We start from the raw sequence: 54,034 nt of genomic DNA on the forward strand, positions 1-54,034 counted from the left end.
TGAGACTGAGCAGCGCGCCGAGCCCGTCGGCTGCGTGCAACACCGTGATCGTCGCCGCAGTGGCTGCGCTCGGCGGTCTGCGCTCGAACAGTGCCGCCATCAGCGCATCGCGGGTCGGACCGACGCGGCGACGATCGGTCAGCGACGTGCTCGCGCGCCGTCGCAGCGCGCCCGAGCGCCCGGTCACGCGACGGATCTGGCCGGTTCGCTCCAGGTGCTCGGCCAGCAGGCGTTCCGCGGACCGGCCCACCACCTTGATCGCCTGGCCGGGTCGCCGCGGGGCCCTGCGTACATAGTCCAGTGCCTTCGCCGTCAGCGGATCGACGGGGCCGGCCGCGTCGAGCGCGATCAGATGCCCCGGCGGGGCCGGTTCACCGTCGACCGTCGGGCGCACCCGGCAGGCGTATGCCATGTCCAGCAGGGTGGCCGCGGCCAGCGCGTGAGCCCGCCTCGGCTCGTCGAGACCGGGTTCGCCGGACGCGTTGTCGACCAGGAGCAGAAACAGCTCTTCAGCGATCTGCGCCACGCCGGTCAGCCGTGATAAGGCTCCGCGGAGACCAGCGTGACCTTCACGGTGTTGCCGTTGGGCACGGTGTAGGTCCGCGTCTCGCCTTCCTTGGCGTCGAGCAGCGCGCCGCCGAGCGGAGAGTTCGGGGAGTACACCTCGAGCTTGCCGTCGGTGACGCCCTCTTGACGGGTCCCGATGAGAAACGTCTCGGTGTCGCTCTCGTCATCGTCGTAGTAGACCTTGACGACCGAACCGGGCAGCGCGACGCCGGACTGCTTCGGTGCTTCGCCGACCTTGGCGGTGTTGAGCAACTCCTGCAGCTGGCGGATCCGGGCTTCCTGCTGACCCTGCTCCTCGCGAGCGGCGTGGTAGCCGCCGTTCTCACGCAGATCGCCTTCTTCGCGGCGGTCGTTGATCTCGGCCGCGATGACGGGGCGGTTGGCGATCAGCTGGTCGAGTTCGGCCTTGAGCCGGTCGAACGCCTCTTCGGTCAGCCAGGTGACCTGGGTGTCAGTCATGTCGGCGCGCTCCTGTCGTCGTCGCTTTCAGCGCTGTGTGCGTGAAAAGTTCTCGGGCACGGTGCTGGGGCGGTGCTGAGGCACCAATGTGTATCAGCGTGTATTGCCACAACCGCCGTCGTCGTAACGGCGCTCAAATGCAGCAATACACGGCTCCAGCAGGAACCGTGTACTGGCCCATGATAGCACCGGGCGGCTACCCGATTTTCATGTTTTCGCAGTCCGCGGTTGGTTGCGCAGTGTCCGATCGCAAGCCCGGACGCTGGTCGGTCTACCCGCTGACCAGGTAGGACGGCACGTCGGTGCCGCACCCGTACACGTCACCGACAACCGCCGGCCGAGACGTCGTCACGGTCGTCCTGACCTGCACGGTTTCCGCCGTCGACGGTGGAACCAGGAGCTCGCGGCGGCCCACTTCGTCACCGTCGTAGGAGCGGGCCCGCACGATGCACACCACCGGCCGGGACGGATCGTCGCGGGTGATGCTCGCCGTCACCTCCACCGTGCGGTCGTCGACGACGCGGTACCCGCCCAGCTCGCCTTTCACCTCCGGGGAGCCCAGCCGGTCGAACGCCACCGCGGCGATCGCGACACCGAGCGCGACCACCGCGACGAACAAGCCGATGACGAGCCAGCGACGGGTGCGCCGACTGCGCTGCGGGGCGCCGTATCGGTCCAGGGGCCTCTCGATCATCTCGTTTTGCATGCCCGTCGTTCGGATAGGTGTACTAGGACTGGAACTATAGGACGTGTCGGTTCTGTTGAACCTGACCGTGAGTGTCCATCCAGGTGAGCAGCTAAGAGGGAACTGTTGAGCGAACTGCGGTTGATGGCCGTGCACGCGCACCCCGACGACGAGTCAAGCAAGGGCGCGGCGACGATGGCCCGCTACGTCGACGAGGGCGTACGGGTGATGGTGGTGACGCTGACAGGCGGGGAGCGCGGCGACATCCTGAACCCGGCGATGGATCTGCCCGAGGTGCACGGCCGGATAGACGAGATCCGCCGCGAGGAGATGGCCAAGGCGGCCGCGATCCTCGGCGTCGAGCACCAGTGGCTGGGCTTCGTCGACTCGGGTCTGCCTGAAGGTGATCCCCTGCCGCCGCTGCCGGAGGGCTGCTTCGCGCTGGAGCCGCTCGAGGTGCCCACCGAGGCGCTGGTCCGGGTGATCCGCGACTTTAAGCCCCACGTCATGACCACCTATGACGAGACCGGCGGCTACCCGCACCCCGACCACATCATGTGCCACAAGGTGTCGGTCGCGGCGTACGAGGCGGCTGCCGACTACCTGCTCTACCCCGACGCCGGCGATCCATGGGCGACCCACAAGCTGTACTACAACCACGGTTTCCTGCGGCAGCGCATGCAGGTGCTGCAGGACGAGTTCGCCAGGAACGGCCAGGAGGGTCCGTTCGCGAAGTGGCTCGAGAGTTGGGATCCGGAGATCGACCTGGCCGACAAGCGGGTCACCACGCGCATCGAATGCGCGAAGTACTTTCCTCAGCGTGACGAGGCGCTGCTCGCGCACGCCACCCAGATCGACCCGAAGAGCTTCTTCTTCACGACCCCGATGGAGTGGCAGCAGCGGTTGTGGCCGACCGAGGAGTTCGAGCTCGCCCGGTCCCGCGTCCCGGTGTCGCTGCCCGAGACCGACCTGTTCACCGGCATCGAGGGACGGAACTGAGCTGATGATGACCGCGCTGGCCGTCGACATCCTGGCCCAGAACCCGCCGCAGCAGAGCGGACCCGACTTCGGTAAAGCGAGTCCGTTCGGCCTCATCGTGATCGTGCTGCTGCTGATCGCCGTCTTCGGGCTGGTGTGGTCGATGAATCGGCATCTGAAGAAGGTGCCGGCCTCGTTCGACACCGACGCCGACGGCACCGAGGGTGGTGTCGACACGGGTGCCCCGGACGCCGATCCCGACCTGGCCGCGGGCAACCCGGCCGATCCGGTGGCGCGTCGTGAGCCCGACGCCGGGCCGTAACACCCTCGGGGCGGCGCTGAGCCCCTATCTGCGCCAGCACGCCGACAATCCGGTGCACTGGCGGCAGTGGAGTGCCGAGGCGCTTGCCGAGGCCGCCGCCCGCGATGTGCCCATCCTGCTGTCGATCGGATACGCGGCGTGCCACTGGTGCCACGTGATGGCCCACGAGTCGTTCGCTGACGACGAGGTGGCCGCGGTGGCCAACGCCGGATTCGTCTGTATCAAGGTGGACCGCGAGGAGCGCCCCGATCTCGACGCGGTGTACATGGCCGCCACGGTGGCCCTCACCGGGCAGGCCGGTTGGCCGATGACGTGCTTCCTGACCCCCGACGGCCAACCGTTCTTCTGCGGCACCTATTACCCGAAAACGACGTTCCTGCAGTTGCTCTCGGCTGTGAGTGAGACATGGCGTCATCGGCGCGCCGAGGTGGAGCAGGCGTCGCAGCACATCACCGGCGAACTGCAGACGATGACCACCGGCCTGCCCGGGGGCTCCCCGGTGACCGCGGAGCTGTGCGACGGCGCGGTCGAGGCGGTGCTCGCCGACGAGGACACGGCGCACGGCGGGTTCGGTGGGGCGCCGAAATTCCCGCCGTCGGTTCTGCTGGAAGCGCTGCTCCGCCACCACGAACGCACCGGCACGGACGCGGCGCCGGCAACGGTGGCCCGCGCGTGTGAGGCGATGGCGCGCGGCGGCCTCTACGACCAGCTCGCCGGCGGCTTCGCCCGCTACAGCGTGGACGAGGCGTGGGTGGTGCCGCATTTCGAGAAGATGCTCTACGACAACGCGTTGCTGCTGCGGGTCTATGCGCACTGGGCGCGGCTCTCCGGTGATCCTCTGGCGCGCAGGGTGACTCGCGAGACCGCGATGTTCATGCTCGAGAATCTGCGCCGCGATGGCCTGTTCGTCTCGTCGCTGGATGCCGACGCCGCGGGACGGGAGGGATCGACGTATGTGTGGACTCCCGCGCAGCTGCGCGACGCACTCGGTGACGACTCGGACTGGGCCGCAGCGCTTTTCGTCGTGACCGACGACGGCACCTTCGAGGACGGTGCGTCGGTGCTGCAGCTGCGCGCGGAGCCGACCGATGCGGCGCGGTTCGATGCCGTGCGGAAGACCTTGCGCGCGGTGCGCGCTGAAAGGCCGCAACCCGAGCGTGACGACAAGGTCGTCACCGCGTGGAACGGGCTGGCTATCACGGCACTGTGCGAGGCGGGCGTCGCGCTGGCCGAACCCGAGCTGATCGACGCGGCCGCGTCCTGCGCGGACGCCCTGCTGGATTTGCACGTGCGCGACGGCCGGCTGCGCCGCACCAGCCTCGGTGGTGTCGTCGGCCCCAGCGCGGCCATCCTCGACGACCACGCGGCCCTCGCCACCGGCCTGCTCACGCTGCACCAGGTCAGCGGGGCGCAACGCTGGCTCGACGCCGCCACCGAAATGCTCGACGTCGCGCTGGACCAGTTCGCCGATCCAGACCGCCCGGGCCGCTTCTACGACGTCGCCGACGACGCAGAGCAGTTGCTGATGAGGCCCGCCGATCCGTTCGACGGGGCTACGCCGTCGGGGGCGTCGTCGATGGCGGAGGCGCTGATGTTGGCCGCGCACCTCGCTCCCGCCGACAGGGCGAACCGCTACGGCGACGCGTTCGACACCACGCTCGCGACGGCCGCGCCGCTGCTGGCGCGGGCGCCCCGGTCGGCCGGACACTGGCTCGCGGTCGCCGAGGCGGCGGTGCGTGGTCCGATCCAGATCGCGGTGTCGTGCGTCGACCCGGCGACGTCGGATCTGCTGCGGGCCGCCCGCGCGCTGGCGCCAGGGGGAGCGATCGTCGTGGGCGGGCCGGTCGATACGTCGGAACTGCTGAGGGACCGGCCGCAGATGGGCGGCATCGACGACCCCGAGGATGCTGCCTACGTGTGTCGCGGGCGGGTGTGCGATCTGCCGATTCGCACGGCCGGCGAACTCGCTGCCACGCTGAAGCCGTCCGTGTAGCGTTGCGGCTCATGAGCTTCGAGCCCGATGTCCTGCACGGTTTCGTCCAGCGCTACCTCGACACGGTCGCCACCGGCACTGCCGAGGACGTCGCCGCGCTCTACGCCGAGGACGCCACTCTGGAAGACCCGGTCGGGTGCGGGGAAGTGCACATCGGCCGACAGGCCATCGCCGGGTTCTACAAGGGAATGGAAGGCGATCACGACATCACCACCGAGCTGCTGACGTTCCGCGCCGGTGGGCACGAGGCCGCGTTCATGTTCGCGATCAACGTCGGCGGCGCGATGCGCATCGAACCCATCGAGGTCATGGTGTTCGACGGCGACGGCAAGATCACGTCGATGAAGGCCTACTGGAGCCAGGAGAACATCACTCCGCTGTAGGGGGCGATGTTCTCAGCCGGAGAAGACGGCGAACCACATCGCGACGTAGTGGCAGATCGCCGCGACGGCCGTGCAGGCGTGGAAGAACTCGTGATGGCCGAACGTCGTGGGCCACGGGTTCGGCCACTTCAGCGCATAGAGCACACCGCCGATGCTGTAGAGCGCGCCGCCGACGATCAGCAGCACCACCGCTGCCACCCCGGCGCCCTGCAGAATCGGCCCGATGAACCACGCGGCCACCCAGCCCAACAGGATGTAGAGCGGCGTCCCCACCCACCGCGGCGCCGACGGCCAGAACATCTTCAGCAGCACCCCGGCCAGAGCGCCACTCCACACGATCCACAGCAGCACCTCACCGCTGTGCTGGGGCAGCGCCAGCACAGCGAACGGCGTGTAGCTGCCCGCGATGAACACGAAGATCATCGAGTGGTCGGCACGTTTCATCCACGTGCGCGCGGTCTTCGACGTCCAGTTCACCCGGTGGTAGGTCCCGCTGACCGTGAACATCGCGACGATCGTCAGCGTGTAGACGAGCGTCGCGACTCCCGCCTGGGTCGACTTCATCGACCACGACACCGCGACCAGCGTGGCTCCGCAGATGACCGCGATCACCGCGGAGTAGACGTGGATCCATCCGCGTAGCCGCGGCTTGCCCAGGAATTGGGCGACACCTTCTGCGACGGCCTCGGGCAGATCCTCGGGTTCCCGTGGCGTGTCGGCGGTGTACCAAGGCTCCAGAGATGTCGGCATTTCACCTCCGCTGACTGGCGTGGACAATCCATCGGTCACAGTAGTCTGGATCATCGTGGACCTCATTCCGCGGCGGCTCAAGGAACCGGCCTACCGGCTCTACGAGTTGCGGCTGCGACAGGAGCTGTCCCGGCAGAAATCCGAGCTCCCGCGCCATATCGCCGTGCTGTGCGACGGCAACCGGCGGTGGGCCCGTGAGCTCGGCCACGACGACGTCGCGTTCGGCTACCGCGCGGGCGCGCAGCGGATCGCCGAGATGCTGCGCTGGTGCGCCGAAGCCGGCATCGAGATGGCCACGGTCTACCTGCTGTCCACCGAGAACCTGCAGCGCGACGCCGACGAGTTGGCAGCGCTGATCGACATCATCACCGACGTCGTCGAAGAGATCTGCGCGCCGGCCAATCAGTGGAGTGTCCGCACGGTCGGCGATCTCGAGCTGATCGGCCAGGAGCCCGCCCGCCGGCTGCGCGAGGCGGTGCAGTCGACCGACGGCAACGGTGGCCACTTTCATGTCAACGTCGCCGTCGGGTACGGCGGCCGTCAGGAGATCGTCGACGCGGTCCGCGCCCTGTTGAGCAAGGAGCTGGCCAACGGCGCCACGGGGGACCAGCTGATCGAAGCCGTGACCGCAGAAGCGATCTCGGAGAACCTCTACACCTCGGGCCAGCCCGACCCCGATCTGGTGATCCGAACCTCGGGTGAGCAACGGCTCTCGGGGTTCCTGCTGTGGCAGAGCGCCTACTCGGAGATGTGGTTCACCGAGGCCTACTGGCCGGAATTCCGGCGGGTCGACTTCCTGCGGGCGCTGCGCGACTACAGCGCCAGGCATCGGCGCTACGGACGCTAGGGCGCCGTGATGCTCGGCCTGTCCGCCGCGGTGTTCGCGCTGAGCTGGTGGCTGGGCCTCTATCTGCTGGCCCGTGACCCGCGCAAACCGGTGCTGGTGCTCGCCGCGGTGGGTCTGACCGGCTTCGCGGCCGTCGTCGCGCTAGACGCCGTGCGCGTAGGCGCCGGTGTCGACGCGCTCGGCCGGCTCGAGGTGTACCTCGTCGCGGTGCCGGGGGTGGCCTGGTTCGCGGTGCTGCTGGAGATGTCACGCCCGCGGGACTGCGCACGCGGTCGCGCCCGCGAGGCCGCGCTCGTCGCCGCGGCAGCCGTCGTCGCCGTGATCGGAGCCGCGATGGCCGGCGACGTCGAGGGGCCGCTGCGGCTCGGTCACTGGGTGCTGTTCGCCGCGGTCTCAGTTCCTGCCGTCGGCGCGCTGCTGGCCGCAGTCCTGCGCCGCCACCAGCCTCGGCCCGTCGTCGGGTTCGTCGTCGTCGCCACGCTGTTCTTCGCACTCGGCAACGCGATCCTCGTCATCCCGCTCGGTCTGGTCCCCAGCTGGCTCGCGCTCGCCTCGACCGGCGTCGACGTCGCCTTGCTCGGCATGGCGGTAGCTCTGGGCGACGCCTTCGACGAGGGCCAGGCGCTGCGCAAGGACATGCTGCGCTCGGCGCTGGGCACCGCGGCGGTCGCGGTGCTGTTCGGCGGCCAGGTGCTGCTCGGCGTGGCCGCCTCCGGGCCGGGCGTCACGCTGGTCGTGCTGCTGTTCACCAGCCTCGCGATCGCGATCACCGTCAACGTGCTGGCCGACCCGCTCGCGGGACTGCTGGACCGGCTCGCGTTCTCGCGGACCCCCGCGCTGAGCGCCGAGCGCGCGGCGCTGCGCAGCACCGAGGCGGCGCTGCCGCGGCGTGCGGCCGGCCCCCTCGACGACATGGACGACGAGACGTTCGTCCGCGTCACCCGCCGCGCCCTCGGCCACTACGCCGACTTGTCCAAGCTCGTCGCGAGCCCGCTGACCGCGCTGCCGATCATCGACGAGCGGCTCGCCCGGCGCGGGGCGCCCGGTCACCCGCTGGAACGCGCCAACGAACTGCGTGCGCTGCTGGCCGAGCGCATCGCCGGCCTGAAACCCCGCGACGGCAACGACTTCGGCACCACCGAGGCGTGGCGGCACTACAACGCCCTCTATTTCCCGTACGTCGTCGGCGTCCGCGCCTACGCGCAGAACGCGACCGCCGCCGGTCTGGACCCGGTGGCGCGCCGCGCGTGGCAGTGGCTTGCCACCGAGGTACCGCAGCGCTCCCTGCACAACTGGCAGAACGCCGCCGCGCGCGTCATCGCCACCGACCTCAAGAGCAGCCTCGTCGACGTGCGCTGACCTGCGGTTGGCAGCACTTGGCAGCATTCGGTGTCGATCTGGCACCGACATCGGCGCACCGTCAGTGCCATGACCGCCATCACCCACCGCGCCGCCGGGGCGAGCCGCCCCGACGACCAGCTGTTGCGCTTCGCCCTGCGCGCCGACGCCACACTCTGCGGCGGGGTCGGCCTCTTCGCCGCGATGGCAGCTGATCCGCTCGGCCGGCTGACAGGGGTGAGCGCAACGGTCGGGTGGCTCGCCGGCGCCGCGTTGGTCGGATACGGCGCGCTGCTGTACAGCGCCGCACGGCTGGGCAGCATCCGGCATGTGGGCGTCGCGGTCCTGGTCGGTAACGCGCTGTTCGTCGCCGCGGTCGTCACCGTCCTCGTGACCGGTGCGATGGCGCTGACCGGTGCAGGCACCGCTCTCGTGCTGACGTTCACGGCGGCCACCATCGGCCTGTCGTGGCTGCAGTACCTCGGGGTGCGCCACCTGGCGTGACCCCGTCATGGCTGGGACCGGAGTCGCCGTCGGAAGAGGTTACGGCGTCGGCTCCGGTACCGGTCCTACTGAAAGGAATCACTCATGACCGGCACCGTTTTCTCCCGACTCGGCACTGTGTCCTCCCGCCTCGGCGCTGTGTCCTCCCGCCTCGGCACTGTGTCCTCCCGCGTCGGCGCGGCGAGCGACTTGCTGCTGCGTTTTGCGATGCGCGCCGACGCCGTGTGCAGCGGCCTCAGCGGAGTCGCACTGCTGGCGCTCGCCCCGACGGTCGCCCGGCTGTCGGGGACGACGCCCGCGATCGAGTACGCGACGGGTGCGTCGTTCGTCGCGTTCGCCCTCGTGGTGCTGGTGTTCGCGTCACGGCCGCGGATCCGCACGGCCGGTGTGGTGCTGGCCGCCGGCAATCTGCTGTTCAGCGTCGCCACGGTCTGCATCGTGCTGGCCGAGGTGTTGCCCCTGACCACCACCGGGGTGGCGCTGTTCCTCGGGACCGGCGTCTACACGTTGGTGATGGCCGAGCTGCAGTTCCAGGGCGTGCGCCGCATCAGCGCTCGCGACTAGAGCTTGCGCAGCCGCAGCCGGTTGATCGAGTGATCGGAGTCCTTGCGCAGCACCAGCGTGGCGCGCGGGCGCGTCGGCAGGATGTTGTCGATCAGGTTGGGGCGGTTGATCGAATGCCAGATGTCGCGGGCGGCGAAGACGGCCTGCTCGTCGGTCAACGTGGAGTAGTGGTGGAAGTGCGAGGCCGGGTCGGCGAACGCCCCGGCCCGCATCGACAGGAACCGCGAGATGTACCACTCCTCGATGTCCTCGATGCGCGCGTCGACGTAGACAGAGAAATCGAAGAGGTCCGACACCATCAGCGCAGGCCCGGTCTGCAGGACGTTGAGACCCTCCAGGATGAGGATGTCCGGGTGCGCGATGATCTGCTTCTCGCTCGGCACGATGTCGTAGAGCAGGTGCGAGTACACCGGGGCGCACGCAGCGTCGACACCCGATTTGACCGCGGTGACGAAGCGCATCAGCGCGCGGCGATCGTATGACTCGGGAAAACCCTTGCGATGCATGAGATTACGTCGAGACAGCTCGGCGTTGGGGTAGAGGAAGCCGTCGGTGGTCACCAGATCCACCCGGGGGTGGTGCTCCCAGCGGGCGAGCAGTGCCTGCAGCACGCGCGCGGTGGTCGATTTGCCGACCGCGACGCTGCCGGCCACCCCGATGACGAACGGCACCGGTCGGTCCGGATTCTGTTGCGGTTCCCCGAGGAAGTCGGCGGTGGTGGAGAACAGCGTTTGGCGCGCCGCCACCTGCAGGTGGATCAATCGCGCCAGCGGGAGGTAGACCTCCTCGACCTCGAGCAGGTCGATCTTCTCGCCGATACCCCGCAACCGGACCAGTTCGTCCTCGGTCAGCTTCAGCGGCGTCGACATCCGCAGTGCTCGCCACTGACGTCGGTCGAACTCCACATAGGGGCTGGGTTCGCTCAGCCGAGCCATGGGCACAGTCTTGCAGTTAGCGTGGTGACCATGGACGCCGGTACTGGTTCTGAGTCTCTGGTGCGCGACTACCTGATGCTGGGGCTGCGCTTCGACCGCATCGAAGAGGGCTACGTCGACTCGTTCACCGGCGACCCCGCACTGCGTCGCGCGGTCGCCGACGAACCCGCACCCGACCCCGCCGACCTCGCGCGCGACGCCCGACGGTTGCTCGGCGAACTACCCGCCGGCCTCGACGCCGATCGTGCCGCGTTCGTCGGTGCACACCTGCGCGCCCTCGAGTGCGCGGCCCGCACGTTCGCAGGCGAGAAGGTGGGGTTCGTCGACGAGGTCGAGGCATACTTCGACGTCCGCATCAGCAAGGGCGATCCCGAGCGCTACCGGGAGGCGCACGCCAAGCTCGGCGACGCGCTCGGAGGCACCGGCCCGCTGGCCGACCGGATCTCCGCCCACCGCGCGGCCGAGGAGATTCCGCCGGCTCGTCTGGAAGAAGCCATCCACGCGTTCTCCAGCGCCCTGCGTGACCGGGTCCGCGCGACGTTCCCTCTGCCGGAGCGCGAGACCATTACCTACGAGGTGGTCACCGACAAACCGTGGTCGGGATTCAACTACTACCTCGGCGACTACCGGTCCACGGTCGCCGTCAACGCCGACCTCAAGCAGCAGATGGCGAACCTGCCGCGGCTGGTCGCCCACGAGTCCTACCCCGGCCACCACACCGAGCACTGCCGCAAAGAAGCCGGGCTCGTCGAGGGCAAAGGTCAGGCCGAGCAGACGATCTTCCTGGTCAACACGCCGCAGTGCCTGATGGCCGAGGGCCTGGCCGACCTCGCGCTCCACGCCGCCGTCGGGCCGGGGTGGGGGACCTGGGCCGCCGAGATCTATGCCGACCTGGGCCTGCGGTTCGACGGCGCGCGAGCCGAGACGATCTCGGAGGCGACGGCCGCGCTAGCCGATGTCCGCCAGGACGCCGCACTGATGCTGCACGATGAGCACCGCGACGTCGACGACGTGGTGGCGTTCCTGAAGCGCTGGTTGCTGGTCGACGACAACCGCGCCCGCCAGATGTTGCGGTTCCTGTCCTCGCCGCTGTGGCGGGCCTACACCAGCACCTACGTCGAGGGCTACCGGCTGCTACGTGGCTGGCTCGACGACCGGCCCGACGGCGTCACGTTGACCCAGCGGTTCACCACGCTGCTCGACGAGCCGCTGATCCCGTCGTCGCTGCGGGCCGCCTGAGCCGCCGCCGGGTGTGCGGTTTCATCCGCAACACGCCGGGTCAAGCGTCACGGATCGCACACTCGGTCGGTCTCGGTGGGTTTCTCGGCCGGGCTGGTCGCGGGCTAGGCTCGACGGCATGACTGCCACCTCCGCCAAAGGTCAGGGCATCGAATACGCCGACACCGCGAGCGAGGCCTACCGCGCCGCTCTTCGGGTGATCGAGAGCGTGGAACCGCGCATCGCCGAGGCCACCCGCAAAGAGCTCGACGATCAACGCCATTCGCTGAAGCTGATCGCCAGCGAGAACTACGCCTCGCCGGCCGTGCTGCTGACGATGGGCACCTGGTTCTCCGACAAGTACGCCGAGGGCACCGTCGGGCACCGCTTCTACGCGGCATGCCAGAACGTCGACACCGTCGAGGCGCTCGCCGCCGAGCACGCGCGCGAACTGTTCGGGGCGTCCTACGCCTATGCCCAGCCGCATTCGGGCATCGACGCCAACCTGGTGGCCTACTGGGCGATCCTGGCCACCCGGGTCGAGACCCCGGGCCTGGCCGACATCGGTGCCAAGCACATCAACGACCTGTCGGAAGCGGACTGGGAGACGCTGCGCGCCAAGCTGGGCAATCAGAAGCTGATGGGCATGTCGCTGGACACCGGCGGACACCTCACCCACGGCTTCCGGCCGAACATCTCGGGCAAGATGTTCCACCAGCGCCAGTACGGCACCAACCCCGAGACGGGCTTCATCGACTACGACGCCGTGGCCGCGGCCGTGCGCGAGTTCAAGCCGCTGATCCTGGTCGCCGGGTACTCGGCCTACCCGCGCCGCGTGAACTTCGCCAAGATGCGCGAGATCGCCGACGAGGTGGGCGCGACGTTCATGGTCGACATGGCGCACTTCGCCGGTCTGGTGGCGGGCAAGGTGTTCACCGGCGACGAGGATCCCGTGCCACACGCGCACGTGGTGACGACGACGACGCACAAGTCGCTGCGCGGCCCGCGTGGCGGTCTGGTGCTGGCCACCGAGGAGTACGCGCCGGCGGTCGACAAGGGCTGCCCGATGGTGCTGGGCGGCCCGCTCTCGCACGTGATGGCCGCCAAGGCCGTCGCGCTGGCCGAGGCCCGCCAGCCGGAGTTCCGCACCTACGCCCAGGCCGTCGCCGACAACGCGCAGTCGCTGGCGGACGGCTTCGTCAAGCGGGACGCCGCGCTGGTCACCGGCGGCACCGACAATCACCTGGTGCTGCTCGACGTCACGTCGTTCGGGCTGACGGGCCGGCAGGCCGAATCGGCGCTGCTGGACTCCGGCATCGTCACCAACCGCAATGCGATCCCGGCCGACCCCAACGGCGCCTGGTACACCAGCGGTATCCGCTTCGGCACCCCCGCGCTGACCACCCGCGGGTTCGGCGCCGACGAGTTCGACCGGGTGGCCGAGCTGGTCGTCGAAGTGCTGTCCAACACCCAGCCGGCCGCGGGACCGAACGGGCCGTCGAAAGCCAAGTACACGCTGGCTGAGGGCACCGCGGACGGGGTGCGTTCGGCGGCCGCAGAGCTGCTGGAGGCCAACCCGCTCTACCCGGGTCTGACCCTCTGACACGAGGCCCGCGACACGGCCGAGGAATTTTACGATTCCCACATAATTGGGTTACTGTAACCGCATGGCACAGAAACCTGTCGCTAACGCGCTGACCCTCGAACTCGAGCCCGTCGTCCAGGAGCAGCTGCGACGTCACCTCGATACCGAGGACGCCTGGTTCGCCCACGATTATGTGCCCTTCGACCAGGGCGAGAACTTCGCATTCCTCGGCGGCCGCGACTGGGAGCCCTCGGATGTGACGCTGCCCAAGACGGTCACCGACGCGGTCGAGATCCTGCTGATCACCAAGGACAACCTGGCGGGGTACCACCGCGAGCTGGTCGAACACTTCATCCTCGAGGACAAGTGGGGCCGCTGGCTGGGTCGCTGGACCGCCGAGGAGCACCTGCACGCCGTCGCGCTGCGCAACTACCTCGTCGTCACCCGCGAGGTCGACCCGTCGGCCAACGAGGACGTGCGTGTCGAGCACGTGATGAAGGGCTACCGCGCCAACACCTACAGCCAGATCGAGACGCTCGCGTTCATGGCGATGTGGGAGCGTGCCCACGCCGTGTTCTGCCGCAACCTGGCCGCCGAGACCGACGAGCCGGTGCTACGCGGCCTCGTCGAGAAGATCGCGCGCGACGAGGAACGTCACGCCGAGTTCTTCAGCAACCTGGTCGCGCACTGCGTGAGCTCTCTGCGCGACGAGACCGTCGACGCGATCGCCACCCGGGCTGCGGCCCTGGACGTGGTCGGTGGCGACATCGACGCCTACACCGACAAGGTGGCCACCGTCGCCGAGGCCGGCATCTTCGATCAGGCCGCGCTGCGGCAAGTCGTCGCCGACTCGATCGCGGCGTGGGGCCTGGCCGACGAGCCGCGTCTCTCGGAGTTCATCAGCTCGTAACGGGGCAGCCGCTTCTACGCGGCGCGCCTGTCCGGCGCGGACGCCCGCTCGGGAGTAGCGTCGTTTTCGATGGCTAGCGACATGCTCTGCTGTCCGGGCGGTCCGAATCGTTTCGACGAAAGGACCGGCCCCGGTCCTTTCGGCCGCGCCCGCGTCCACCGAGATGTTCGCGTCGGGGCTCCGCGAACTCGCGCAGCCTCGAGGAGCGCTACGTGATCGATTCTCCCGTCCGGACCTATGTTCTCGACACCTCTGTCCTGTTGTCCGACCCCTGGGCCATCACGAGGTTCGCCGAACACGAGGTCGTGGTTCCGCTGGTGGTGATCAGCGAACTCGAGGCGAAACGCCATCACCACGAACTGGGCTGGTTCGCCCGCCAGGCATTGCGTATGTTCGACGATCTGCGCCTGGAACACGGACGGCTCGATCAGCCGATACCCATTGGCACAGAAGGTGGAACGCTCAACGTCGAACTGAACCACAGCGACCAGTCGGTGCTGCCGTCCGGATTCCGCACCGAGAACAACGACACCCGGATCCTGACGGTCGCCGCCAACCTGGCGGCCGAGGGCAAGCGAGTCACGTTGGTCAGCAAGGACATCCCGCTGCGGGTCAAGGCCGGCGCCGTGGGCCTGCTCGCCGACGAGTACCACGCCCAGGACGTCGTGACGTCCGGCTGGACCGGGATGGCGGAGCTCGAGGTGGCAGGCGAGGACGTCGACGCACTGTTCGCCGAGGGTGAGATCGATCTCGAGGCCGCTCGCGACCTGCCGTGTCACACGGGAATTCGGTTGCTGGGCAGCAACTCTCACGCGTTGGGCCGGGTCAACCCCGACAAGCGGGTGCAACTGGTCCGTGGTGATCGCGAAGTGTTCGGCCTCCGGGGAAGGTCAGCCGAACAACGCGTAGCCCTCGATCTCCTGCTCGACGAGTCCGTCGGCATCGTGTCACTCGGCGGCAAGGCAGGCACCGGCAAATCCGCGCTGGCCCTGTGTGCCGGCCTGGAAGCGGTGCTCGAGCGCCGCACACAGCGCAAGGTCGTGGTGTTCCGGCCGCTGTACGCCGTCGGCGGCCAGGATCTGGGCTACCTGCCCGGCAGTGAGAGCGACAAGATGGGGCCCTGGGCGCAGGCCGTCTTCGACACACTCGAGGGATTGGCCTCCCCGGCGGTGCTCGACGAGGTGCTCTCGCGCGGCATGCTCGAGGTGCTTCCGCTGACCCACATCCGCGGCCGGTCGCTGCACGACTCGTTCGTGATCGTCGACGAGGCGCAGTCGCTGGAGCGCAACGTGCTGCTCACGGTGCTGTCGCGGCTGGGCAGCGGCTCACGGGTGGTGCTCACCCACGACGTCGCGCAGCGGGACAACCTGCGCGTCGGCCGGCACGACGGCGTCGCCGCCGTCATCGAGAAGCTCAAGGGACACCCGCTGTTCGCTCACATCACGCTGCTGCGCAGCGAACGGTCCCCGATCGCGGCGCTGGTCACCGAAATGCTCGAGGAGATCAGCCCCGGCGCCCTGCCGTGATGGCGATTTCGGCGTGGTCGTCGTCGCCCAGCGATCACGACCACGCCGAAATCGCGCGGTAGGCTGCCCACGTGCGTAGGCGTCCCGACAGTTTGACCTGGCGTTATGGCAGGACCGTCCTCGGTACGGCCGCCGCGGTGGTCGTTCTCGTGATCGGTGGGCTCACCGGGCACGTGCGTCCCGCCAACGCCGACGACGTCGACTGCGCGCAGGTCAAGTGCGTGGCGCTGACGTTCGACGACGGGCCGTCGCCGTTCACCGACCGGTTGCTGTCGATCCTGCGCGCCAACAACGCCGAGGCCACCTTCTTCCTGATCGGCAACAAGGTGGCGGCCAACCCGGCCGGCGCCAAGCGGATCGCCGACGCGGGCATGGAGATCGGCACCCACACCTGGGAACACCCGAACATGACGACGATCCCGCCGCAGGACATTCCGGCACAGTTCAGCAAGGGCGTGGACGCGATCGTCGCCGCCACCGGAGTGCGACCGACGTTGTCGCGCACCGCGGGCGGCCTGGTCAACGACGCCGTGCTCGCCGAGGCCGGGCGGCAGGGACTGGCCGACATCAACTGGGACGTCATCCCGTTCGACTGGGCCAACGACTCCAACACCGCCGCGACCCGGGCGCTGCTGATGAGTCAGATCCAGCCCAATTCGGTGGTGCTGATGCACGACACCTATTCCTCGACCGTGGACCTGGTCGAGCAGTTCCTCCCGGTGCTGAAAGCCAACGGCTACCACATGGTGACGGTCAGCCGGATGCTCGGACCGCGCCAGCCCGGCACCGTGTACGGCAGCCGCGAGAACGGGCCGCCCGTCAACGGTCTCGTCGACCTACCGCCGGATCAGATCCCGCCGCTGCCGGCGACACCGTCACCCGCGCCGATGCCGAACTTCCCGATCACCGACATCCCCGACCAGAACTCGGGCGGCCCGAACAACGGCGCGTAGAAGAGGCCGAGCAAGGGGAAGCTCTACTCTCCGTCGCGAACCTTCGCCATCTTGAGCACGTCGAGACGCTTGTCCAACTCCTCTTCGGAGAGCTTGTCGCCGATCAGGCCGCGGTCGATGACCGTCTGACGGATCGTCTTCTTCTCCTTGAGCGCCTGCTTGGCGACCTTCGCGGCCTCCTCGTAGCCGATCGCCGAGTTCAGCGGCGTCACGATCGACGGGGACGACTCGGCCAACTCACGCAGGTGCTCCTCGTGCGCGATCAGGCCGTCGATGCACTTCTCGGCGAACAGCTTCGACACGTTCGCCAGAAGCGTGAACGACTCGAGGATGTTGCGCGCCATCATCGGGATGTACACGTTCAGCTCGAACGCGCCGGAGAGACCGCCGACGGTGACGGCGGCGTCGTTGCCGATCACCTGCGCGGCGACCTGCGTGACCGCTTCGGGCAGAACGGGATTCACCTTTCCGGGCATGATCGAGCTGCCGGGCTGAAGATCGGGCAGCTGGATCTCGCCGAGCCCGGTCAGCGGCCCCGAACCCATCCAGCGGATATCGTTGGCGATCTTGGTCAGCGACACGGCGATGGTCTTCAGCGCGCCCGACGCCTCGACCAGCCCGTCACGAGCGGCCTGCGCCTCGAAATGGTCGACGGCAGGGCGCAATTCGGCGATACCCGTCTGGTCCACCAGGACCTCGACGACCTTCTCCCCGAACCCGTCGGGGGCGTTGAGACCGGTGCCGACCGCCGTTCCGCCGATCGCGAGCTCACCGAGGCGGGGCAGCGTCGCCTTGACCCGCTCGATACCGGCCTGGACCTGACGGGCGTACCCGCCGAACTCCTGGCCCAGCGTGACGGGGACCGCGTCCATCAGGTGCGTGCGGCCCGACTTGACCGTGGTCCGCCACTGCCGGGCCTTGCCGTCGAGCGACTCGTGCAGTACTTCCAGCGCCGGAATGAGATGGCGCACAGCGGCTTCGGTGGCCGCGATGTGCGTCGCGGTGGGGAAGGTGTCGTTGGAGCTCTGTGACATGTTGACATCGTCGTTCGGGTGCACCGTGACACCATTCGCCGCCGCGATGGAGGCGATGACCTCGTTGGCGTTCATGTTCGAGCTGGTGCCCGAACCGGTCTGGAACACGTCGATCGGGAACTGGTCGTCGTGCTGCCCGTCGGCGATCTCTGCCGCGGCGGCGATGATCGCGTCGGCCTTCTCCGGCGCCAGCAGGCCCAGGTCCTTGTTGACCTGTGCGCAGGCACCTTTGAGGAGCCCGAGCGCGCGGATCTGGGTGCGCTCCAGCGGTCGGAACGAAATCGGGAAGTTCTCCACCGCGCGCTGGGTCTGGGCCCGCCACAGCGCGCTCTTGGGCACCTTGACCTCGCCCATCGTGTCGTGCTCGATGCGGTACTCGACCTCGTTGTCGCTCATTCGCTTCCTGTTCGTGTGTGTCGGGGATGGGTGGTTACGGCAGGGGATAGGCGGCGGAGGTGTCTCCGGTGAAGTCGACCGCCGAGTATTCGTTGAGCTTGGACAGCCGGTGATAGGCCTCGATCATCCGGACCGTGCCCGACTTCGAGCGCATCACGATCGACTGCGTGGTGCAGCCGCCGCCGTAGTACTGCACGCCCTTGAGCAGATCGCCGTCGGTGACGCCGGTCGCGCAGAAGAAGACGTTCTCGCCGGAGACCAGGTCCTCGGTCCGCAGGACCCGGTCCAGATCGTGGCCGCGGTCGAGGGCCTTCTGCCGTTCCTCGTCGTCCTTGGGCGCCAACTTCGCCTGAATGGCGCCGCCCATGCAGCGGATGGCCGCCGCGGCGATGATGCCCTCCGGGGTGCCACCGACGCCGACCAGCATGTCGGTGCCCGACCCCGGCCGGCATGCGGCGATCGCGCCTGCGACGTCGCCGTCGGAGATCAGCCGGATGCGGGCGCCCGCCTCGCGGACATCGTCCATCAGCTGGTGATGGCGCGGGCGGTCCAGGATGCACACCGTCAGGTCGCGCACGCTGGAGTTCTTGATCTTCGCGACGCGCCTGATGTTCTCGGCGATCGGCGCGTTGATGTCGATGACGTCGGCGGCGTCGGGGCCGACCGCGATCTTGTGCATGTAGAACACTGCCGACGGGTCGAACATCGCTCCGCGCTCGGCCACGGCGAGCACGGAGATGGCGTTCGGCATGCCCTTGCTCATCAGCGTGGTGCCGTCGACGGGGTCGACTGCGAAGTCGCAATCAGGCCCGTCGCCGTTGCCGACCTCTTCGCCGTTGTAGAGCATCGGGGCGTTGTCCTTCTCGCCCTCGCCGATGACGACCACCCCGCGCATCGACACCGAGTTCACCAACTCGCGCATCGCGTCGACAGCGGCACCGTCGCCGCCCTCTTTGTCGCCGCGACCGACCCAGCGGCCCGCCGCCATCGCGCCCGCCTCGGTGACTCGCACGAGCTCCAGGGCCAGGTTGCGGTCGGGGGCTTCCCGCCTCGATTGCGTCATGGGCCAGATTGTCCCATTAGCGGGCCACCGATCGGGAGCTGGGATACTGGCAGTCATGACCACGCCGCCCGACCCCGGCCAGCCCGCAGGCAGTGAGGGCGCCGAACACCCCGCGGCCGGGTACGCGGTGCCCATCGCCAAGCCCGCCAAGTCCCGTCTGCTGCAGGACGGGCGCGACATGTTCTGGTCGATCGGTCCGCTGGTGGTGGCCTGTGTCGTGCTGGCAGGTGTGCTCGGCATGTGCTCGTTCGCGCCGACGGGTCCGGGCGCAGGCCCCACCCCCGACTACGACGCCCAGGCCGCTCTGCAGGCCGACGCGGACACGCTGAAGATCCCGATCCGGGTGCCGCAGCTGCCGCGCGACTGGCGGGCCAATTCGGGCAGCCGTAAGGGTATCGAGGGGGGCCGCACCGATCCGCAGACCGGCCAACCGGAGCGTGCGGTGGCGTCCACCGTCGGCTACCTCGCGCCGAGCGGCATGTACCTGAGCCTCACGCAGAGCAATGCCGACGAGGACAAGCTCATCGCCTCGTTCAGCCCTGACCTGGTGCCGACGGGCACCGAGGACGTCGACGGTGTCCGGTGGGTCGTTTACCAGGGCGGCGAGCAGGACGGCCGGGCCGCCGAGCCGGTGTGGACCGCCCAGGTCCGCGGTCCCACCGGACCCGCTCAACTCGCGCTGCGCGGCGCCGCAGGTACAGACGAGTACCGTACGCTGGCCGCTGCGACGCAATCGCAGCAGCCGCTGACTCAGACCTGATCAGACGACCTGACCGACTCACCTGACTCGACAACGGAGACGTGATGAGCTTCCCAGTAGCAGATCTGTCCGGTTGGGTGGCCGAACCGTTCACCGCCGCCGGCTACACCCACGACGTCTACCGCAAGGGCGAGGGGCCAGGGGTCGTGCTGATCCCCGAGATGCCCGGCCTGCACCCCGGCGTGCTCGCGCTCGGTAATCACCTGGTGGACAGCGGCTTCACCGTGGCTGCGCCCTCTCTGTTCGGTACCCCCGGCGCGCCCGCGCTGCGGCCCAACGCGGTGCCGGTTCTGCTGAAAGGGTGTGTGGCCAAGGAGTTCGCGGCGTTGACGACCAACGCCGACCGGCCGGTCGCGCACTACCTGCGGGCGCTCGCCCGTGACCTCAACGCCAAGACTCCCGGCAAGGGTGTGGGCGTCATCGGGCAGTGTTTCACCGGCGGCTTCGCGCTCGCGGCAGCCGTCGACGACAGCGTCCTCGCCCCGGTGATGAGCCAGCCGTCTGTGCCGCTTCCGTTGACGCTCAAGCACAAACGCGATCCCGGCGTCTCCGAATCCGAGATGGCGACGATCGAAGCCCGCGCCCGAAACGAGGGCCTGTGCGTGATGGGTCTGCGGTTCAGCGAGGACGCCATGTCACCGGGTGAGCGGTTCACCACATTGAAGAACCGCCTCGGTGACGCCTTCGAGGTGATCGAGATCAATTCCAAGAAGGGCAACCCGGACGGCTTCGGCCGGATGGCGCACTCGGTGCTCACCGACCAGGTTCGCGAGGTCGACGGACAACCGGCCTACGAGGCCCGCAAGCGGGTCGTCGAGTTCCTCAAGTCCCGCCTGACCTGAGCGCCCGGGCCGGCAGCAGCCGCTTCCACCACGGCGTGTCTTTCTCGTCGTCGGGCGGATCGCCGCGGGTGCCGGTGATCGAATCCAGCGGAGCCCCCTTGTCCACGGCGAGGTAGACGCTGATCGTCGTCACGATGACGATCATCAGCACCGGCCCCAGCACGATGCCCCAGAAACCGAACATCTTCAGCCCGGCGAACACCGCCAGCAGCATCAGAGCAGGGTGCAGGTGAGCGCTCTTGGGCACCAGGAACGGGCGCAGCAGGTTGTCGATGCTGGTGGTCACCAGAATGTGGAACACCACGATGAACACGCCGCCGGCCACGTTCCCGAAGATGGCCAAGCCGATACCGAGTGGGACCGTGACGACGCCGCTGCCCAGCGGGATGAACGACAGCGCGGTGAGGAAGATCAGGAACATGAAGAACCCGTCGTGCAGCCCGGCGACGTAGATCGAGACCGCACCGGCCAACCCTTGACACACCGCGATGACGAACTGGCCCTTGACCGTTGCCGACACCATCGCGCCGATCTTGGCCAGGTAGATGTCGGACACTTCACGCCCGAGCGGGTTGAGGTCGCGGAACAGATCGGCCACCTTGCCGCCGTTGGTGAGCAGTGCGAGGAACACGTACAGGAAGATCACGAGTCCGGTGACGGTCGCGGCGATGCCGCCTACCGAGTCGCGCGCGAAGTCCAGCGCGAACTGGCCCGCGCCCTGCCCGACCTTGGTGGCGGCGTCGCGCACCGAATCCTGCGTCAGCGTCATGTTCACGAACGGGATGCGCGCCAACACCTCGTTCGCGGAATCGAGCAGCCGCTGTGCCAGGGCGGTGAAATCGGTCTGGTCGGCCCACCGGCCGATGCTCGTGACCATCTCACTGATCTGCAGCACAGCCAGGACGATCACGCCGGACAGCGGGATCATCACCGTGGCGACGGCGGCCAGCAGCGTCACCGTCGCGGACAGCCCGGTGTTCATCGTCGCCCGCAACCGTCGGTAGAGCGGGCTGAACAGGAACGCCAGCACCGCGGCCACCGCGATCAGCAGGAAATAGCTGCGTAGGAAGTACGCCCCGAACCCGAGGGCCACCACGGTGGCGACGGCCAGCGCACGCTTCTGCCTGATGCTGAAGCCCGCGGGGCCGGTGTCACTCACGGTGACTGTTCTACCAGCCGCATCACATGGCCGAGCAGGTCCGGATAGCGCTTGAGGTGCGCCCCGCCGTTGATGTCGAGCACCTCGCCCGTCAGCCAGGACGATCGCGGATCGCACAGGTAGACAACGGCATTGGCGATATCCTCCGGCGTGCCGGCCCGACCGAGCGCGGTGTTGTCGACGTAGTCGCCGAGGACACCGGGTATCGCGGCCGCCGGTGCGGTCAGCGGCGTGTCGACGAATCCCGGCGCCACCGCGTTGACGCGGATGCCGCGCGGCCCCATCTCGAGTGCGGCCACCTGGGTCAGCATCGACAGGCCTGCCTTGGCGGCGCAGTAGGCGCTCATGCCTGCGGCGGGTTGGCGGCCGTTGAGCGAACCGATCTGCACCAAAGAGCCACCCTCGCGCAGGTGCCGGCCGGCGTGCTTGGTCACCAGGAACGCGCCCACGAGGCACACGTCGATCACGGCGCGGAAATCCTCGGCGGGCATTTCCGTGATCAGCCCGATGTTGCTGAAGCCTGCGCAGTTGACCGCGATGTCGAGGGCGCCGATGTCGGCGAAAAGGCGTTCCACAGAGGGTTCGTCGGCGACGTCGACCCATGCCGCGGCGTGCGGCTCACCCAGCGCCGCGGCGCGCGTGGTGGCCGCCTCCCCGTCACGGTCCGCCACGACGACGCGGCACCCGTCGGCGGCCAGCGCCTGCGCGCTCGCCCATCCGATTCCAGAGGCTCCTCCGATGATCACAGCGACGCGCTCGGCCATCGTGACAACGTCACACCTGGGCACCGAAAACGCAATAGCGCCGTCGGATTCCCGGCTGGCAGACTCACGATCGTGACCGAATTGCAGAGATCCGAGTCGATTTCGGTGGCGGTGCCACCTGACGAGCTCTACGCGCTGGTGTCCGACGTGACGAACATGGGTGCGTGGAGCCCGATCTGTAAGGCCTGCTGGTGGGACGACGGAGACGGTCCCCGCGTCGGGGCATGGTTCACCGGGCGCAACGAGCTCCCCGAACGGACCTGGGAGACGCGCAGCCAGGTGGTGGCCGCAGATCCGGGCCGCGAGTTCGCCTGGGAGGTCAACAACGGCTGGGTGCGCTGGGGGTACTCGTTCGAGCCCGACGGCGAGGGCACCCGACTCACCGAACACTGGACGTTCCTGCCGGCCGGGCTCGAGGGCTTTCGGGAGCGCTACGGTGACGCCGCCGACGAGGAGATCGCCAAGCGCAGCGAGGCGGCGCGCACCGGCATCCCGGCCACGCTGGCGGCGATCAAGGAGTCGGCGGAGAACGCCTGACACATCGAAAACCGAGGTGGCTCATCCCCGTGTCGACCTGCTGCGGTCTACGAGCAGCGGGTCTGTATCGCATGCAGTAGCTGTCGGCGCACAGGAACGAGCCGCCCTTGATCACCCGGCGCGCAACCGCGAACTGGGGTTGGCGCGGGTCGTAGGTGTCGGCGGCGCAGCACACCTGTCGGTCTCGCGTGTCGCCGTACCAGTCGCTCGTCCACTCCCACACGTTGCCGGCCATGTCGTGAAGGCCGTAGCCGTTGGCGGGGAACGAGCCCACCGGTGCGGTCTGGCCGTAGCCGGTGTCGGGCAGGTAGGGAAACTGGCCGTGCCAGTAGTTGGCCAGCCGTTCGCGCGGTCCCTCCGGTTGGTCGCCCCAGGTGTAGACAGCGTGCGGGAGGCCGCCGCGCGCAGCGACCTCCCACTCCGCCTCGGTCGGCAGATCCAGGTCGGCCCACTGCGCGTAGGCGTCGGCGTCGTCGTGGGCGATGTGGACGACCGGGTGGTCTTCGCGGCCGCGCAGCGTCGATCGCGCGCCGCGCGGATGGTCCCAGCACGCGCCGGGCGCCCACCGCCACCATTGCGAGAGGTGTCGCAGGTCCACCGGGCCCGGGGTGCGCTGGAAGACCATCGATCCCGACACCAGATTCTCCGGAGGGGCCCCCGGGAAGTCGGCCGGATCGATAGGTCGTTCGGCGACAGTGATGTAGCCGGTCGCAGCAACGAACTCCGCGAAGTCCGCGTTCGTGACGGCGTGCCTCTGAATCCAAAAACCCTCGACGGTGACGGTGTGGGCAGGCGCCTCTTCCGGATAATGGTCGTCGGAACCGACCACGGTGGTCTGAGCGGGGATCCAGGCGAGGTCCTCAGCCACCGAACACGCACGCCCAGTCGTTTTTCATGCTCACTGTCCTCCAGCCGAACCGGTCTGCATGCTCGAGGAGGCGTTCAGCGCCTGCCGTGTAGGCGAATTCGCGGTCGGGATCGTCGTGGACGACGACGAGGCGCAACGCCGGCCGGCCGGGCCGGCCGGCGTATCTGAGCATCTCGTCGTCGCCGTTGGAGTTGCCGGCCGACAGAATCGGCCGCCGTCCGATCCGGCTCCAGATGCGCACCGGCTTTTCCGGGCCGTCGTCGAAGACGTCCAAGGTGGGCTGGATCAGGAGGTCGCCGTGGCCTCCCTCGTCGCCGGTGAAGGCGAGCCCCTGCGCGCTGCCGATGACCTGTTCCGGCGGGATGCCGTAGACCGTGTCGGCGATGGGGCGCATGAAGTCCCTGGCCCCGCCCGAGACGATGTAACAGGTGAAATCATTGGTCTCCAGATAGCGCAGCAGTTCGACCATCGGCGTGTAGACGCAGGTGCGGTACGGGCGGTTTAACGTGGGATGGTGGGCCTCGTCGAAAAACTGGCTGACGAGCGCGGCATGGTCTTCGACGGCCATCGACTCGTGTAGCGACATCACCGCTGCAGCAAGCGTTTTCAGCGCAGTGTCGTCACCGTCGTAATGGCTGGTGATGGCATGGCCGAACCAGCCGAGGTCTCCTCTGCTGGCGGCGAGGTAGGGCTGCTGACCGGCCAGCGACGGGTCATGGGCCGCGCGCAACGCGAGCCGGCGGACGATGAAGTCGAGCTGGATGTAGGCCGGCTTCTCGCACCACAGCGTGCCGTCGTTGTCGAAGACGGCGACGCGGTCGGCCGGCGGGATCTCGTGTACGACGCCGTCGACGAAGTCGATGATCGCGGTTTTCGCGCTTCCGTCACGCCACCCGGCGAGCGAGTTCGCGCTCATCCGCCGCGGGCGGACAGGAACTTGTTCAATTCTGCGACGGCCTTATCGATCGTGAACGACGCCGGCTCCTGCCGCGGAGGGAACTCTTTGAACGTGTCGAGGAATTGCGTCGCAACGGCGGATCCGTAGAGCACGAGGAAGATTCGGTCGATCACCCAGTCCCAGTACGTGTTCGAGGTGAGGTCGGCCCGCTCGTACGGATCGGTGCGTAGGTTGAACAACTTGGGTGCGCGGAGCGGAGTGAACGGTTCGAACCAGATCTGCAGGGTGCCTTCACACCGCTGCTCCTGGAAGACCACTTTCCAGTTCTCGGCGCGGATGCCCAGCACGTCGCAGTCGTCAGAGAAGTAGATCATCCCGCGGCGAGGGCTTCGGTCCTCCTGGCCGGTCAGGTAAGGCAGCAGGTTGTATCCGTCGATGTGCACTCTGTAGGTCATGTCGCCGATGGTGTGTCCGGCTTTGAGCTTTTCGATGATGCCGGGATCACCGGCTGCTGCCAGGAACGTCGGCAGCCAATCGTGGTGCTGCACAATGTCGTTGGACACACTTCGGGGCGCGATCTTGCCGGGCCAACGGATCAACTCTGGGATGCGGAAGGCTCCTTCCCAATTGGTGGCCTTCTCGCTGCGGAACGGGGTGGTGGCGCCGTCGGGCCAGCTGTTCGCGTGCGGACCGTTGTCGGTCGAATAGACGACGATCGTGTCGTCGGCGATGCCCAACTCGTCGAGAGTGTCCAGCAATGTGCCGACGTTGCGATCGTGGTCGATCATGGTGTCGTGGTAGGGCGACTGCCAGCGGCCGGCCTGCCCCAGACTCTCGGGCTTGGTGTGGGTCCGAAAATGCATGTGCGTCATGTTCATCCACACGAAGAACGGCGTGCCCTCCGAATTCTGCCTGCGGATGAACTCCGCGCAGGCGTCGGTGGTCTCGTCGTCGATCGTTTCCATCCGCTTCTTGGTGAGCGGCCCGGTGTCTTCGATGCGCTGTTTACCGACAGGGCCGTAGCGCTCGTCGACCTCGTTTGATTCGGCCTCCGTTGCCCAGGAGTGGATCACCCCTCGCGGTAGCAGGGCATTGCGCAGCATTGGCGCTTCTTCGGCGGTCGGGTAGTCCGGGTTCTCCGGTTCTTCCTCTGCGTTGAGGTGATAGAGGTTTCCGAAGAATTCGTCAAACCCGTGCGCGGTGGGCAGGTACTTGTTCAGGTCACCGAGATGGTTCTTGCCGAATTGGCCCGTGGCGTAGCCCAGTGGCTTGAGGAGTTCGGCGATCGTGGGATCTTCCTTCTGGAGGCCGATGTCGACCCCGGGCATCCCGACCTTGCTCATGCCAGTGCGGTACACGCTCTGTCCGGTGATGAACGACGACCGACCGGCGGTGCAACTCTGCTCGCCGTAGGAATCGGTGAACAACATGCCCTCGTCGGCGATCCGGTCGATGTTCGGCGTGAAGTAGCCCATCATTCCGCGGCTGTAACAGCTGAGATTCGAAATCCCGATGTCGTCACCCCAGATGACGAGGATGTTCGGCTTTCCGTCGGGCATGGCGGGCTCCTTCACCATCTGACGTTCGCGTCAAGCGTAGAACTGGCCGCGGTGACCCGTCGGCGTATTGACCCGAAAAGTGTTGACTTTCCCGATGGGAAAGTGAAGTCTTGTTTCCTACCGGGAAAGTGGGGCTGGGTATGGATGACGTAACGCGAGCCGACGCCCGTGCGGCACTGGACGCGATCGAGCAGGCCACTGCGAATGTCGTGGAACAGGTGGGTCTGCCGCGGTGGTACTGGTGGTTCCTCGCTGTGGCCTGGGTTGTTCTCGGTGTCCTCGGAGATCTGGGGTCGCAATGGCTGGCGTTGGCTGCGACCGTGCTTTTCGGGATCGTCCACTCGATGGCGGCGTCGCGCTGGCTGAGCGGGCGGCGTCGAACGGACCGTCTCCAGGTCAGCGCTGACTGTGCCGGTCGGCGAGTACCGGTCGTGGCCATCGGGATACTGGTGGCGATGGTGGCCGTCACGATCGGCACCGGATTCGCGCTGCACGCCGATGGCGCCCGTCACCCGGGTATCGGAGCGGCGATCCTCGTTGCGGCGATGGTGGGTTTCGGCGGTCCCGAGATGCTGCGGGTGTGCCGACGCTGGGTGCGCGCATGACGGCTCCGCGTTTCGACGAATTGATCCATCCGAGCACGCGATTGTCACTGGTCGCCACGCTGGCTGCCACCGACTGGGCTGAATTCTCCTACTTGAAAGAGACGCTGGCCCTGTCGAATTCAGCTTTGTCAAAGCAACTGACGGTCCTCGAGCAGGCCGGCTACGTCGCCACCGAGCGCCGTCTCGACGGCAGTCGCCGCAAGGTGCGCGCCCGGCTGACCCGTGACGGCCGGCAAGCCTTCAACGGCCATGTCGCGGCGTTGCGGGACATAGTCGAAGGTGGTGCTCAGCCCTCCGGCTGAGCAGGCGTTGCGGCATGCACCAGCGGCTCGCCCGCGGCGGCCTTCATCCGTTCGAACAGCTCGACGTAGTAGGGCAGGCACTGCTCGATCGCCTGCTCGGTGGTGAACAGCGGCCGGTACCCGAGGTCGCGGCCGGCCTTGGCGATCGAGAAGTAGTTGTCGAGGTAAAGCCGTTCCACCGCAAGGGGTTCCAGTAGCGGCTTGGGCGCCCCGAAACGGAAGTGCAGGAACTGCCAGAACGTCATCGCCAACCACACCAGCCGGCCCGGCACCCGCAGTCGGGGATACGGCTGCCCGCACGCCTCCACCACCGGGCGGGAGAACTCGAACATGTTGATCGGCTCGCCGTCGTTGATGAAGTAGGCCTGACCGGGTGCGGTGCCGCCGGGCACCAGGTGCTCGGCGGCCAGGATGAAGCCGTGCACCAGGTTGGCGATGTAGGAGTTGTCCAGCTTGACGTTCTTGCTCCCGACCAGCACCTTGACGTGGCCGGCCAGCACGCTCTCGAAGACGCGCCGGAACATCGTCTGGTCGCCACGGCCCCAGATTCCGCTTGGCCGAATGGAGCAGGTGAGGAGGCCGTGCTCTCCGTTGGCGGCCAACACGAACTTCTCGGCCGCCACCTTGGTCTCGGTGTAGAGGTCGTTGAATCGTTCGGTGTAGGGCAGTGTCTCGTCGCCGCCGGAGATGCGCTGACCGCCCATCACGACGCTGTTGGACGCGGTGTAGACGAACCGCTGGGTGCCGGCCTGCTGCGCAGCACGCACCAGGTTCTGCGTGCCCGTGACGTTGACCGCGAAGCTGCGCCGGCGGAACTCCTCGCTGACCGACCCGCCACCGGTCAGGTCGATGATCGCCGCGGTGTGGAACACGGTGTCGATGCCCTCGACCGCGCGGGCGACGTCGGCGGTGTTGGTGATGTCTCCCTCGAGGACCTCGAGCTTCGGATGCGCGGGCAGGGGAGAGGGCACACGGTCGAAGCTGCGCACGTGCAGTCCGCGGTCGAGCAGTTCGGTCACGAGGTTGGCCCCCACGAAGCCGGACCCGCCGGTGACCAGGACCCGGCCCAGTGCGGTCGTCAACGATGCATCACCCATGCGCGCAGGATAACTGAAACGTGTTCCAATTTTCCAGCATGGACCGTCAAACGGTCCCGCGGTCACTCGCCCGAGTCGTCGCTGGCGGCCAGTGCGTCGGCCACTCGCTTGCGCGCTCCAGCTAAGTGCTCTTCACAGCATTTTGCCAGTGCTTCACCACGTTCCCATAGTTTCAGCGACGCATCCAGATCGAGACCGCCGTGCTCGAGCTGCTGCACGACCTCGATCAGTTCGTCCCGTGCTTCTTCATAGCCGAGCTTGCTAATAGGCTTCATTCGACGTCCTCCACCCCACCCTCGCTGATCGCCGTCACCGCACCGTCGGACACTCGCACGCGCAGCCGCGTTCCCGCCGGTGCGTCGGCCACCGACTGCAGCACCTGCGGCACGCCACTCTCTGGAACCGACTGGACGACGGCGTAGCCGCGCGCCAGCGTGGCCGCCGGACCGAGTGTGCTCAACCGCGCCGACAGATGTCCGATCCGGTCGGATTCCACGTCGAGCAGGCGGGCGATGTCGCGGCGGGCCGCCCGGCGGGCGCGGTGGATCTCGTCGGCCCTGGCAGAAATCGCCTCGAGCGGGCGGGCCAGCACCGGCCGGCTGCGCAGCTGCGTCAGCGTGTGCTGCTCGCGGTTGACCCAGTTGCGCAGCGCCCGCGCGCTGCGCCGGCGCAGGTCGGCGACCAGCGCCAGCTCCGCCGTCGTGTCAGGCACGAGCCGCTTGGCCGCATCGGTCGGGGTGGCGGCCCGCAGATCGGCGACCAGGTCGCAGAGCGGATTGTCGGGTTCGTGTCCGATGGCGCTCACCACCGGCGTCGTGCATCTCGCGATCTCGCGGCACAGCGTCTCGTCGGAGAACGGCAAGAGGTCCTCGACGCTGCCACCCCCGCGCGCCAGCACGATGACGTCCACCTCGGGGTTCGCGTCGAGCGCTCGGAGTGCGTCGACGATCTGGGGCACCGCGTTGGGGCCCTGCACCACCGTGTTGCGCACCTCGAAACGCACGGCGGGCCAGCGTGCCGATGCGACGGCCGTGATGTCGTGTTCAGCGGCCGAGGCCCGGCCGGTGATCAACCCGATCGTGCCGGGCAGGAACGGGATCGGCCGTTTCAGGCGGGCGTCGAAGAGGCCCTCGGCCTCGAGCAGGCGGCGCAGGCGATCGATGCGGGCCAACAGCTCACCGATGCCGACGGCGCGGATCTCGCTGACCCGCAGCGAGAACGTGCCGCGGCCGGTGTAGAAGTTCGGCTTGCCGTAGACGATGACCTGCGTGCCGTCGGTCATCTTCACCGGCGCATTGATGACCAGGTCGCGGGGGCAGGTCAGCGACAGCGACATGTCGGCAGCAGGATCGCGCAGCGTGATGAACGCCGTGTTCGAGTTGGGCCGCAGCGTCAACTGGGCGATCTGCCCTTCGACCCAGACGGCGCCGAGCTTGTCGATCCAGCCGGCGACGCGGATGGCGACACCGCGGACGGGAAAGGGATTCTCCGGCGACTGCCCGGGGCTGGTCACTTCGCCGACGCGCGCGTGATCCTGTTGGCGAGCAGGGTCTGGAACGGGGCGCGTGCCTTCGTCGTCTCCTCGTAGGAGAGCAGCGTCTCCAGATCCGTGATCCGCAGCGAGGTCAGGCGGGCGCGAAGCTGGGCCAGCGTCAGGTTCTGGTAGTCGATCTCGGTGACGATCTCGGGGGCATCAGGTGCCGAGTCCGGGTTCGTTGCGACGGTGGTGTTGGGGGTCTCCGGCTCCTCGCTGAACAACGCGAACCGGCCCTCGGTGAGCCGTTCGCCGTCGCGTACCGGCAGCTCGACGACGTTGGCGTCGGACTGTCCCTCGCCCGGCTGGTCCTCGTCGAAGGTCGCCCACTCGGGCTGCTCGTCCTTGGGTGGGAACATCGTGTCGAGAGTCTCGTCACCCTTGATGACCAGGACCGCGACGTCCTGCTGCATCTTCATGACCAGCTGGGCGATCTGACTCGCGATCGTCATCGGGTACATCAGGATGGTCTGCGGGAGCTTGCGGGTTTCCTCGATCGCGGTCACCGCTGCACCCACCAGCAGACGGACCCCGTACGGTGCAGTTGCCATGGCCACAGCCTACGGCTGGGCAGGGCCGGGAGCCGATCAGTACCCTGGAGCCATGCCGCCGACTGTCAACATGGGGATTCCTGGCGCCAGCCGATCCGCGCTGGGTACGGCTGTCGGCGACGACGCCGGCAAGCGGGTGCTGCTGGCCGAGCCGCGCGGGTACTGCGCGGGCGTGGACCGCGCCGTCGAGACCGTCGAGCGCGCCCTGGAGAAGCACGGCGCACCGGTCTACGTCCGCCACGAGATCGTGCACAACCGCTATGTCGTCGACACGCTGGCCAAGGCCGGCGCGGTGTTCGTGGAGCAGACCGACGAGGTACCCGAGGGCGCCATCGTGGTGTTCTCCGCGCACGGCGTCGCACCCACGGTGCACGTCGAGGCGAAGGCCCGGAATCTGCAGACCATCGATGCCACGTGCCCGCTGGTCACCAAGGTGCACAACGAAGCCAAGCGGTTCGCCCGCGACGACTACGACATCCTGCTCGTCGGCCATGAAGGCCACGAGGAGGTCGTCGGTACCGCCGGAGAGGCGCCCGACCACGTCCAGGTCGTCGACAATCCCGACGCTGTCGACAAGGTCACGGTCCGCGATCCCGACAAGGTCGTGTGGCTCTCCCAGACGACGCTCTCGGTCGACGAGACCATGGAGACCGTGCGCCGGCTGCGGGAGAAGTTCCCGACGCTGCAGGACCCCCCGAGCGATGACATCTGCTACGCCACCCAGAACCGTCAGGTGGCGGTCAAGGCGATGGCGCCGGAGTGCGAGCTGGTGATCGTCGTCGGTTCGCGGAACTCGTCGAACTCGGTGCGGCTTGTCGAGGTGGCGCTGGGCGCCGGAGCGTCGGCCGCGCATCTGGTCGACTACGCCGAGGACATCGACCCGGAATGGCTCTCGGGCGTGACGACGGTGGGCGTCACCTCCGGCGCGTCGGTGCCCGAGATCCTCGTCCGCGGTGTGCTCGACCGGTTGGCAGAGCTCGGCTTCGGGACCGTGCAGCCGGTGACCACCGCCAACGAGACACTCGTGTTCGCCCTGCCGCGAGAGATCCGGCCCGCACGCGCCTAACGGGTACCTTCGGCACCCGTGGGTGTGCGCGGGAGATCGTCGGCTGTCCTGTTCGTCGTCCTGCTGGTGCTGGCGGGGTGCAGCAGCGCCGGGGACCGGCTGCGGGACACCGTCACCGCGTTCGCCGATGCGCTCAGCCGCGGTGATGCGGCCGCCGCAGCCGCGCTGACCACCGATCAGGCCTCGGCCACCAAGACGCTGGACGCGCTGTTCGCGAGCCTGGGCAAGGACGTCCACGTCGGCGTTTCCTCGACTGCCGACGACAACGGCGCGGGCACCTTCACGCTCGACACGACGTGGAAGTTCGGGCCGGACAAGCGCATCGAGTGGAGTTACAGCGCCGACGGGCGGGCCGCTGCCGCCGGTGACGACTGGAAGATCCGATGGGACGCCACCACGGTCGCGCCGGGTCTGGACAAGGGCCCGCTGTCGTTCAGCACGCTCGTGCCGCAACCCGCCGCCCGCGTCCTGGACCGCACCGGCGCCGAACTGCTCACCCAGCACGTCGTCACGCTCGTCGACCTCGCACCCGGGGCGGACGTCAATGCCGTTGCCGCACTGCTGAATCCGATTGCCCCCACGATCACGCCCGAGTCGCTGGCCGGCGAACTGGCGGCTGGCAGACCCGTCACCGCGGTCACGTTGCGCGACGACGACCTGGCCCCCATCCAAGCGCAGCTGACCGCGCTGCCCAACGTCACGCTGCGGCCGCAGACCCGCCTCCTCGCGACCGACCGTGCGCTGACCTCGCCCACGCTGTCCGGGCTGTCGGACCTCTGGCAGCAGCGCATGGACGCCGCGGACGGTTGGGCGGTGACCGCTCAGACCGCCGCGGGTGCACAGCGCGTCGGCGGACAGGACGCCCAACCCGTCGGCGACATCGCCGCCACGCTGGACATCGGCATGCAGCGCGCCGCCGAGGATGCACTGGCGCCGCTGCCGACCCCGGCCGCCCTGGTGGCGATCCAACCGTCGACGGGCAATCTGCTCGCCGTCGCGCAGAACGCGCCCGCCGACGCCCAGGGCCCGATCGCGCTGACGGGTCTGTATCCGCCCGGGTCCACGTTCAAGACCGTCACCGTGTCGGCCGCGCTGCAGGCCGGCCAGGTCACCGCCGACACCGTCCTCGGCTGTCCCGGCACCGAGAACATCGAGGGCCGGCAGATCCCCAACGACGACGACTTCGACCTCGGCGATGTGCCCCTGCACACCGCATTCGCGCGGTCCTGCAACACCACGATGGGCCGCCTCGCGGTCAACCTGCCGCCCGACGCGCTGACCGACGCCGCCGCGCAGCTCGGTCTGGGCATCGACTTCACCGCGCCGGGAATGACCACGGTGACGGGCTCGGTACCCGTCGCCGACACCTCGGCGTTGCGTGTGGAGGAGGGCATCGGGCAGGGCAAGGTCACCGCGTCACCGTTCGGGATGGCGCTGGTGGCCGCGACGCTGGCGCGCGGGTCGGTACCCATGCCGGCCATCGTCGCCGGTCAGCCCGCCGCCGCGGACCGCACCCCACAGCCGCTGCCCGCCGGCGTCGACGAGCAGGTCAAGGCCATGATGCGGGAAACCATCACCGCGGGCACCGCGACTCAGCTGCAGGACATCCCCGGCATGCTCGGCAAGACGGGTACCGCCGAGTACGTCGGACCTGACGGGATCCAGCGGGCGCACGGCTGGTTCGTCGGCATCCGAGACGACCTGGCGCTGGCGGTGTTCGTCAGCGACGCCGACTCCTCGACGCCGGCGGTCGATGCCGCGGGCCGCTTCCTGCGGTCCTAGACGTACGGTCCTAGATGTCGTAATTCCAACGATCGGCGTCGACGTCACGGGACGGCCGCCGCCGCGGCCGGTACTCCTGGTCGTCGGCCTCGTCGCTGCCGCGGTACCGCACCCGAGAGACCGGGTGGTGGGTGCTGCTCTCGCGTGGCTCGTAGTCGTCATAGCGGGGCCGGCGCGCCGGGCGCTCGTACCCGCTGAGGCGCTCGCTGGGCGGGACGCGGGTCTCGCGCGCGGACTCCCGCTGCCCCGATGGCCGGGGCCGGCGCCTGGGCTCCGCCGGGGGTGCCTCGTCCGGGCGGGGGCGACGGCGCCGCGGCCGGTCGAGATCGACGACGGGCTCGATGATCTCGGTCGGGTCGGGCGGGCGGGCATGCCGTGACCGCGACGGCGCGGCACGCCGCGTGGGCCGCTCGGCGCGGGCACGGGCCTTCGCGGCGTCCCTGGGTGTCTCGGTGCGCTTGGCTGCGGTGTGGCGCCGGCGCCGCTCCCTCGGCTTCTTGTCCTCGGACTCGGCGGCGTCGACACTCTCGGCCTTGTCGCCGGTGACGAAGCTCGACAGCTTCGCCGACACCTTGCTGCTGTGGCCCGCGGGGGAGGCGCCGAGGTAGCGGCGCGCGATCCCGAGGACCAAGACGGCCGCAGAGGTGAAGAACATCAGCGGAAACCGCTCGATCAGCGGATACCCGCAGTTGATCAGCAGGTCCTTGATGCCCTTGATGTCACTGCTGTGCATCAGGAAGTAGGCACCGGGCACCGTGATGAACAGCAGCAGCGGGGGCTGGATGACAGCTGTGAACAAACCGTTGCGTCGGACGGCGAGCACCGCGACGAGGCAGCCCATGACGTAGAGCACCGAGAACACGGTCGTCAGCGAGCCGGAACCGGCGTCGACGGCGAAGCCGGCCGTGCAGGCGACGACAGCGATCAGAATGGCGCCCCACCAGGGCACTCCCGCGATACCGGGGTGCGCGGAGCGGAGTTCGGCTGGCACCGCCGAGCGCGCACGCTGTCCTGACACACGTCGACCGTACCGGCTGGGGTGACCGCTCGCCGCCAGCGGACGCCTGTGTGGCGGTGGCGTCTGGCAGACATCTGGCAGACTGTGGTCTCCGTGGGCTTGAATCTGGGAATCGTCGGACTGCCGAACGTGGGTAAGTCGACTCTGTTCAACGCGCTGACGCGCAACGACGTACTGGCCGCCAACTATCCGTTCGCGACGATCGAACCGAACGAGGGTGTGGTCGCGCTCCCGGATCCGCGCCTGGACAAGCTGGCCGAGCTGTTCGGTTCGGAGAAGACCGTGCCGGCGCCGGTGACGTTCGTCGACATCGCCGGCATCGTCAAAGGTGCCTCCGAGGGCGCCGGTCTGGGCAACAAGTTCCTGGCCAACATCCGGGAGAGCGACGCGATCTGCCAGGTGGTGCGTGTCTTCGCCGACGACGACGTCGTGCACGTCGACGGACGGGTCGATCCGAAGTCCGACATCGAGATCATCGAGACCGAGTTGATCCTCGCCGACATGCAGACACTGGAGCGCGCGCTGCCGCGGCTGGAGAAGGAAGCGCGCACCCACAAGGACCGCAAGCCGATCCACGAGGCGGCGCTCGCCGCGCAGGACGTGCTCAACGGCGGCACGACTCTGTTCGCGGCCGGCGTCGACGTGTCGCCGCTGCGCGAGCTGAACCTGATGACGTCCAAGCCGTTCCTGTACGTGTTCAACGCCGACGAGTCGGTGCTCACCGACGCCGCGCGCGTCGCCGAGCTGCGGGAGCTGGTGGCTCCGGCGGACGCGGTGTTCCTGGACGCCAAGATCGAGGCGGAACTGCAGGAGCTCGACGAGGAGTCCGCAGCCGAGCTGCTGGAATCGATCGGGCAGACCGAGCGCGGGTTGGATGCGTTGGCGCGCGCCGGTTTTCACACGTTGAAGTTGCAGACCTATCTGACTGCGGGCCCGAAAGAGGCCCGCGCGTGGACGATTCACCAGGGCGACACCGCACCGAAGGCGGCCGGGGTGATCCACTCCGACTTCGAAAAGGGCTTCATCAAGGCCGAGATCGTGTCGTTCGACGACCTGGTGGCCGCCGGTTCGATGGCCGCGGCGAAGGCGGCGGGCAAGGTCCGCATGGAGGGCAAGGACTACGTGATGGCCGACGGCGACGTGGTGGAGTTCCGCTTCAACGTCTAGGGAGAAGAAGTGATGGAGTCGGACGACCGATGAACAGCGACCTGCTTCTGATCTATCGCGACTACCTGGCCTGCTTGAACGAACGGCGATGGGACGACCTCGGACAGTTCGTCGCCGAGGAGGTCGTGTACAACGGGCAACGGGTAGGTCTGAGCGGTTATCGGGCGATGCTCGTGGCCGACACCGACGCGATACCCGACCTCGAGTTCACCCCGGACATCCTGCTTGCCGACGACCGCGTGGTGTCGTGCAGGCTCTTCTTTCAGTGCACTCCACAGCGGGCCTTCCTGGGCGTCGAGCCCACCGGCGGACGGGTCTCGTTTGCCGAGCATGTGTTCTACGCCTTCGACAATCGGCAGATCGTCGAGGTCTGGTCGGTGATCGACAAGGAAGCGATTCGCGAGCAATTGTCCAAAGGGTCGTAGCGGCGACGGCCGGCGCCCGACTCTTTCCTGATTGATGGGTGCCCGCACCGCGCGCTCACTAGTGTGGCGGTCGTGGCGATCCGAGTGAATGTCGACAACTTCGTCCGCGCTGAGAGCCATCGGATGTTCGCGGACAACCAGGCGGTGGCCGGGGGAATCGGTCGGTTCCGGCACAACCGGGCCCCGGCCCGCATCGACGAGCAGACCGTCATCAGACTGAACCGCGACACCCTCTACAGCTTCGCTGTCGTCGACCTCGCCGAACCGGTCCGCCTCACAGTGCCCGACGCCGGCGGCCGGTACCTCTCGGTGATGGTGGTGAACGAGGACCACTACATCAACAGCGTTCTGCACGACCCCGGCGAGCACCTGATCACCAGCGACTCTGCTGGTTCTCGCTACGCCTTCATCGGGGTACGAATCCTGGTGAATCCGAACGACTCCGACGATGTCGCTGCCGTCACGGCGCTTCAGGATCAGCTGCAACTCGACGGTGGTGGGCGAGACGATTTCGTCATGCCCGACTACGACCGCGACAGCTTGGACGCCACTCGCGGGGCGCTGTTGGAGCTCGCACGTGGACTCGACCAGTTCGATCGCTCGTTCGGGACGCGGGAGGACGTCGATCCGATCCATCATCTGATCGCATGCGCGGCAGGGTGGGGTGGCCTGCCGACATCGGAGGCGACGTACATCGGTGTGGACCCGAGGGTCCCGCCCGGCGACTACGAATTGCGGTTCGTCGATGTTCCGATCGACGCCTTCTGGTCGGTGTCGGTGTATGACGCCGCGGGGTTCTTCCGGGCCAACGACAAGGACCTCTACACCGTCAACAGCGTGACCGGCGAGCGTGACAGCGACGGGTCGGTCACCGTTCGTTTCATCGCCTCGACCGAGGGTGTCGTCCCCCCGAATGCGATCGTGTGCCCGGACGGGTGGAACTACCTCATCCGGCTCTACAAGCCGAGAGCGGAGATCGTGGAAGGTCGGTGGTCTCCGCCGACACTGCGGCCCGGCGGCTCCTGAGGAATCCGAACGACATCGCTTGCCATGACTGGTCTAATGAGCCATGCCGATTGCGCAGCGCGCGCTCGCCGGGCTGGCTCGCCAGCTCGGTGAACCGACCGGGTTCGCCGGTCGTGTCGTTGGCCGCCTCCTCAATCGCGGCAACCGGTCGGTGGTCGTCGCTGCCGTCGCGGCCACGGAGTGCGGGCCTGACGCCGAGGTCGGCGACATCGGCTTCGGTGGCGGGGTCGGGCTCTCGCTCCTCCTCGACCGCGGTGTCGCAGTGGTGCACGGCATCGAGATGTCGGAGACGATGCTTGCCGATGCGAGGCGCCGGTTTTCCGACGCGATCGCGCGCGGGCGTCTGCGTCTGCATTCCGGCCGGATGGAGAGCCTGCCCCTCGAGGAGTCCGTGCTGGACGCGATCATCTCGACGAACACCATCTATTTCGTGTCCGACCTCCCCGCGGCCCTGGCCGAGTTGGCGCGGGTGTTGCGGCCCGGCGGGCGGCTGGTCCTCGGCGTCGGTGACCCGAGTCAGATGGCGAAGATGCCGTTCACCCGGCACGGTTTCCGGTTGCGACCCATCGCGGAGGTCGTGAGCGTGCTCCGGGACGCTGGGTTCGCCCAGATCGAGGACCGGCGCGTCGGCGACGGCGACGGTGCATTCCACCTTCTGGTCTGCGATCTGCCTGGTTGAGCCGTCGGCGCGGCGATGATGTCGGTGGCCAGGTCTACCGTCTGCCGGCATGAAGCTCCTGTCGATCCGTCTCATCACCGCCGACGTGGCGCGCCTCGTCTCGTTCTACGAGCTGGTCACCACCTCCTCGGCAGCCTGGGGCAACGAACTGTTCGCCGAGATCGCAACACCGGTCGGCACGCTGGCCATCGGCAGTGACAAGACGGTGCCGCTCTTCGGTGCCGGGTCTGCCGAGCCGGCGGCCAACCGCAGCGCGATCATCGAGTTCCTCGTAGCCGACGTCGACGCCGAATATGCCCGTCTGCAAGGGCAATTGGACGACGTCGTCACCGAACCGACCACGATGCCGTGGGGCAATCGCGCACTGCTGTTCCGTGACCCGGACAGCAACCTGGTGAACCTGTTCACGCCGGTGACCGACGCGGCGCGCGCCAAGTTCGGGGTCTGAGGATCAGTCGTAGACGACGTCGAGCCCGCGGGCCTTGAGGTCGGCCAGCCGGTCCCTCATTTTCTGGATCTGCTCGGCGGAATGCCCGACCCAGTCGGTGATTTCGCCGACGACGCGCACCGGCTCGCGGGTGCGGTAGGACATCGTCGGATTCCCCTGCATGCGTGTGTCGGTCACGTTGGGGTCGTCCTCCAGGGTTCCCGTCGGCTCGACGACATAGATGCGGCCACGTCCGTCGCCGGCAGCGAGCTCCGCCCCCCACGTCGCCGCATCGAGCGTGCGTGTCACGTAGACGTGGTTGGCTTGCCGGTTCACGTCGTGGTTCATCGGCCGGCCGGGCACCAGCAGATCACCCACCGCAAGGTCGGCCTTGCTGCCGTGCAGGAACGCGCCAGATTCGTGTGGCACAAAGGGTTTCGGTGATTCGGGCATCGAGCTCTCCGTCCGTCGACTGATCCGGTCGGAGCAGTGTGCGGCATCACCGGGGTCTTGCGGCAAGCCCCCTACCGTGCGACAGTCTGAGAAGGGAACCCGCGATTCAGCGCGGCGTCAGCCTCATGATCGGAATCTGGCGGCCCGTGTCCGCCGTCTTCTCCCGGTAGTCGTCATAGCCCGCGTACACCTGCTCGGCCAACGCGAAGAGCCGCGCGTACTCCTGCGGATCGGTGATCTCCGTGGCGGTGAACGGTTCGTCGCCGAATTCGCATTCCGGGTGCACGGTCAGGTTGAAGTACCAGGACGGGTGCCGCCGCTTCCCGTAGTTCGAGGCGATCAGGATGACGTCGGACCCGTCGTGGAAGTAGGTGAGCTGCGTCTGGCGGCGCTGGCCGGACTTCGCCCCGGTGGACACGAGCGGGGCGTTGATGATGGGCCCCATGTTGACCCGTCCGCCGGTGAGCCGGAACAGGTAGGGGTCGGTGCGACGCGCGACGTGGCGTGCGAAGAACTGGCCGACGGGCGAGCGGCCGAAACGCACGCCGCGCTGGTAGGAGCTGCCCCGTTTCCGGTGCGGGTCGACGTAGCGAAGCGGCATACTCGGAAAGCTACCCCAGCATGGCGAAGCGACTCAGCCGCGACGGGACGTGATCCGGCCCTGCACGCTGCGCTGCAGTTGGCTGACGGCGACGAGGGCCAGAAGTGAGGCGGCCTGACGGGCGAGCGCGGGCCGCCGCGTGCGCTGGCGCCAGCTTCTCGATTGTGACGTGGAGCGGCGGCCCAGGTAGTACCCGAACAGACCTGTGGCCGCCATCATCGAGAACACGACGACGGCGGCCACAGTGTCAGCTTCCCCGACCGCGGTCGCAGTCAGGTCACAAGCGGGCTACACCTCCGACATCAGCCCACGTAGCCGATGAACAACCCGTTCCACCAGATGCCCCAGGAATTGCTGCCCGGGTTCCACACCAGTGGCTGGGGATCGCGGATGCCCAGGTCGATCCAGTTGGCGGGACGCCACACCGGCGGAAGTCCCAGACGGACCGGGTCACCCCAGTGTCCGGGCGGGCCGGCCAGCGGGCCTGGACCCTTGGCGATCTGGCCAGGCGGGCCCCACGGGTTGTGGCCAGGCGGATCGCCCGGCAGCCAGATGTCGTCGTGACCGTGGCCCGGCTTCGCCTGGGCAATCCCTGCGCCGAGGCCGAATATGGCCGACCCGAATGCTGCGGCCGCCATAGCGCCGGCGGCGATCTTTTTGAACTGCATGAAACCCTCCTTAGAGTCGCTGTGAAGAACGCAACGACCCCCCGAACCGTTTCTCAGCGTAGCCACAGAATTCGATCAGTAAACCGATGCGCGGCCGCGGTGAGTTCGAACGTTCCGTCAGGGTTCAGCGCTGAGCAGGCCGAGGGTGTTTCCCGCCTTGTTTGTGAACCACACCACACTCGGGTCCGGGCCGGGTTTGATGTCGAACGGTCCGCGGATGTCGGGCGAGCTGACGAACGTCCAGGCTTGCTGGTCAGACGCGCGATCCGGCGCGACACCGACGATGCGGTCGGTGGCCGTGTCGACGAACCACAGGCGGCCGCCGGCGAGGCAGATTCCGTCGGGTTCGCCAAGATCAGGGTGGATGAAGTGGCGCATGGTGCCGATGGGGTCCCCGGGGTCGAACCTCAGTAGTCCCGCGGGCTCGCGGGTGGTCAGCCACAGCGTGCCGTCATCGGCCTGCGCCCATGCCCGCGGAGTCGCAGGAAGTGACGCGACCGTCGTCACCTCCCCGGTGCGCGGATCGCAGCTACCGAGCGATCCCGCGTTGACCCACCACGGCTGACCGTCCGTCGTCACGTACAGGGCGGCGGGGGCGGCGATGCCGTCGTCGGTGATCAAACGCAGCGACGCCGCGGGATCGTCGGCGCACGGATCGACCGAAGCGATCGCATCGCTGCCGCGCAGCGAGCACCACAGCAGACCGTCGGGGGCCGACTTGAGCGCCACCGGGCGACTCCCGGCCGGTAGGGGACATGCGGTGATCGTCGACGCCGGATCGGGGCTGCGCGGGTCGATGGCGATCAGTGCATCGGAGCCGAGGCTGGTGCACCACACCCGGCCGTCAGCTGCGGGAAAGATGTTGGCAGGGAAGCGAATGACGCCCGCTTCGGCGCCGAAAAGTTCGACCTCACCGTCGCGTACCCGGCCGATTCGGTCGTCACCGATGTTGGTGAACCAGACGTCGCCGCCGGCGGCGATGATGCCCGAGGGCGCGTTGAGCCCGGGGTGGTGGATCGCGGTGATCGTGGGCACGGGTGAAACCGATTCAGCCGGCCCGGTATTCGATGACGCGGTCCCGGCTCTGCAGTGCCTCACCGTCTATGACGACGAGTTCGGTGTTCGTGAGTCGGTATGTGGTGGTGTCGTTGCGCGCTTCGAATCCGGCAGGAATCAGGCGCACGTCGTCGAGGCGCAGGGACGCGCCGTCACGCAATCGCACGCCGCGGTAGGTGTATCCGTCCCCGTCGCGGCAGACCGCGATGGCCGCGCGGTCGGTGCGGGCGACGGCGACAGCGCTCTGACCGGAGTCGCACCGTGCTGCGGAGTCGATGAAGCCCTGGCTGTCCATCGGCATGGCCTCCGGTGCATCCGCCGGGGCGGCCGGTGCTGCCACCGCGGGAGCGGGCAGCGGCGCGGGCGCCACGGGTGCGGGCTTCACGGGTGCAGCCACCCGCGCTGATGCTGCATTCGGCTGCGCTGGAATCGATTGCACCTCTTGCGTGGCAGGGCCACGAGTCGTGAGCAGAAGTGCGACGATGATCACGAGCGTGCCGAGCGAGGCGACGACGATGGACAGCGCCCGTCCGCGAGAGAGCGTGCGCGGCTCGTCATCAGCGTCGGGGGACGGGGCTCGGGCGGTGACGGTCATGCCTGACACTCCCTTGTCTCGCGGTGCCTGCGAACAGCAAAGCATTGCGGGTGCACGGAAGCCGGTAGCCGCCCCGGCGTTTCACCGGAGTTCTTCACGGCACGACCGCGATCTCGTCTCCGAGGCGGCAGCCGTCGGCCAGGGGCAGATCGTCACCACTCCAGAACGATCCCGGGTCGAACCAGTTCGCATTCTTCTCGGTGACGAGCAGCCCCATTTCCTCGTAGGTGATCGCCACGGTCTCCGCGCAGTATGCGGTCTCGAGGCCCATCTGCGTCCGCTCGGCCTTGCGCTTTTCTGCCGACCGACGAACAGCCTTGTGTATCAGTGGGATTCCGCGAGTGAAGTCGCTGACGGTGGGCACCCGCCCGCGCAGCCAGCGCCCGGTCAGACGAGCCGTGGAGGGGAACGGGGTGCCGTCCATGCGGGCGATCACCGACAGCATGCGATCCTCCTGCTGCGTCGTCGCGGGCGGCGTGAGCTGGCGCAGCCAACAGCGCTGACCGTAGGCGTTCGACCAGCGGTCCACCGCTGCCCGCAGATCGTTGAGCTGCACCCCGCGGTGGTGAGTGCCGGTCCACAGATCGAGGAGCTTGTCGCCGAGTTCGGCGTGCCAGATCAGTGGCGGCAGATCCTCCAGCGCGACAGTCATCCCGACGTGGTTGACGGGACTGTTGGTCATCGACTGGATCGCCCGGTCGGGCCCCGAGTGTCCGCGGAACAACCAGATGTCGCCCGTACGCGTTTCATCCAGCGCGCGTTCAAGAGACACCGTGCTTGGATTCATGCCCGCAGCTTAGGCAGACTGGGGGATATGCGGGGAATCTGGAAGTGGGTCGGGCTGGCCGGGGCGGCGGGCGTGGTCGCCGGCGGCGTGCTGGTCGCTCGCGATCAGCGTCGGCGCAACTCCTACACTCCCGACGACATCCGCGCCCGCCTGCACCAGCGCCTGGCGCAGGCGCAACAGCCCGACGTCACGCGGTGACCGCGTACAGCGTGTGGGTCCCGGAGAAGCCCTTCAATTCCGTGTCGTGGCTCGGCTCGACGACCAGATCGTCGCTGTCTACGCCGAGCGCGTCGCGTACTGCGGAACTGACCAGGATCTGACCACCCTCGGCCTGCGCCGCGACCCGCGCCGCCATCGCCACGTTGCGGCCGAACACGTCGTCGCCGCGTAGTACCGACTTCCCGGTGTGGATTCCGATGCGCACACGAATGCCGTTGCGCCGCTTGGATAGTGCGTCTTGGATGTCGATTGCGCAGCGCACGGCCTGCTCGGGGCGGGCGAACGCGACCATGAACCCGTCGCCCTGACTCTTGACGACATGGCCCTCATGACGTTGCACGTGGCGGCGCACGGCCCGGTCGTGCCTGCCGAGCAGCCGCACGAACGCGCGGTCGCCGATGCGCTCGTTGAGCGCGGTGGACTCCTCGATGTCGGAGAACATGATCGCCAGCCGCCCGTTGCGGGACAGCCGCGCGAGATCGGGCCGTTCCACCTCGGCCCAATCCGCGAGATCCTCGATGGACGAGCGCACCGCCGCGCCCAGGCCGTCGCGCCGCAGGATGTTCGCGGTCTGCCACACCGTCTTGACGGCTTTCGTGCCGCCCGACACCAGCAGCTGTCGCGTGTCGAGGCGACCCCGCAGCTCGTCCGCCTCGGCTTGTGCGGCCCGGGCCCGTCGCCACAGCACTCCGATCGCGACCGCCTCGCCGATGGCGAGCGCGGCCAGTGCCAACGCGACGATCTGCATCCCGGTCACCGCTCCAGTATTGGATGCTGGGGGCGTGAATTGTTCACAGGCCCCCTGTTACGAGAGTCGCTGGCTGCGCGCCACCAGCGGGGACGGTGCCCGCGCGATCTGGTTGCGGGAGACACTGCTGCGTTCGTCGACCGGCACCGCGAGCGCCGACGTGTGGGTGATGGCGTTCGACCCGGCCGGGCACCGGGCGCACCGGCATTCCTTTCCGATCGATACCGCCGTCTTCGAGGACGTTCCGTGGACCGCGCAGATCGGAGGTACGACCCTGACGGACACGGCTGCGGTCGGTGCGCTCGCCGGCCGCGCGCGCTGGGATCTGACGATCAGGCCGGGTGGTGAGCCTGCGGTGCGGGTCCTGTCCGACCGGGCCAACCAGTCGCGCTTCCCGCCGGCGAAGACACTCGTGCGGCATCCCAGGGCAGAGGTGAACGGCCGCCTCGAGATCGACGGGCTGACAGTTCATCTCGACGGGTGGGTGGGCAGCGTGAACCACAATTGGGGCAGCCGGCACACTGCTGCCTACGCCTACGGGCAGGTGTGCGCGTTTGACGACGCGCCGGACACCACCCTCGAACTCATCACCGCGCGGGCCGCACTGGGCCCGGTTCTGCTGCCCGCGGTCACGCTCTTCGTGCTGCGCCACGCCGGGATGGAGTTCGCTGTGCGCAGCGTCGCGGGCAGCCTGCAGACTCACGGCCGGTATGAGCCCTTCACGTGGAGTTTCGGGGCGCGGGTGGGGGAGCAGACGATCGAGGGGGAGATTGCGGCCGCCGCCGAGGACGTGATCGGCCTGACCTACACCGACACCGGTGGCGCCGAGAAGTACTGCTACAACTCGGCGGTGGCGACCTGTCGACTCGTCGTGGCGGGCACCGCGATATCCAGGACCGAATTGACCAGTCCTGCAGCGATGTTCGAGATCCTCAGAGCCGACCCGGTGGAGGGTGTGCCGCTGCTGGTGTGAGAAGACCGGGGCCGATCCGTCACGGCCGCAGCACGAACGACACCACGGCTTCGGAGAAGGCGTCGTTGTCGTCGCCGGCGGCGGTGTGCCCCGCTCCGGAGAGTTCGACGAACTCGGCGCCCGGCACTTTCTCCAGGAAATCTGCGACAGCCTGCTCGCTCACCACGTCGGACAGCTTGCCCCGGATCAACAGGATCGGGACGGTCAACTCGACGGCCGCCTGCTCGAGTTGTTCCACGCGCAGGAACGGATCATCATGCGGCGCAGTGAGAAACGCCGGATCCCAATGCCAGTACCAGCGTCCGTTGCGGTGCCGCAGATTCTTCTTCAACCCCTCGGGGTTCTGCGGGCGGGTGCGGTGCGGCAGGTAAGCGGCGACCGCGTCGGCGGCGTCTTGGAGCGAGTCGAATCCGTGGACGTGGCTGAACATGAAGTCGCGGATGCGTGCGCTGCCGTCCTTCTCGTACCTCGGCACCACGTCGACGAGCACCAGACCGGTGACCCGCTGCGGGCCGGCGTCGCGCGCGGCCTGGATGCCGGTCAGTCCGCCCATGCTGGCGCCGATCAGGACGGTCGGCCGCCCGATCTGGTCGAGGACATTGACGGTGTCGGCCGACAGTGCGTCGACGCTGTAGCGGGCATCGGGGGAGCGGTCACTGTCGCCGTGCCCGCGGCTGTCGAGGGCGACCACGTGCAGTCCGCGGGAGGCCAGCACCTGCCCGGTGTTCTTCCAGGACCACCGGTTCTGCCCGCCGCCGTGCAGCATCAGAACCGACGGGCGCCCTGTGTCGGCGTCGTCGGAGGTCGACGGACGGTTCCACTCGTCGGCCACCAAACGCAGGCCCTCGGCGCCGATGAAGGTTGCGGTCGTCGCATCGCTGCTGGTCATCGTCCACCGCGTCCTCTCGCCGGTCCCCGTCAGGCTGAGGTTACCCAGGACACCAGTTACGGCGATCTCGGGTCCTGGATGGCCGGCATCGCTCTAATATTTTCGCTTGTGCAAATTGTGGCCGGCTCCGACGACGAACGGCGGCGCATCATCGAGGCCGCCTACCGCTGCCTGTCCGATCCGCACCGGGAACCTGTCAAGATGTCGGCCATCCTGCGCATTGCCGGCGTCTCGAGCCGAGCGTTCTACCGCCACTTCCGATCGAAGGACGATCTCTTCCTCGCACTGCTGCAGCAAGGCGCCGACGAGATCGCGGAACGGGTCGACCGGGTGGCTGCCGACGCGGTCGGGAGCCCCGCCGATCAACTGGCGACCTGGATCGGCGAGATCTTCGATCTTCTCGTCGACCCGCAGCGGCGGATGCAGATGGCCGTCATCGACTCCGAGGAGGTCCGCTCGGCAGCCGGTTATCGAGACCTGCGGGAGCGCACGCATGCGAGCAGGGAGCGTTCGCTCGCCGACATCCTGCGCCGCGGGCGCGCTTCCGGGGCGTTCCCTCTGGCCGATCCCGAGCACGACGCGGTCGCGATCAGCGCGCTGGTGAGTCGAATCCTGTCTAGCGTCGCGCCCGAGGACGTGCAGGCGGTCAAGCACGCCGAGTCCCGGCTGCTCGACTTCGCCCTGCGCGCGGTTGGTGCGGTGTCGCATGAGTGACGCGCCTCGAGCCGCCACCTGAGGTTCCTCCCGCGGCACGTACGTTGGTCCGGGCAGACGTCTCTGCAGACACTGGCCACCGGCGCTGCAAAGGAGCGAACATGGCGGGCGATGCTGCGCCTCCCGGCGAGATTCTCGACACCGACGAGAGCCTCGCCAACAACGAGACTTTGAGCGCGGCGCCTACGCCGCGGTCGAACGTCAGGGCGGCGCTGATCGTCGGTCTGGTCACCGTGGTGGCGCTCGCCGGGTTGACCGGTTGGCTGGGTTACCGCACCTGGGAATCGCGCCGGGCGCAGGAGCAGCGCGAACAGTTCCTGCAGGTGGCCCGCCAAGGCGCGCTGAACCTGACGACGATCGACTGGCAGCACGCCGACGCCGATGTGCAGCGGGTGCTGGATTCGGCCACCGGGACGTTCTACGACGACTACCAGCAGCGCGCGGAACCGTTCAAGCAGGTGGTCGAGGTCGCCAAGTCGACGTCGGTCGGCACGATTGCCGAGGCGGGGGTGGAGAGCTCGACCGATCACGAGGCGCAGGTGCTGGTTGCGGTGACGGTCAAGACGTCCAATGCCGGCGGGCAGGACCAGAAGCCGCGGGCCTTTCGGATGCGCATCTCGGTGGAGAAGATCGGTGACGAGGCCAAGGTGTCCAACGTGGACTTCGTGCCGTGACCGGGGCGATCGACGAGACGTCAGCGGCGCACGAGGCCCGGCCGATCGAGGACACGGGCGATGTGGCGACGACGCCGGTCGCGCGCAGGCGTCCGGTGTGGATGCGCGTCGTCGCATTCGGGCTGCTGCCGGCGCTGGCGTTGGTCCTCGCGCTGAGTGCGGGATATCTCAAGTGGCAGGACGACGGGGAGCGTGACCGGGAGGTCGCCGCGGCGGCGTCGGTGCAGGCGGCTCGGGACATCACGGTCGCTCTGCTGTCGTACACCCCCGACAGGGTCGATCAGCAGCTCGGTACCGCCCGGGAGCTGCTCACCGGTGAATTCCGCGATTCGTACACGTCGCTGACCGACGACGTCGTGATCCCCGCCGCCAAGCAGAAGCAGATCTCGGCTGTCGCCTCGGTGCCCGCCGCGGCGTCGGTCTCGGCCACCGCTGAGAAGGCGGTCGTGCTGGTGTTCGTCAACCAGACCGTGACCGTCGGCGGGGACGCCCCGACCGCCACGAATTCGAGTGTGCGCATCACCCTCGACAAGGTCGGCGACCGGTGGCTGATCTCAGAGTTCGATCCGGTCTAGTCACGTCCTGCTGCCGGGGTGGCTGCGGCCCAGCAGTGGCAGCAGCATCCGGTGCGGCGCATAGCGATAGAGCAGTGCGGCCGCCCGGTTGGGGGCCCCGGGAACGATCACGCCGCGACCCTTGTCAAGGCCGTCGATCGCCGTGCGCGCCACTGCGTCTGCCTGCTCCCACAGAAAAGCGGGCAGCATCTTCTCGGCCTCTTCGTCGGGAATGCCTGCGGTGGCGCCGAATTCGGTGCGCACGGGGCCGGGGCACACCACGGCCGCCGTCACGCCGCTGTCGCGCAGTTCCTCCCGCATGGCCTCGGTGTACGAGAGCACGAACGCTTTGGCCGCCCCGTAGGAGGCCTGGAACGGCACCGGCCCGAATGCGCCGACCGAGGCGACGTTGAGCACCGCGCCGCGACCGCGCGTCACCATCGCGGGGACGAAGCGGGCGCTCAGATCCACGACCGCGGCGACGTCGAGCTCGATCAGCCGCAGCTCGTCGGACACGCGCACCCGCGCGACCGGTCCGAGGTTGGACATGCCGGCGTTGTTGACGAGGATCTCGACGATCAGCCCGAGTGCGGCGACCTGATCGGGCAGCGCGGCGCGTTGCGCCGGGTCGGCCAGGTCGGCGGGAAGGACGTAGGCGCGGGAGTCCAGGGACTGCGCGAGCGCGGTCAACTTGTCGGCGCGCCTGGCCACGAGCACCACCGGGTAGCCGCGGCGGGCGAACTCGCGGGCGATCTGCTCGCCGATGCCTGACGACGCTCCGGTGACCAGCACCGCCCCGGTGTCCGAGACGGGTGGCAGCAGTGGCATGGCGCCAGCCTAACCTTGGCACCATGACGGTGCGCCGACTCACCGCGGTCGACGCGCAGATGCTCCTGTTGTCGGCGGCGACCCCGAACGACCAGTTCCTTCTCTACGGATTCGGGGCACCGGTCGATCCCGCCGTCGCGCTCACCGCCGTACGCGGGGAGGCCGCGCGCTGTACCGAGCTCACGGTCCGAGTCCGTGACCGCGGCCCGTGGCGCTATCCGGTGTGGGAGCGCAGCGACGTCGAGGCTCGGCAGTTCGTCGTGCACGAGGCGGCCACGTGGGCACGCGTGCTCGCCACGGTGACCACCCTGGCCGGCGAGCAGGTCGACTCCCATGTCCATCCGTGGCGCCTCCACGTCTTCCCCGACGTCAGCGAGCTTCCCGGTACTGAGGTGGGTTCAGTTGCGGTGCTTCAGATCTCGCACGCGCTGGCCGACGGCTCGCGGGCCTCAGCACTGGGGGCCCGGCTGTTCGGGCGCGCCGGCGCTGTGGAGGCGGTGCGACCACTGCCGACCCACGGCTTCGTGCCGCGTTCGGTGGCCGCCGCCCGGGCGCACCGCCGGCTGGTCCGAGACACCGACGCAGGACTGGTTCCGGCGCCGCCTGTTCCGTGCCCGGTGCTGAGCAGCAACACCCGGCCGGCCGGCGCGGTGCATGTCCGCACCGTCGTCCGACGCCGTGATCAGCTGGCCGGCCCGACGGTCACCATCACTGCGCTGACGGCGATTTCGGCGGCACTGGCTGCTCATCTGCGCGCGCGCGGCGACGACCCGGCACAGCTCGGCGCGGAGATCCCAGTGGCGAAACCCGGTGCGCGCCGCGCCAACAACCACTTCGGCAACGTCGGCATCGGGCTCTACCCACACCTGGCGCCCGAGCGCCGGGCGGAGGCGATCGAGCGGGACCTGCACCGGCGCCGCCGTCGGGTGTCGCACCCGGCGAATGCCGCGCAGGACGCGGTGTTCGCCGCGGTTCCGGCCGCGCTGTTGCGTTGGGGGATGGGCCAATTCGATCCGAACCAGCGCGGGTCGACGGTCAGCGGCAACACCGTCGTCTCCAGCGTGAACAGGGGGCGCGCGGACCTGTCCTTCGGCGGCGCGCCCGTCGTGCTCACCGCCGGCTTCCCTGCGTTGTCGCCGATGATGGGTGTCACCCACGGGGTGCACGGCATCGGCGACACCGTCGCGATCAGCGTGCACGCCGCCGAATCGGCGATCGGCGACATCGACGCTTACGTGGAGCTGCTGGCCCGAGAACTCGGCTGATCGGCGGACTCCGTCCGCGCGATGACCGCCTGCAGCGAGTCTTGGGCCGCATCGCGGTCGTCGCCCATGCCGACCAGCGCGTCGATGATGAGTGGCCCGAGGATGCGGGTCAGGCCGTGCCCGTCGTGGCCGAAGAACCCGGCGGTCTCGAGCATCACGACGCCGTGGACGACACTCCACAGCCGAGCCGCCGCCGCGAGCTCGTCGTCGGCACGGATACGGCCGGCGGCCCTCATGCGGTGCACGGCCTGGCGCAGGGCGCCGAAGGACGCCGCCCATTCCCTGCGGTCGGTGGCGTTGGCGGTCGACGTCAGATCGACCCGGTGTGCTGCTATCGACGCGGGGGCCGAGGTGCCGAACATCAGTTGGTAGCGCTGGGGATTGGCCATCGCGAACCGGTGGTAGGCCAGACCCATCGCCAGGAAGTCGGCCACCGGGTCTTCGGTCGGCGGCATTTCGGTGAGCGCGGCCGTGAACCGGTCGAAGACCTCGCGCGCGATCGCATCGAGGAGACCCGTCATGCCGCCGAAGTGGGTGTACACCGCCATCGTCGACGTGCCCGCCTCGGCGGCCACGGCGCGCGCCCGCAGTGCGGCCACGCCGTCGCGCTCGAGCAGACGCACGCCTGCGTCGATCACGGCTTCCGGCATCCCACTCATGGTTGCCATCCTGCCATAACGGTGTTATACAGGGTGCACGATAACGCTGTTATAGGAGGCGTCATGGCCAATCGCTATCTCGAGGGCGTCTATGCGCCACTCTCGGAGGAAGTCACGCTCACCGATCTGGAGGTGACCGGATCGATCCCCGACCATCTCGACGGTCGCTACCTGCGCAACGGGCCCAACCCGATCGGGGAGATCGACCCGTTGCTGTACCACTGGTTCGTCGGCGACGGGATGGTGCACGGCATCCGGCTGCGCGATGGGCGCGCCGAGTGGTACCGCAACCGCTGGGTCCGCGGCCCCGGCACGGCGCGGGCGCTGGGCGAACCGGCGCCCGACGTCCGGGCCGCGGTGTCGCCCATCGGCGCGAACACCAACGTGATCGGCCACGCCGGCAAGACGCTGGCGCTGATCGAGGCGGGCGTGCCTGCCTATGAACTCACCGATGAGCTGGACACCGTCGGGGTCTGCGACTTCGACGGCACGGTGCGCGGCGGTTACACCGCGCACCCCAAGCGTGACCCGGCCACCGGCGAGCTGCATGCTGTGTCCTACCGCCTGGCGCAGAAGAACACCGTGCAGTACTCGGTGATCGGAGCCGACGGCCGGGCTCGTCGCACCGTCGACATCGACGTCACGGGAAGCCCGATGATGCACGACTTCTCGCTGACCGAGCGGTATGTCGTGTTCTACGACCTGCCCGTCACCTTCGACGTGGAGCAGGCCGTGGAGATGACGGTGCCGCGGGCGCTGCGGCTACCCGCCCGGCTGATGCTCTCGGCGTTGATCGGGCGCGTCCGCATCCCCGATCCGATCGCGGCACGCATGCCGGCCGCACCGTCGGCCGACCGCCGCTTCCCGTACTCGTGGAATCCGAACTACCCCGCGCGCGTCGGCGTGATGCCGCGCGAGGGCGGTAACGCCGACGTCCGGTGGTTCGACGTCGAGCCCTGCTACGTGTTCCACCCGATGAACGCCTACGACTCCGGCGACACCGTCGTGCTCGACGTCGTCCGCCACCCCACGATGTTCGACACCGACCACCTGGGCCCCGGCGAGGGCCCCCCGACGCTCGAGCGGTGGACCGTCGACCTGGCCGACGGCAAGGTCCGCGAGTCGCGTATCGACGACCGCCCGCAGGAGTTCCCCCGCGTCGACGAGCGGCTCGTCGGCAAGCGGCACCGCTACGGCTATGCGCCCGGGTTCACGGCCGGTGGGGACGAGACGCTGTTCAAACACGATCTGGTGGGCGACAATTCGGCCGCCCGCTCGTTCGGGTCGGGTAAGTCCGTCGGCGAGTTCGTGTTCGAGCCCAGTACCGCGGACGCCGACGAGGACGACGGCGTGCTGATGGGGTACGTGTACGACCGGGCCACCGACTCCAGCGAGCTGAAGATCCTGGATGCGCAGACCCTCGACGACGTGGCCGCGATCAAGTTGCCGCACCGGGTGCCCGCCGGGTTCCACGGCAACTGGGTGCCCGCCTGACCCGGGCCTGGGGTCACCTTCTTCCGGCGAGCAGACGCGAACTCCGGCGTTTCGCCGCGATTCCCCGCGATTTGTGTCTGTTCGCGTTCGCCAGAACTGGAACACGTTCTAGTCTTTGGAGCCATGGGGTTTCTCAAGCAAGACGCGCCCGTCGTCGACTACGCCGAATGGAGCAAGGGAACCCGCGCGGAGCGGATCGTCCCGATGGCCAGACACTGGGCCGAGGTGGGCTTCGGCACCCCAGTGGTGATGCACCTGTTCTACGTCGTCAAGATCCTGCTCTACGCCGTGGTCGCGTGGCTGGTGGTCCTGACCACCACGGGCATCGACGGCTTCACAGGAGTCGCGGCCTGGTACCACGAGCCGATCGTGTACCAGAAGGTCGTCTTCTACACGATGCTGTTCGAGATCGTCGGGCTCGGCTGCGGCTTCGGACCGCTCAACAACCGGTTCTTCCCGCCGATGGGTTCGGTCCTGTACTGGTTGCGGCCCAGCACCATTCGGCTACCCCCGTGGCCGAACCGGGTCCCGCTGACCAAGGGTGACGCCCGCACGCCCGTCGACGTCGTCCTCTACGGCGCCCTTCTGGTGATGCTCCTGGTGGCGATTTTCTCCGACGGCACCGGCCCAATCCCTGAGCTCGGCTCGCAGATCGGCGTGCTGCCCGTCTGGCAGACCGCCACGATCCTGGTGTTGCTCGCGCTCGCCGGGCTGCGCGACAAGGTGCTCTTCCTGGCCGCGCGCGGCGAGGTCTACGGCGCGCTGGCGGTCTGCTTCCTGTTCAGCGGCGCCGACATCGTGATCGCGGCCAAGCTGGTGTGCCTGGTCATCTGGATGGGCGCGGCGACCTCGAAGCTGAACAAGCACTTCCCGTTCGTCATCTCGACGATGATGAGCAACAACCCGGTGATCCGCCCGCGCTGGATCAAACGCAAGTTCTTCGAGCACTTCCCCGACGATCTGCGACCGGGCCCCGCGTCGCGCTGGCTCGCCCACATCTCGACGGCGATCGAGATGCTCATCCCGCTGGTGCTGTTCTTCTCCCACGGCGGCTGGCCCACCGCGATCGCGGCGTTCGTGATGTTGTGCTTCCACTTCGGCATCCTGTCGGCGATCCCGATGGGTGTACCGCTGGAATGGAACGTCTTCATGATGTTCTCCGTGCTGGCGCTGTTCGTCGGCAACGCGGGCATCGGGCTGGGCGATCTGGGCAGCCCGTGGCCGCTGGTGCTGTTCGCGGTGTCCGCGGGCACCGTCGCGATCGGAAACCTGTTCCCGCGCAAGGTGTCCTTCCTGCCCGGCATGCGCTACTACGCGGGCAACTGGGACACATCGCTGTGGTGCATCAAGCCCTCGGCCGACGCCAAGATCGCCGCCGGCATCGTCGCGATCGCGAGCATGCCCGCAGCGCAGATGGAGAAGTTCTACGGCAGCCGCGAGACCGCCGAGATGTACCAGTACATGGGATATGCCTTCCGCTCGTTCAACACTCACGGCCGCGCGATGTTCACGCTCGCGCATCGGCTGATGGCCGGCTACGACGAAGCCGACTACGTCCTCACCGACGGTGAACGGATCTGCAGCACCGCGATCGGATGGAACTTCGGCGACGGCCACATGCACAACGAGCAGCTGATCGCCGCGCTGCAGAAGCGCTGTCATTTCGAGCCGGGGGAGGTACGGGTGCTGCTGCTCGACGCGCAACCAATTCACCGGCAACGCCAGCAGTACCGTCTGGTCGACGCGGCGACGGGGGAGTTCGAGCGGGGCTACATCCTGGTCGCCGACATGGTGACCAGGCAGCCGTGGGACGACACCGTGCCGGTGCACGTGACGTGGCGCAACGACACGATAGAGACGACCTGAGCCAGACGGGGTCAGTCAGCCCATCACGTCGCGGATCGGCACACTCTCCAGGCCGGTGAGCAGCAGCTCACGCGACACGTCGAGGTGCTTACGCCAGTGCTGCTCGGCGCCGGCGGCGTCACCGGCTCGCAGGTAGGCCATCAGCTTGCGGTAGGAGCGAATCAGCTTGTCGTAGTCGGCTTTCGACACGGGCCTTCGCTCGTTGAAGACGAATGCCGTGTGCCGCACCGTGATCTCGTGCAACATGCCGGCAACGATCGACAGCGTCTCGTTGCCCGACAACTGCACCACGCGGAGATGGAAGGTGCCGGTGTTCTCGGCCAACCGGTCGGAGTCGCAGCCCTGGGCCACCAGATCTTCGAGCAGCGTGTCGAGTTCGGCGAAAGCCTCTTCCGAGCCGGACTCGGCGAGCAGGCGCGCCGCGAGCGGTTCGATGCCGGCTTTTGCCGTCAAGAGATCGGCGATCGTGGCGCCGGAGAGTTCGAGCAGCAGCCCGGCCGGGCGGGCCACCACTTCGGGACCCGGTACCCGCACGCGTGCCCCGGTGCGCGATCCTCGCCGCACCTCGACCAGCCGCTCGGATTCCAGCACCCGGACGGCTTCGCGCAGTGTCGGCCGGCTGACGCCGAAGTGGGCCATCAGCTCGGCTTCGTTGGGCAGGAAGTCGCCGTCGGTCAGCTGACCCTCGACGACCATGCGACGCAGCGTGCCCGCGACCAGTTCGGCGGTCTTCGGTGAGCGCACACCCGCCCGCGAACCGGCAGCGTCGATCATCGGCGCCAAGCGGGTACTGCGCGTCACGATGTCTCCACGTCAACTGGGTCGGGCCACCACGGGTCGCGGTGAGCTGTGCAACTCAGTAAACCATGTCGGGAGCACCGAACCGGGCTCGGAATCGTTCAGCGTTTGACCGCT

At 68.2% G+C, this 54,034-nt stretch carries 62 protein-coding genes (1 of these 62 running past the window's edge); 33 read left to right on the forward strand and 29 right to left on the reverse strand.

Going from position 1 to position 54,034, the window contains the following annotated elements; all coding sequences use genetic code 11:
- The 3 genes from ACZYYX_RS15585 to ACZYYX_RS15595 form a co-directional block, all read right to left on the reverse strand.
- Window positions 1-526, reverse strand: the 5' portion of a protein-coding gene (locus ACZYYX_RS15585; protein ID WP_463815423.1) for a GOLPH3/VPS74 family protein. Its footprint begins 146 nt before the window's first position; only the first 526 of its 672 coding nucleotides appear in the window; the start codon lies at window positions 524-526; its stop codon lies beyond the left edge, outside the window.
- 5 nt (window positions 527-531) lie between these two features.
- The gene (gene greA / locus ACZYYX_RS15590) at window positions 532-1,026 is read right to left on the reverse strand and encodes a transcription elongation factor GreA (protein ID WP_463815424.1); all 495 of its coding nucleotides are present in this window, start codon (window positions 1,024-1,026) and stop codon (window positions 532-534) included.
- A 271-nt stretch (window positions 1,027-1,297) separates the two neighbouring features.
- Entirely contained in the window at window positions 1,298-1,720 is a 423-nt protein-coding gene (locus tag ACZYYX_RS15595; protein ID WP_463815425.1) for a DUF4307 domain-containing protein, read from the reverse strand.
- A gap of 117 nt (window positions 1,721-1,837) precedes the next feature.
- Here ACZYYX_RS15595 and mca point away from each other — a divergent pair, with 117 nt between their 5' ends.
- The 4 genes from mca to ACZYYX_RS15615 are packed head-to-tail and all read left to right on the forward strand — an operon-like array spanning window position 1,838 to window position 5,387.
- Entirely contained in the window at window positions 1,838-2,710 is an 873-nt protein-coding gene (mca, locus tag ACZYYX_RS15600; RefSeq protein WP_463815426.1) for a mycothiol conjugate amidase Mca, read from the forward strand.
- 7 nt (window positions 2,711-2,717) lie between these two features.
- The gene (locus ACZYYX_RS15605; RefSeq protein WP_463815817.1) at window positions 2,718-3,011 is read left to right on the forward strand and encodes a hypothetical protein; all 294 of its coding nucleotides are present in this window, start codon (window positions 2,718-2,720) and stop codon (window positions 3,009-3,011) included.
- Window positions 2,989-5,004 (forward strand): thioredoxin domain-containing protein, encoded by a 2,016-nt coding sequence (locus ACZYYX_RS15610; protein WP_463815427.1) that lies wholly within the window; start codon window positions 2,989-2,991, stop codon window positions 5,002-5,004. The genes ACZYYX_RS15605 and ACZYYX_RS15610 overlap by 23 nt, the downstream gene beginning before the upstream one ends.
- Before the next feature lie 11 nt (window positions 5,005-5,015).
- On the forward strand, window positions 5,016-5,387 hold the full coding sequence (locus tag ACZYYX_RS15615) for a nuclear transport factor 2 family protein (protein ID WP_463815428.1): 372 nt from the start codon (window positions 5,016-5,018) through the stop codon (window positions 5,385-5,387).
- 12 nt (window positions 5,388-5,399) lie between these two features.
- Here ACZYYX_RS15615 and trhA read toward each other — a convergent pair whose 3' ends face one another.
- Window positions 5,400-6,137 carry a PAQR family membrane homeostasis protein TrhA gene (gene trhA / locus ACZYYX_RS15620; RefSeq protein WP_463815430.1) on the reverse strand — a complete coding sequence of 246 codons (738 nt, stop codon included), beginning with the start codon at window positions 6,135-6,137 and terminating at the stop codon, window positions 5,400-5,402.
- Window positions 6,138-6,192: 55 nt separating this feature from the next.
- Here trhA and ACZYYX_RS15625 point away from each other — a divergent pair, with 55 nt between their 5' ends.
- The 4 genes from ACZYYX_RS15625 to ACZYYX_RS15640 all read left to right on the forward strand — a co-directional run bounded on the left by ACZYYX_RS15625 (window position 6,193) and on the right by ACZYYX_RS15640 (window position 9,390).
- Complete coding sequence (locus ACZYYX_RS15625) at window positions 6,193-6,984, forward strand: (2Z,6E)-farnesyl diphosphate synthase (RefSeq protein ID WP_463815431.1); 792 nt, start codon at window positions 6,193-6,195, stop codon at window positions 6,982-6,984.
- Window positions 6,985-6,993: 9 nt separating this feature from the next.
- Window positions 6,994-8,343, forward strand: a complete 1,350-nt coding sequence (locus tag ACZYYX_RS15630) for a hypothetical protein (protein ID WP_463815432.1) — start codon at window positions 6,994-6,996, stop codon at window positions 8,341-8,343.
- A 69-nt stretch (window positions 8,344-8,412) separates the two neighbouring features.
- Window positions 8,413-8,826, forward strand: coding sequence for a hypothetical protein (locus tag ACZYYX_RS15635; protein WP_463815433.1), 414 nt, complete (start codon window positions 8,413-8,415; stop codon window positions 8,824-8,826).
- A gap of 84 nt (window positions 8,827-8,910) precedes the next feature.
- A complete protein-coding gene (locus tag ACZYYX_RS15640; protein ID WP_463815434.1) occupies window positions 8,911-9,390 on the forward strand; it encodes a hypothetical protein in 480 nt (159 codons plus the stop codon).
- On the opposite strand, the gene coaA is transcribed toward ACZYYX_RS15640, so the two are convergent.
- Complete coding sequence (gene coaA / locus ACZYYX_RS15645; protein ID WP_463815435.1) at window positions 9,387-10,325, reverse strand: type I pantothenate kinase; 939 nt, start codon at window positions 10,323-10,325, stop codon at window positions 9,387-9,389. The two genes, ACZYYX_RS15640 and coaA, sit on opposite strands and share 4 nt — an antisense overlap.
- A gap of 30 nt (window positions 10,326-10,355) precedes the next feature.
- On the opposite strand from coaA, the gene ACZYYX_RS15650 reads away from it, so the two are divergent.
- The 5 genes from ACZYYX_RS15650 to ACZYYX_RS15670 all read left to right on the forward strand — a co-directional run bounded on the left by ACZYYX_RS15650 (window position 10,356) and on the right by ACZYYX_RS15670 (window position 16,517).
- Window positions 10,356-11,564, forward strand: coding sequence for a DUF885 domain-containing protein (locus tag ACZYYX_RS15650; RefSeq protein WP_463815436.1), 1,209 nt, complete (start codon window positions 10,356-10,358; stop codon window positions 11,562-11,564).
- Window positions 11,565-11,682: 118 nt separating this feature from the next.
- Window positions 11,683-13,146: a glycine hydroxymethyltransferase gene (locus ACZYYX_RS15655; RefSeq protein WP_463815437.1), complete on the forward strand. Its 1,464-nt coding sequence runs from the start codon at window positions 11,683-11,685 to the stop codon at window positions 13,144-13,146.
- A gap of 64 nt (window positions 13,147-13,210) precedes the next feature.
- Window positions 13,211-14,038: an acyl-ACP desaturase gene (locus ACZYYX_RS15660; RefSeq protein WP_463815438.1), complete on the forward strand. Its 828-nt coding sequence runs from the start codon at window positions 13,211-13,213 to the stop codon at window positions 14,036-14,038.
- Window positions 14,039-14,250: 212 nt separating this feature from the next.
- Window positions 14,251-15,564, forward strand: a complete 1,314-nt coding sequence (locus ACZYYX_RS15665; protein WP_463815440.1) for a PhoH family protein — start codon at window positions 14,251-14,253, stop codon at window positions 15,562-15,564.
- Between the two features lie 71 nt (window positions 15,565-15,635).
- A complete protein-coding gene (locus ACZYYX_RS15670; RefSeq protein ID WP_463815441.1) occupies window positions 15,636-16,517 on the forward strand; it encodes a polysaccharide deacetylase family protein in 882 nt (293 codons plus the stop codon).
- A 23-nt stretch (window positions 16,518-16,540) separates the two neighbouring features.
- On the opposite strand, the gene ACZYYX_RS15675 is transcribed toward ACZYYX_RS15670, so the two are convergent.
- Entirely contained in the window at window positions 16,541-17,947 is a 1,407-nt protein-coding gene (locus tag ACZYYX_RS15675) for a class II fumarate hydratase (RefSeq protein WP_463815442.1), read from the reverse strand.
- A gap of 34 nt (window positions 17,948-17,981) precedes the next feature.
- Window positions 17,982-19,010 carry a class II fructose-bisphosphatase gene (gene glpX, locus ACZYYX_RS15680; RefSeq protein WP_463815443.1) on the reverse strand — a complete coding sequence of 343 codons (1,029 nt, stop codon included), beginning with the start codon at window positions 19,008-19,010 and terminating at the stop codon, window positions 17,982-17,984.
- A gap of 55 nt (window positions 19,011-19,065) precedes the next feature.
- Here glpX and ACZYYX_RS15685 point away from each other — a divergent pair, with 55 nt between their 5' ends.
- Window positions 19,066-19,770 carry a DUF4245 domain-containing protein gene (locus tag ACZYYX_RS15685; RefSeq protein ID WP_463815444.1) on the forward strand — a complete coding sequence of 235 codons (705 nt, stop codon included), beginning with the start codon at window positions 19,066-19,068 and terminating at the stop codon, window positions 19,768-19,770.
- Between the two features lie 44 nt (window positions 19,771-19,814).
- Window positions 19,815-20,612 carry a dienelactone hydrolase family protein gene (locus tag ACZYYX_RS15690; RefSeq protein ID WP_463815445.1) on the forward strand — a complete coding sequence of 266 codons (798 nt, stop codon included), beginning with the start codon at window positions 19,815-19,817 and terminating at the stop codon, window positions 20,610-20,612.
- On the opposite strand, the gene ACZYYX_RS15695 is transcribed toward ACZYYX_RS15690, so the two are convergent.
- Entirely contained in the window at window positions 20,593-21,771 is a 1,179-nt protein-coding gene (locus tag ACZYYX_RS15695) for an AI-2E family transporter (protein ID WP_463815446.1), read from the reverse strand. The two genes, ACZYYX_RS15690 and ACZYYX_RS15695, sit on opposite strands and share 20 nt — an antisense overlap.
- Complete coding sequence (locus ACZYYX_RS15700; protein ID WP_463815447.1) at window positions 21,768-22,535, reverse strand: SDR family NAD(P)-dependent oxidoreductase; 768 nt, start codon at window positions 22,533-22,535, stop codon at window positions 21,768-21,770. The genes ACZYYX_RS15695 and ACZYYX_RS15700 overlap by 4 nt, the downstream gene beginning before the upstream one ends.
- Window positions 22,536-22,607: 72 nt before the next feature.
- Here ACZYYX_RS15700 and ACZYYX_RS15705 point away from each other — a divergent pair, with 72 nt between their 5' ends.
- On the forward strand, window positions 22,608-23,072 hold the full coding sequence (locus ACZYYX_RS15705) for an SRPBCC family protein (RefSeq protein ID WP_463815448.1): 465 nt from the start codon (window positions 22,608-22,610) through the stop codon (window positions 23,070-23,072).
- Here the strand turns inward: ACZYYX_RS15705 and ACZYYX_RS15710 are convergent.
- The 3 genes from ACZYYX_RS15710 to ACZYYX_RS15720 are packed head-to-tail and all read right to left on the reverse strand — an operon-like array spanning window position 23,047 to window position 26,397.
- The gene (locus tag ACZYYX_RS15710; RefSeq protein ID WP_463815449.1) at window positions 23,047-23,940 is read right to left on the reverse strand and encodes a formylglycine-generating enzyme family protein; all 894 of its coding nucleotides are present in this window, start codon (window positions 23,938-23,940) and stop codon (window positions 23,047-23,049) included. The genes ACZYYX_RS15705 and ACZYYX_RS15710 overlap by 26 nt on opposite strands.
- On the reverse strand, window positions 23,933-24,856 hold the full coding sequence (locus ACZYYX_RS15715) for an HAD family hydrolase (protein WP_463815450.1): 924 nt from the start codon (window positions 24,854-24,856) through the stop codon (window positions 23,933-23,935). Before ACZYYX_RS15715 ends, ACZYYX_RS15710 begins: the two co-directional genes overlap by 8 nt.
- Window positions 24,853-26,397, reverse strand: coding sequence for an arylsulfatase (locus ACZYYX_RS15720; RefSeq protein ID WP_463815451.1), 1,545 nt, complete (start codon window positions 26,395-26,397; stop codon window positions 24,853-24,855). Before ACZYYX_RS15720 ends, ACZYYX_RS15715 begins: the two co-directional genes overlap by 4 nt.
- Before the next feature lie 140 nt (window positions 26,398-26,537).
- Here ACZYYX_RS15720 and ACZYYX_RS15725 point away from each other — a divergent pair, with 140 nt between their 5' ends.
- Window positions 26,538-27,002 carry a hypothetical protein gene (locus ACZYYX_RS15725; protein WP_463815452.1) on the forward strand — a complete coding sequence of 155 codons (465 nt, stop codon included), beginning with the start codon at window positions 26,538-26,540 and terminating at the stop codon, window positions 27,000-27,002.
- On the forward strand, window positions 26,999-27,304 hold the full coding sequence (locus ACZYYX_RS15730) for a transcriptional regulator (RefSeq protein ID WP_463815453.1): 306 nt from the start codon (window positions 26,999-27,001) through the stop codon (window positions 27,302-27,304). The genes ACZYYX_RS15725 and ACZYYX_RS15730 overlap by 4 nt, the downstream gene beginning before the upstream one ends.
- Here ACZYYX_RS15730 and ACZYYX_RS15735 read toward each other — a convergent pair.
- From ACZYYX_RS15735 to ACZYYX_RS15750, 4 genes are all read right to left on the reverse strand, one after another.
- Complete coding sequence (locus ACZYYX_RS15735; protein ID WP_463815455.1) at window positions 27,289-28,401, reverse strand: 3-beta-hydroxysteroid dehydrogenase; 1,113 nt, start codon at window positions 28,399-28,401, stop codon at window positions 27,289-27,291. The genes ACZYYX_RS15730 and ACZYYX_RS15735 overlap by 16 nt on opposite strands.
- 62 nt (window positions 28,402-28,463) lie before the next feature.
- Window positions 28,464-28,676 (reverse strand): exodeoxyribonuclease VII small subunit, encoded by a 213-nt coding sequence (locus ACZYYX_RS15740; protein WP_463815456.1) that lies wholly within the window; start codon window positions 28,674-28,676, stop codon window positions 28,464-28,466.
- Window positions 28,673-29,914, reverse strand: a complete 1,242-nt coding sequence (xseA, locus tag ACZYYX_RS15745; protein WP_463815457.1) for an exodeoxyribonuclease VII large subunit — start codon at window positions 29,912-29,914, stop codon at window positions 28,673-28,675. The genes ACZYYX_RS15740 and xseA overlap by 4 nt, the downstream gene beginning before the upstream one ends.
- Window positions 29,911-30,486: a lipid droplet-associated protein gene (locus tag ACZYYX_RS15750; protein ID WP_463815458.1), complete on the reverse strand. Its 576-nt coding sequence runs from the start codon at window positions 30,484-30,486 to the stop codon at window positions 29,911-29,913. The genes xseA and ACZYYX_RS15750 overlap by 4 nt, the downstream gene beginning before the upstream one ends.
- A gap of 52 nt (window positions 30,487-30,538) precedes the next feature.
- Here ACZYYX_RS15750 and ACZYYX_RS15755 point away from each other — a divergent pair, with 52 nt between their 5' ends.
- Complete coding sequence (locus ACZYYX_RS15755; protein WP_463815459.1) at window positions 30,539-31,552, forward strand: 4-hydroxy-3-methylbut-2-enyl diphosphate reductase; 1,014 nt, start codon at window positions 30,539-30,541, stop codon at window positions 31,550-31,552.
- An 18-nt stretch (window positions 31,553-31,570) separates the two neighbouring features.
- Window positions 31,571-33,334: a penicillin-binding transpeptidase domain-containing protein gene (locus tag ACZYYX_RS15760; RefSeq protein WP_463815461.1), complete on the forward strand. Its 1,764-nt coding sequence runs from the start codon at window positions 31,571-31,573 to the stop codon at window positions 33,332-33,334.
- Window positions 33,335-33,344: 10 nt separating this feature from the next.
- Here the strand turns inward: ACZYYX_RS15760 and ACZYYX_RS15765 are convergent, their stop codons facing one another.
- On the reverse strand, window positions 33,345-34,352 hold the full coding sequence (locus ACZYYX_RS15765; RefSeq protein WP_463815462.1) for a DUF6542 domain-containing protein: 1,008 nt from the start codon (window positions 34,350-34,352) through the stop codon (window positions 33,345-33,347).
- 93 nt (window positions 34,353-34,445) lie between these two features.
- Here ACZYYX_RS15765 and ychF point away from each other — a divergent pair, with 93 nt between their 5' ends.
- The 5 genes from ychF (at window position 34,446) to ACZYYX_RS15790 (ending at window position 38,097) form a co-directional block, all read left to right on the forward strand.
- Entirely contained in the window at window positions 34,446-35,519 is a 1,074-nt protein-coding gene (ychF, locus tag ACZYYX_RS15770) for a redox-regulated ATPase YchF (RefSeq protein ID WP_463815463.1), read from the forward strand.
- Between the two features lie 29 nt (window positions 35,520-35,548).
- A complete protein-coding gene (locus tag ACZYYX_RS15775) occupies window positions 35,549-35,944 on the forward strand; it encodes an ester cyclase (RefSeq protein WP_463815464.1) in 396 nt (131 codons plus the stop codon).
- Between the two features lie 72 nt (window positions 35,945-36,016).
- Window positions 36,017-36,970, forward strand: coding sequence for a DUF1254 domain-containing protein (locus ACZYYX_RS15780; RefSeq protein ID WP_463815465.1), 954 nt, complete (start codon window positions 36,017-36,019; stop codon window positions 36,968-36,970).
- 43 nt (window positions 36,971-37,013) lie between these two features.
- On the forward strand, window positions 37,014-37,649 hold the full coding sequence (locus ACZYYX_RS15785; protein ID WP_463815466.1) for a class I SAM-dependent methyltransferase: 636 nt from the start codon (window positions 37,014-37,016) through the stop codon (window positions 37,647-37,649).
- 49 nt (window positions 37,650-37,698) lie between these two features.
- The gene (locus ACZYYX_RS15790; RefSeq protein ID WP_463815467.1) at window positions 37,699-38,097 is read left to right on the forward strand and encodes a VOC family protein; all 399 of its coding nucleotides are present in this window, start codon (window positions 37,699-37,701) and stop codon (window positions 38,095-38,097) included.
- A gap of 3 nt (window positions 38,098-38,100) precedes the next feature.
- Here the strand turns inward: ACZYYX_RS15790 and arr are convergent, their stop codons facing one another.
- From arr to ACZYYX_RS15825, 7 genes are all read right to left on the reverse strand, one after another.
- On the reverse strand, window positions 38,101-38,529 hold the full coding sequence (gene arr / locus ACZYYX_RS15795; protein ID WP_463815468.1) for an NAD(+)--rifampin ADP-ribosyltransferase: 429 nt from the start codon (window positions 38,527-38,529) through the stop codon (window positions 38,101-38,103).
- Between the two features lie 106 nt (window positions 38,530-38,635).
- On the reverse strand, window positions 38,636-39,130 hold the full coding sequence (locus tag ACZYYX_RS15800; protein WP_463815469.1) for a nitroreductase/quinone reductase family protein: 495 nt from the start codon (window positions 39,128-39,130) through the stop codon (window positions 38,636-38,638).
- A 33-nt stretch (window positions 39,131-39,163) separates the two neighbouring features.
- Entirely contained in the window at window positions 39,164-39,373 is a 210-nt protein-coding gene (locus ACZYYX_RS15805; RefSeq protein WP_463815471.1) for a hypothetical protein, read from the reverse strand.
- Window positions 39,374-39,432: 59 nt separating this feature from the next.
- Complete coding sequence (locus tag ACZYYX_RS15810) at window positions 39,433-39,798, reverse strand: hypothetical protein (protein ID WP_463815472.1); 366 nt, start codon at window positions 39,796-39,798, stop codon at window positions 39,433-39,435.
- 117 nt (window positions 39,799-39,915) lie between these two features.
- The gene (locus ACZYYX_RS15815; RefSeq protein WP_463815473.1) at window positions 39,916-40,833 is read right to left on the reverse strand and encodes a Vgb family protein; all 918 of its coding nucleotides are present in this window, start codon (window positions 40,831-40,833) and stop codon (window positions 39,916-39,918) included.
- A gap of 13 nt (window positions 40,834-40,846) precedes the next feature.
- Entirely contained in the window at window positions 40,847-41,449 is a 603-nt protein-coding gene (locus ACZYYX_RS15820; RefSeq protein ID WP_463815474.1) for a hypothetical protein, read from the reverse strand.
- A gap of 94 nt (window positions 41,450-41,543) precedes the next feature.
- A complete protein-coding gene (locus ACZYYX_RS15825; protein ID WP_463815818.1) occupies window positions 41,544-42,221 on the reverse strand; it encodes a guanylate cyclase in 678 nt (225 codons plus the stop codon).
- Window positions 42,222-42,263: 42 nt separating this feature from the next.
- Here ACZYYX_RS15825 and ACZYYX_RS15830 point away from each other — a divergent pair, with 42 nt between their 5' ends.
- On the forward strand, window positions 42,264-42,434 hold the full coding sequence (locus tag ACZYYX_RS15830) for a hypothetical protein (protein WP_463815475.1): 171 nt from the start codon (window positions 42,264-42,266) through the stop codon (window positions 42,432-42,434).
- Here ACZYYX_RS15830 and ACZYYX_RS15835 read toward each other — a convergent pair.
- The gene (locus ACZYYX_RS15835) at window positions 42,424-43,203 is read right to left on the reverse strand and encodes an adenylate/guanylate cyclase domain-containing protein (protein WP_463815819.1); all 780 of its coding nucleotides are present in this window, start codon (window positions 43,201-43,203) and stop codon (window positions 42,424-42,426) included. The genes ACZYYX_RS15830 and ACZYYX_RS15835 overlap by 11 nt on opposite strands.
- A gap of 34 nt (window positions 43,204-43,237) precedes the next feature.
- Here ACZYYX_RS15835 and ACZYYX_RS15840 point away from each other — a divergent pair, with 34 nt between their 5' ends.
- A complete protein-coding gene (locus ACZYYX_RS15840; RefSeq protein WP_463815476.1) occupies window positions 43,238-44,176 on the forward strand; it encodes a hypothetical protein in 939 nt (312 codons plus the stop codon).
- A gap of 19 nt (window positions 44,177-44,195) precedes the next feature.
- Here ACZYYX_RS15840 and ACZYYX_RS15845 read toward each other — a convergent pair whose 3' ends face one another.
- On the reverse strand, window positions 44,196-45,065 hold the full coding sequence (locus ACZYYX_RS15845) for an alpha/beta fold hydrolase (RefSeq protein WP_463815478.1): 870 nt from the start codon (window positions 45,063-45,065) through the stop codon (window positions 44,196-44,198).
- A gap of 108 nt (window positions 45,066-45,173) precedes the next feature.
- Between ACZYYX_RS15845 and ACZYYX_RS15850 the strand changes: the two genes are divergently transcribed.
- From ACZYYX_RS15850 to ACZYYX_RS15860, 3 genes are all read left to right on the forward strand, one after another.
- Window positions 45,174-45,779, forward strand: coding sequence for a TetR/AcrR family transcriptional regulator (locus ACZYYX_RS15850; protein ID WP_463815480.1), 606 nt, complete (start codon window positions 45,174-45,176; stop codon window positions 45,777-45,779).
- A gap of 101 nt (window positions 45,780-45,880) precedes the next feature.
- Window positions 45,881-46,453 (forward strand): tetratricopeptide repeat protein, encoded by a 573-nt coding sequence (locus ACZYYX_RS15855; protein ID WP_463815481.1) that lies wholly within the window; start codon window positions 45,881-45,883, stop codon window positions 46,451-46,453.
- A 44-nt stretch (window positions 46,454-46,497) separates the two neighbouring features.
- Complete coding sequence (locus ACZYYX_RS15860; RefSeq protein ID WP_463815820.1) at window positions 46,498-47,028, forward strand: hypothetical protein; 531 nt, start codon at window positions 46,498-46,500, stop codon at window positions 47,026-47,028.
- Here ACZYYX_RS15860 and ACZYYX_RS15865 read toward each other — a convergent pair whose 3' ends face one another.
- Window positions 47,029-47,835 (reverse strand): SDR family NAD(P)-dependent oxidoreductase, encoded by an 807-nt coding sequence (locus ACZYYX_RS15865; RefSeq protein ID WP_463815483.1) that lies wholly within the window; start codon window positions 47,833-47,835, stop codon window positions 47,029-47,031.
- Between the two features lie 23 nt (window positions 47,836-47,858).
- On the opposite strand from ACZYYX_RS15865, the gene ACZYYX_RS15870 reads away from it, so the two are divergent.
- The gene (locus tag ACZYYX_RS15870) at window positions 47,859-49,100 is read left to right on the forward strand and encodes a WS/DGAT domain-containing protein (protein WP_463815484.1); all 1,242 of its coding nucleotides are present in this window, start codon (window positions 47,859-47,861) and stop codon (window positions 49,098-49,100) included.
- On the opposite strand, the gene ACZYYX_RS15875 is transcribed toward ACZYYX_RS15870, so the two are convergent.
- Window positions 49,067-49,759: a TetR-like C-terminal domain-containing protein gene (locus ACZYYX_RS15875; RefSeq protein ID WP_463815485.1), complete on the reverse strand. Its 693-nt coding sequence runs from the start codon at window positions 49,757-49,759 to the stop codon at window positions 49,067-49,069. The genes ACZYYX_RS15870 and ACZYYX_RS15875 overlap by 34 nt on opposite strands.
- Window positions 49,760-49,822: 63 nt before the next feature.
- On the opposite strand from ACZYYX_RS15875, the gene ACZYYX_RS15880 reads away from it, so the two are divergent.
- On the forward strand, window positions 49,823-51,253 hold the full coding sequence (locus tag ACZYYX_RS15880; protein ID WP_463815486.1) for a carotenoid oxygenase family protein: 1,431 nt from the start codon (window positions 49,823-49,825) through the stop codon (window positions 51,251-51,253).
- 123 nt (window positions 51,254-51,376) lie between these two features.
- Window positions 51,377-53,119, forward strand: coding sequence for a DUF3556 domain-containing protein (locus ACZYYX_RS15885; protein WP_463815487.1), 1,743 nt, complete (start codon window positions 51,377-51,379; stop codon window positions 53,117-53,119).
- Between the two features lie 15 nt (window positions 53,120-53,134).
- On the opposite strand, the gene ACZYYX_RS15890 is transcribed toward ACZYYX_RS15885, so the two are convergent.
- Window positions 53,135-53,920 (reverse strand): FadR/GntR family transcriptional regulator, encoded by a 786-nt coding sequence (locus ACZYYX_RS15890; RefSeq protein ID WP_463815488.1) that lies wholly within the window; start codon window positions 53,918-53,920, stop codon window positions 53,135-53,137.
- Window positions 53,921-54,034: the final 114 nt, after the last annotated feature.

This window comes from Mycobacterium sp. IDUB_1, assembly GCF_055419625.1.

Bases quoted from the DNA above. Each gene is read 5' to 3' on its own strand.
- greA (WP_463815424.1), bottom strand. From the start codon at position 1,026: ATGACTGACACCCAGGTCACCTGGCTGACCGAAGAGGCGTTCGACCGG.
- ACZYYX_RS15595 (WP_463815425.1), bottom strand. From the start codon at position 1,720: ATGATCGAGAGGCCCCTGGACCGATACGGCGCCCCGCAGCGCAGTCGG.
- ACZYYX_RS15605 (WP_463815817.1), top strand. From the start codon at position 2,718: ATGACCGCGCTGGCCGTCGACATCCTGGCCCAGAACCCGCCGCAGCAG.
- ACZYYX_RS15615 (WP_463815428.1), top strand. From the start codon at position 5,016: ATGAGCTTCGAGCCCGATGTCCTGCACGGTTTCGTCCAGCGCTACCTC.
- trhA (WP_463815430.1), bottom strand. From the start codon at position 6,137: ATGCCGACATCTCTGGAGCCTTGGTACACCGCCGACACGCCACGGGAA.
- ACZYYX_RS15630 (WP_463815432.1), top strand. From the start codon at position 6,994: ATGCTCGGCCTGTCCGCCGCGGTGTTCGCGCTGAGCTGGTGGCTGGGC.
- ACZYYX_RS15635 (WP_463815433.1), top strand. From the start codon at position 8,413: ATGACCGCCATCACCCACCGCGCCGCCGGGGCGAGCCGCCCCGACGAC.
- ACZYYX_RS15640 (WP_463815434.1), top strand. From the start codon at position 8,911: ATGACCGGCACCGTTTTCTCCCGACTCGGCACTGTGTCCTCCCGCCTC.
- coaA (WP_463815435.1), bottom strand. From the start codon at position 10,325: ATGGCTCGGCTGAGCGAACCCAGCCCCTATGTGGAGTTCGACCGACGT.
- ACZYYX_RS15650 (WP_463815436.1), top strand. From the start codon at position 10,356: ATGGACGCCGGTACTGGTTCTGAGTCTCTGGTGCGCGACTACCTGATG.
- ACZYYX_RS15655 (WP_463815437.1), top strand. From the start codon at position 11,683: ATGACTGCCACCTCCGCCAAAGGTCAGGGCATCGAATACGCCGACACC.
- ACZYYX_RS15660 (WP_463815438.1), top strand. From the start codon at position 13,211: ATGGCACAGAAACCTGTCGCTAACGCGCTGACCCTCGAACTCGAGCCC.
- ACZYYX_RS15675 (WP_463815442.1), bottom strand. From the start codon at position 17,947: ATGAGCGACAACGAGGTCGAGTACCGCATCGAGCACGACACGATGGGC.
- glpX (WP_463815443.1), bottom strand. From the start codon at position 19,010: ATGACGCAATCGAGGCGGGAAGCCCCCGACCGCAACCTGGCCCTGGAG.
- ACZYYX_RS15685 (WP_463815444.1), top strand. From the start codon at position 19,066: ATGACCACGCCGCCCGACCCCGGCCAGCCCGCAGGCAGTGAGGGCGCC.
- ACZYYX_RS15690 (WP_463815445.1), top strand. From the start codon at position 19,815: ATGAGCTTCCCAGTAGCAGATCTGTCCGGTTGGGTGGCCGAACCGTTC.
- ACZYYX_RS15700 (WP_463815447.1), bottom strand. From the start codon at position 22,535: ATGGCCGAGCGCGTCGCTGTGATCATCGGAGGAGCCTCTGGAATCGGA.
- ACZYYX_RS15715 (WP_463815450.1), bottom strand. From the start codon at position 24,856: ATGAGCGCGAACTCGCTCGCCGGGTGGCGTGACGGAAGCGCGAAAACC.
- ACZYYX_RS15720 (WP_463815451.1), bottom strand. From the start codon at position 26,397: ATGCCCGACGGAAAGCCGAACATCCTCGTCATCTGGGGTGACGACATC.
- ACZYYX_RS15725 (WP_463815452.1), top strand. From the start codon at position 26,538: ATGGATGACGTAACGCGAGCCGACGCCCGTGCGGCACTGGACGCGATC.
- ACZYYX_RS15730 (WP_463815453.1), top strand. From the start codon at position 26,999: ATGACGGCTCCGCGTTTCGACGAATTGATCCATCCGAGCACGCGATTG.
- ACZYYX_RS15735 (WP_463815455.1), bottom strand. From the start codon at position 28,401: ATGGGTGATGCATCGTTGACGACCGCACTGGGCCGGGTCCTGGTCACC.
- ACZYYX_RS15740 (WP_463815456.1), bottom strand. From the start codon at position 28,676: ATGAAGCCTATTAGCAAGCTCGGCTATGAAGAAGCACGGGACGAACTG.
- ACZYYX_RS15750 (WP_463815458.1), bottom strand. From the start codon at position 30,486: ATGGCAACTGCACCGTACGGGGTCCGTCTGCTGGTGGGTGCAGCGGTG.
- ACZYYX_RS15755 (WP_463815459.1), top strand. From the start codon at position 30,539: ATGCCGCCGACTGTCAACATGGGGATTCCTGGCGCCAGCCGATCCGCG.
- ACZYYX_RS15775 (WP_463815464.1), top strand. From the start codon at position 35,549: ATGAACAGCGACCTGCTTCTGATCTATCGCGACTACCTGGCCTGCTTG.
- ACZYYX_RS15785 (WP_463815466.1), top strand. From the start codon at position 37,014: ATGCCGATTGCGCAGCGCGCGCTCGCCGGGCTGGCTCGCCAGCTCGGT.
- ACZYYX_RS15790 (WP_463815467.1), top strand. From the start codon at position 37,699: ATGAAGCTCCTGTCGATCCGTCTCATCACCGCCGACGTGGCGCGCCTC.
- arr (WP_463815468.1), bottom strand. From the start codon at position 38,529: ATGCCCGAATCACCGAAACCCTTTGTGCCACACGAATCTGGCGCGTTC.
- ACZYYX_RS15800 (WP_463815469.1), bottom strand. From the start codon at position 39,130: ATGCCGCTTCGCTACGTCGACCCGCACCGGAAACGGGGCAGCTCCTAC.
- ACZYYX_RS15810 (WP_463815472.1), bottom strand. From the start codon at position 39,798: ATGCAGTTCAAAAAGATCGCCGCCGGCGCTATGGCGGCCGCAGCATTC.
- ACZYYX_RS15820 (WP_463815474.1), bottom strand. From the start codon at position 41,449: ATGACCGTCACCGCCCGAGCCCCGTCCCCCGACGCTGATGACGAGCCG.
- ACZYYX_RS15830 (WP_463815475.1), top strand. From the start codon at position 42,264: ATGCGGGGAATCTGGAAGTGGGTCGGGCTGGCCGGGGCGGCGGGCGTG.
- ACZYYX_RS15835 (WP_463815819.1), bottom strand. From the start codon at position 43,203: ATGCAGATCGTCGCGTTGGCACTGGCCGCGCTCGCCATCGGCGAGGCG.
- ACZYYX_RS15845 (WP_463815478.1), bottom strand. From the start codon at position 45,065: ATGACCAGCAGCGATGCGACGACCGCAACCTTCATCGGCGCCGAGGGC.
- ACZYYX_RS15855 (WP_463815481.1), top strand. From the start codon at position 45,881: ATGGCGGGCGATGCTGCGCCTCCCGGCGAGATTCTCGACACCGACGAG.
- ACZYYX_RS15865 (WP_463815483.1), bottom strand. From the start codon at position 47,835: ATGCCACTGCTGCCACCCGTCTCGGACACCGGGGCGGTGCTGGTCACC.
- ACZYYX_RS15870 (WP_463815484.1), top strand. From the start codon at position 47,859: ATGACGGTGCGCCGACTCACCGCGGTCGACGCGCAGATGCTCCTGTTG.
- ACZYYX_RS15875 (WP_463815485.1), bottom strand. From the start codon at position 49,759: ATGAGTGGGATGCCGGAAGCCGTGATCGACGCAGGCGTGCGTCTGCTC.
- ACZYYX_RS15880 (WP_463815486.1), top strand. From the start codon at position 49,823: ATGGCCAATCGCTATCTCGAGGGCGTCTATGCGCCACTCTCGGAGGAA.
- ACZYYX_RS15885 (WP_463815487.1), top strand. From the start codon at position 51,377: ATGGGGTTTCTCAAGCAAGACGCGCCCGTCGTCGACTACGCCGAATGG.